The 57,671-nt window shown below is 39.8% G+C and carries 56 protein-coding genes and 2 tRNA genes (1 of these 58 running past the window's edge); 32 read left to right on the top strand and 26 right to left on the bottom strand.

What is annotated here, in order from left to right:
* The 9 genes from SULAR_RS02765 to SULAR_RS02805 all read left to right on the top strand — a co-directional run.
* Window positions 1–386, top strand: partial view of a succinate dehydrogenase/fumarate reductase iron-sulfur subunit gene (locus tag SULAR_RS02765; protein WP_008242756.1) — the end only. It extends 604 nt beyond the left edge of the window; 386 of the gene's 990 nt are visible here — the last part of the coding sequence; the start codon falls outside the window, past its left edge; it ends in the stop codon at window positions 384–386.
* 9 nt (window positions 387–395) lie between these two features.
* Window positions 396–1,289, top strand: coding sequence for a CoB--CoM heterodisulfide reductase iron-sulfur subunit B family protein (locus SULAR_RS02770; RefSeq protein WP_008242757.1), 894 nt, complete (start codon window positions 396–398; stop codon window positions 1,287–1,289).
* 224 nt (window positions 1,290–1,513) lie between these two features.
* Window positions 1,514–1,900 carry a class II SORL domain-containing protein gene (locus SULAR_RS02775; RefSeq protein ID WP_008242758.1) on the top strand — a complete coding sequence of 129 codons (387 nt, stop codon included), beginning with the start codon at window positions 1,514–1,516 and terminating at the stop codon, window positions 1,898–1,900.
* A gap of 221 nt (window positions 1,901–2,121) precedes the next feature.
* A complete protein-coding gene (locus tag SULAR_RS02780; protein ID WP_008242759.1) occupies window positions 2,122–2,376 on the top strand; it encodes a DUF3862 domain-containing protein in 255 nt (84 codons plus the stop codon).
* 241 nt (window positions 2,377–2,617) lie between these two features.
* The gene (locus SULAR_RS02785) at window positions 2,618–2,920 is read left to right on the top strand and encodes a hypothetical protein (RefSeq protein WP_008242760.1); all 303 of its coding nucleotides are present in this window, start codon (window positions 2,618–2,620) and stop codon (window positions 2,918–2,920) included.
* Between the two features lie 119 nt (window positions 2,921–3,039).
* On the top strand, window positions 3,040–4,239 hold the full coding sequence (locus SULAR_RS02790; protein WP_008242761.1) for a TolC family protein: 1,200 nt from the start codon (window positions 3,040–3,042) through the stop codon (window positions 4,237–4,239).
* Window positions 4,236–5,309 carry an efflux RND transporter periplasmic adaptor subunit gene (locus tag SULAR_RS02795; protein WP_008242762.1) on the top strand — a complete coding sequence of 358 codons (1,074 nt, stop codon included), beginning with the start codon at window positions 4,236–4,238 and terminating at the stop codon, window positions 5,307–5,309. Before SULAR_RS02790 ends, SULAR_RS02795 begins: the two co-directional genes overlap by 4 nt.
* The gene (locus tag SULAR_RS02800) at window positions 5,302–8,370 is read left to right on the top strand and encodes an efflux RND transporter permease subunit (protein WP_008242763.1); all 3,069 of its coding nucleotides are present in this window, start codon (window positions 5,302–5,304) and stop codon (window positions 8,368–8,370) included. The genes SULAR_RS02795 and SULAR_RS02800 overlap by 8 nt, the downstream gene beginning before the upstream one ends.
* A 148-nt stretch (window positions 8,371–8,518) precedes the next feature.
* A complete protein-coding gene (locus SULAR_RS02805; protein ID WP_008242764.1) occupies window positions 8,519–8,776 on the top strand; it encodes a hypothetical protein in 258 nt (85 codons plus the stop codon).
* Between the two features lie 75 nt (window positions 8,777–8,851).
* Here the strand turns inward: SULAR_RS02805 and SULAR_RS02810 are convergent, their stop codons facing one another.
* Window positions 8,852–9,772, bottom strand: a complete 921-nt coding sequence (locus SULAR_RS02810) for a NifU family protein (RefSeq protein ID WP_008242765.1) — start codon at window positions 9,770–9,772, stop codon at window positions 8,852–8,854.
* Window positions 9,773–10,022: 250 nt separating this feature from the next.
* Here SULAR_RS02810 and SULAR_RS02815 point away from each other — a divergent pair, with 250 nt between their 5' ends.
* Window positions 10,023–10,688, top strand: a complete 666-nt coding sequence (locus tag SULAR_RS02815; protein WP_008242766.1) for a uracil-DNA glycosylase — start codon at window positions 10,023–10,025, stop codon at window positions 10,686–10,688.
* Between the two features lie 46 nt (window positions 10,689–10,734).
* Here the strand turns inward: SULAR_RS02815 and acs are convergent, their stop codons facing one another.
* Complete coding sequence (gene acs / locus SULAR_RS02820; protein ID WP_008242768.1) at window positions 10,735–12,678, bottom strand: acetate--CoA ligase; 1,944 nt, start codon at window positions 12,676–12,678, stop codon at window positions 10,735–10,737.
* Between the two features lie 110 nt (window positions 12,679–12,788).
* Window positions 12,789–13,823 (bottom strand): bifunctional 3,4-dihydroxy-2-butanone 4-phosphate synthase/GTP cyclohydrolase II, encoded by a 1,035-nt coding sequence (locus SULAR_RS02825; RefSeq protein WP_008242769.1) that lies wholly within the window; start codon window positions 13,821–13,823, stop codon window positions 12,789–12,791.
* A gap of 165 nt (window positions 13,824–13,988) precedes the next feature.
* Between SULAR_RS02825 and SULAR_RS02830 the strand changes: the two genes are divergently transcribed.
* The 3 genes from SULAR_RS02830 (at window position 13,989) to SULAR_RS10840 (ending at window position 15,304) form a co-directional block, all read left to right on the top strand.
* Window positions 13,989–14,063, top strand: a tRNA-Gln gene (locus tag SULAR_RS02830).
* Between the two features lie 76 nt (window positions 14,064–14,139).
* Window positions 14,140–14,216 (top strand) — tRNA-Met (locus tag SULAR_RS02835).
* Between the two features lie 341 nt (window positions 14,217–14,557).
* Window positions 14,558–15,304, top strand: coding sequence for a cache domain-containing protein (locus tag SULAR_RS10840; RefSeq protein WP_008242770.1), 747 nt, complete (start codon window positions 14,558–14,560; stop codon window positions 15,302–15,304).
* 132 nt (window positions 15,305–15,436) lie between these two features.
* Here SULAR_RS10840 and SULAR_RS02845 read toward each other — a convergent pair whose 3' ends face one another.
* From SULAR_RS02845 to SULAR_RS02880, 8 genes are all read right to left on the bottom strand, one after another.
* Window positions 15,437–16,048 carry a hypothetical protein gene (locus tag SULAR_RS02845; protein ID WP_008242771.1) on the bottom strand — a complete coding sequence of 204 codons (612 nt, stop codon included), beginning with the start codon at window positions 16,046–16,048 and terminating at the stop codon, window positions 15,437–15,439.
* A gap of 50 nt (window positions 16,049–16,098) precedes the next feature.
* Window positions 16,099–16,719 carry a fumarylacetoacetate hydrolase family protein gene (locus SULAR_RS02850; protein ID WP_008242772.1) on the bottom strand — a complete coding sequence of 207 codons (621 nt, stop codon included), beginning with the start codon at window positions 16,717–16,719 and terminating at the stop codon, window positions 16,099–16,101.
* The gene (locus tag SULAR_RS02855; RefSeq protein ID WP_008242773.1) at window positions 16,720–17,022 is read right to left on the bottom strand and encodes a hypothetical protein; all 303 of its coding nucleotides are present in this window, start codon (window positions 17,020–17,022) and stop codon (window positions 16,720–16,722) included.
* A 156-nt stretch (window positions 17,023–17,178) separates the two neighbouring features.
* Window positions 17,179–17,592 carry a hypothetical protein gene (locus SULAR_RS02860; RefSeq protein WP_008242774.1) on the bottom strand — a complete coding sequence of 138 codons (414 nt, stop codon included), beginning with the start codon at window positions 17,590–17,592 and terminating at the stop codon, window positions 17,179–17,181.
* 114 nt (window positions 17,593–17,706) lie between these two features.
* Window positions 17,707–17,991, bottom strand: a complete 285-nt coding sequence (locus tag SULAR_RS02865; protein ID WP_008242775.1) for a hypothetical protein — start codon at window positions 17,989–17,991, stop codon at window positions 17,707–17,709.
* Window positions 17,992–18,045: 54 nt separating this feature from the next.
* Window positions 18,046–18,633, bottom strand: coding sequence for a hypothetical protein (locus tag SULAR_RS02870; RefSeq protein WP_008242776.1), 588 nt, complete (start codon window positions 18,631–18,633; stop codon window positions 18,046–18,048).
* A 127-nt stretch (window positions 18,634–18,760) separates the two neighbouring features.
* Complete coding sequence (locus SULAR_RS02875) at window positions 18,761–19,063, bottom strand: SEL1-like repeat protein (RefSeq protein WP_008242777.1); 303 nt, start codon at window positions 19,061–19,063, stop codon at window positions 18,761–18,763.
* A 188-nt stretch (window positions 19,064–19,251) separates the two neighbouring features.
* Entirely contained in the window at window positions 19,252–19,644 is a 393-nt protein-coding gene (locus SULAR_RS02880; protein WP_008242778.1) for a hypothetical protein, read from the bottom strand.
* A 196-nt stretch (window positions 19,645–19,840) separates the two neighbouring features.
* Here SULAR_RS02880 and SULAR_RS02885 point away from each other — a divergent pair, with 196 nt between their 5' ends.
* Entirely contained in the window at window positions 19,841–20,137 is a 297-nt protein-coding gene (locus SULAR_RS02885) for a hypothetical protein (RefSeq protein WP_008242779.1), read from the top strand.
* 124 nt (window positions 20,138–20,261) lie between these two features.
* On the opposite strand, the gene SULAR_RS02890 is transcribed toward SULAR_RS02885, so the two are convergent.
* Both SULAR_RS02890 and SULAR_RS02895 read right to left on the bottom strand, forming a co-directional pair.
* Window positions 20,262–20,729, bottom strand: a complete 468-nt coding sequence (locus SULAR_RS02890) for a host attachment protein (protein WP_008242780.1) — start codon at window positions 20,727–20,729, stop codon at window positions 20,262–20,264.
* A 193-nt stretch (window positions 20,730–20,922) separates the two neighbouring features.
* Window positions 20,923–22,308, bottom strand: a complete 1,386-nt coding sequence (locus SULAR_RS02895) for an alkaline phosphatase PhoX (RefSeq protein ID WP_008242781.1) — start codon at window positions 22,306–22,308, stop codon at window positions 20,923–20,925.
* Window positions 22,309–22,548: 240 nt separating this feature from the next.
* On the opposite strand from SULAR_RS02895, the gene SULAR_RS02900 reads away from it, so the two are divergent.
* The gene (locus SULAR_RS02900) at window positions 22,549–23,895 is read left to right on the top strand and encodes a DASS family sodium-coupled anion symporter (protein WP_008242782.1); all 1,347 of its coding nucleotides are present in this window, start codon (window positions 22,549–22,551) and stop codon (window positions 23,893–23,895) included.
* An 8-nt stretch (window positions 23,896–23,903) separates the two neighbouring features.
* On the opposite strand, the gene hypA is transcribed toward SULAR_RS02900, so the two are convergent.
* From hypA to SULAR_RS02965, 13 genes are all read right to left on the bottom strand, one after another.
* On the bottom strand, window positions 23,904–24,245 hold the full coding sequence (gene hypA, locus SULAR_RS02905; protein WP_008242784.1) for a hydrogenase/urease nickel incorporation protein HypA: 342 nt from the start codon (window positions 24,243–24,245) through the stop codon (window positions 23,904–23,906).
* A gap of 4 nt (window positions 24,246–24,249) precedes the next feature.
* Entirely contained in the window at window positions 24,250–25,257 is a 1,008-nt protein-coding gene (gene hypE / locus SULAR_RS11210) for a hydrogenase expression/formation protein HypE (protein WP_008242785.1), read from the bottom strand.
* Window positions 25,258–26,379 carry a hydrogenase formation protein HypD gene (hypD, locus tag SULAR_RS11215; protein ID WP_008242786.1) on the bottom strand — a complete coding sequence of 374 codons (1,122 nt, stop codon included), beginning with the start codon at window positions 26,377–26,379 and terminating at the stop codon, window positions 25,258–25,260.
* The gene (locus SULAR_RS02920; protein WP_008242787.1) at window positions 26,376–26,663 is read right to left on the bottom strand and encodes a HypC/HybG/HupF family hydrogenase formation chaperone; all 288 of its coding nucleotides are present in this window, start codon (window positions 26,661–26,663) and stop codon (window positions 26,376–26,378) included. The genes hypD and SULAR_RS02920 overlap by 4 nt, the downstream gene beginning before the upstream one ends.
* Window position 26,664: 1 nt before the next feature.
* A complete protein-coding gene (gene hypB, locus SULAR_RS02925) occupies window positions 26,665–27,447 on the bottom strand; it encodes a hydrogenase nickel incorporation protein HypB (RefSeq protein WP_008242788.1) in 783 nt (260 codons plus the stop codon).
* Between the two features lie 9 nt (window positions 27,448–27,456).
* The gene (locus SULAR_RS02930) at window positions 27,457–28,095 is read right to left on the bottom strand and encodes a hypothetical protein (protein ID WP_008242789.1); all 639 of its coding nucleotides are present in this window, start codon (window positions 28,093–28,095) and stop codon (window positions 27,457–27,459) included.
* 68 nt (window positions 28,096–28,163) lie between these two features.
* Complete coding sequence (hypF, locus tag SULAR_RS02935; RefSeq protein WP_238536348.1) at window positions 28,164–30,461, bottom strand: carbamoyltransferase HypF; 2,298 nt, start codon at window positions 30,459–30,461, stop codon at window positions 28,164–28,166.
* A complete protein-coding gene (locus SULAR_RS02940) occupies window positions 30,418–32,208 on the bottom strand; it encodes a hypothetical protein (protein WP_008242791.1) in 1,791 nt (596 codons plus the stop codon). The genes hypF and SULAR_RS02940 overlap by 44 nt, the downstream gene beginning before the upstream one ends.
* On the bottom strand, window positions 32,192–32,740 hold the full coding sequence (locus SULAR_RS02945; RefSeq protein ID WP_008242792.1) for a HyaD/HybD family hydrogenase maturation endopeptidase: 549 nt from the start codon (window positions 32,738–32,740) through the stop codon (window positions 32,192–32,194). Before SULAR_RS02945 ends, SULAR_RS02940 begins: the two co-directional genes overlap by 17 nt.
* Entirely contained in the window at window positions 32,737–33,453 is a 717-nt protein-coding gene (gene cybH / locus SULAR_RS02950) for a Ni/Fe-hydrogenase, b-type cytochrome subunit (RefSeq protein ID WP_008242793.1), read from the bottom strand. Before cybH ends, SULAR_RS02945 begins: the two co-directional genes overlap by 4 nt.
* 51 nt (window positions 33,454–33,504) lie before the next feature.
* Window positions 33,505–35,223: a nickel-dependent hydrogenase large subunit gene (locus SULAR_RS02955; protein ID WP_008242794.1), complete on the bottom strand. Its 1,719-nt coding sequence runs from the start codon at window positions 35,221–35,223 to the stop codon at window positions 33,505–33,507.
* 3 nt (window positions 35,224–35,226) lie between these two features.
* Entirely contained in the window at window positions 35,227–36,372 is a 1,146-nt protein-coding gene (locus tag SULAR_RS02960) for a hydrogenase small subunit (RefSeq protein ID WP_008242796.1), read from the bottom strand.
* A 111-nt stretch (window positions 36,373–36,483) separates the two neighbouring features.
* Window positions 36,484–37,950 (bottom strand): NAD(P)/FAD-dependent oxidoreductase, encoded by a 1,467-nt coding sequence (locus SULAR_RS02965; protein WP_008242798.1) that lies wholly within the window; start codon window positions 37,948–37,950, stop codon window positions 36,484–36,486.
* Window positions 37,951–38,142: 192 nt separating this feature from the next.
* On the opposite strand from SULAR_RS02965, the gene SULAR_RS02970 reads away from it, so the two are divergent.
* The 17 genes from SULAR_RS02970 to SULAR_RS03050 all read left to right on the top strand — a co-directional run bounded on the left by SULAR_RS02970 (window position 38,143) and on the right by SULAR_RS03050 (window position 57,606).
* Window positions 38,143–39,795 (top strand): Na/Pi cotransporter family protein, encoded by a 1,653-nt coding sequence (locus tag SULAR_RS02970; protein ID WP_008242805.1) that lies wholly within the window; start codon window positions 38,143–38,145, stop codon window positions 39,793–39,795.
* Window positions 39,796–39,858: 63 nt separating this feature from the next.
* The gene (thiI, locus tag SULAR_RS02975; protein ID WP_008242806.1) at window positions 39,859–41,319 is read left to right on the top strand and encodes a tRNA uracil 4-sulfurtransferase ThiI; all 1,461 of its coding nucleotides are present in this window, start codon (window positions 39,859–39,861) and stop codon (window positions 41,317–41,319) included.
* A gap of 6 nt (window positions 41,320–41,325) precedes the next feature.
* A complete protein-coding gene (locus SULAR_RS02980) occupies window positions 41,326–41,793 on the top strand; it encodes an MOSC domain-containing protein (protein WP_008242807.1) in 468 nt (155 codons plus the stop codon).
* Between the two features lie 171 nt (window positions 41,794–41,964).
* Complete coding sequence (locus tag SULAR_RS02985) at window positions 41,965–42,432, top strand: DUF1104 domain-containing protein (RefSeq protein WP_008242808.1); 468 nt, start codon at window positions 41,965–41,967, stop codon at window positions 42,430–42,432.
* A gap of 121 nt (window positions 42,433–42,553) precedes the next feature.
* Window positions 42,554–42,766: an SHOCT domain-containing protein gene (locus SULAR_RS02990; protein ID WP_008242809.1), complete on the top strand. Its 213-nt coding sequence runs from the start codon at window positions 42,554–42,556 to the stop codon at window positions 42,764–42,766.
* Between the two features lie 69 nt (window positions 42,767–42,835).
* Window positions 42,836–44,920: a multicopper oxidase domain-containing protein gene (locus SULAR_RS02995; RefSeq protein ID WP_008242814.1), complete on the top strand. Its 2,085-nt coding sequence runs from the start codon at window positions 42,836–42,838 to the stop codon at window positions 44,918–44,920.
* A 462-nt stretch (window positions 44,921–45,382) separates the two neighbouring features.
* A complete protein-coding gene (locus tag SULAR_RS03000; RefSeq protein ID WP_008242816.1) occupies window positions 45,383–46,291 on the top strand; it encodes a protoglobin domain-containing protein in 909 nt (302 codons plus the stop codon).
* A 204-nt stretch (window positions 46,292–46,495) separates the two neighbouring features.
* A complete protein-coding gene (locus SULAR_RS03005) occupies window positions 46,496–48,835 on the top strand; it encodes a heavy metal translocating P-type ATPase (RefSeq protein ID WP_008242818.1) in 2,340 nt (779 codons plus the stop codon).
* Window positions 48,836–48,942: 107 nt separating this feature from the next.
* Window positions 48,943–49,530 carry a superoxide dismutase gene (locus SULAR_RS03010; RefSeq protein ID WP_008242824.1) on the top strand — a complete coding sequence of 196 codons (588 nt, stop codon included), beginning with the start codon at window positions 48,943–48,945 and terminating at the stop codon, window positions 49,528–49,530.
* A 59-nt stretch (window positions 49,531–49,589) separates the two neighbouring features.
* Window positions 49,590–49,868, top strand: coding sequence for a hypothetical protein (locus SULAR_RS03015; RefSeq protein WP_008242826.1), 279 nt, complete (start codon window positions 49,590–49,592; stop codon window positions 49,866–49,868).
* Between the two features lie 50 nt (window positions 49,869–49,918).
* Complete coding sequence (locus SULAR_RS03020) at window positions 49,919–52,459, top strand: 2-oxoacid:acceptor oxidoreductase subunit alpha (RefSeq protein WP_008242829.1); 2,541 nt, start codon at window positions 49,919–49,921, stop codon at window positions 52,457–52,459.
* Window positions 52,456–53,301 carry a thiamine pyrophosphate-dependent enzyme gene (locus SULAR_RS03025; protein ID WP_008242831.1) on the top strand — a complete coding sequence of 282 codons (846 nt, stop codon included), beginning with the start codon at window positions 52,456–52,458 and terminating at the stop codon, window positions 53,299–53,301. Before SULAR_RS03020 ends, SULAR_RS03025 begins: the two co-directional genes overlap by 4 nt.
* A gap of 110 nt (window positions 53,302–53,411) precedes the next feature.
* Window positions 53,412–54,851 (top strand): Fe-S cluster assembly protein SufB, encoded by a 1,440-nt coding sequence (gene sufB / locus SULAR_RS03030; RefSeq protein ID WP_008242833.1) that lies wholly within the window; start codon window positions 53,412–53,414, stop codon window positions 54,849–54,851.
* Window positions 54,848–55,597 carry a Fe-S cluster assembly ATPase SufC gene (gene sufC / locus SULAR_RS03035; RefSeq protein ID WP_008242835.1) on the top strand — a complete coding sequence of 250 codons (750 nt, stop codon included), beginning with the start codon at window positions 54,848–54,850 and terminating at the stop codon, window positions 55,595–55,597. The genes sufB and sufC overlap by 4 nt, the downstream gene beginning before the upstream one ends.
* The gene (locus tag SULAR_RS03040; RefSeq protein WP_008242838.1) at window positions 55,597–56,787 is read left to right on the top strand and encodes a SufD family Fe-S cluster assembly protein; all 1,191 of its coding nucleotides are present in this window, start codon (window positions 55,597–55,599) and stop codon (window positions 56,785–56,787) included. Before sufC ends, SULAR_RS03040 begins: the two co-directional genes overlap by 1 nt.
* Window positions 56,787–57,206 (top strand): SufE family protein, encoded by a 420-nt coding sequence (locus tag SULAR_RS03045; RefSeq protein ID WP_008242840.1) that lies wholly within the window; start codon window positions 56,787–56,789, stop codon window positions 57,204–57,206. Before SULAR_RS03040 ends, SULAR_RS03045 begins: the two co-directional genes overlap by 1 nt.
* A 4-nt stretch (window positions 57,207–57,210) precedes the next feature.
* The gene (locus tag SULAR_RS03050; RefSeq protein ID WP_008242842.1) at window positions 57,211–57,606 is read left to right on the top strand and encodes a metal-sulfur cluster assembly factor; all 396 of its coding nucleotides are present in this window, start codon (window positions 57,211–57,213) and stop codon (window positions 57,604–57,606) included.
* Window positions 57,607–57,671 lie beyond the last annotated feature (65 nt).

Raw genomic sequence — 57,671 nt, forward strand, 5'->3', positions numbered from 1 at the left:
AACCAAGTCAAGGTGTCTGGGACTGTGTGAAATGTTATGAATGTGCAGAAGCATGTCCAAAAGAGATCAATCCTATAGAGAAGATCGGAAAACTTCACAATATGCAGTTTGAACAGGGTATCGCTGAGAGTAACGTTGCAACACGTCACGCAGAAGGCTTCCTTAGAGGTATGAAAAAATATGGTTATCTTGATGAGGCAGATATTGTTACCTATTCTGAAGGCTTACTTGGTGCAGCTAAACACATAGGTACAGCAATGAAAATGATGAAAAGCGGTAAAATTCATTGGCATTCAGGAGTACCGTTCATAGACAGTATTCCTAAGATCAAAAACCTAGATGAAGTTCAAAAACTGATTGAAATTTCACAAACAAATAAACTGTAAGGAGAAAAGATGAGCGAACAATTACACTATGCATTATTTACAGGATGTACTGCTAAGCAATCTACACCTGAGTTACTTTCATCTACACTTGCAGTAGCTGATAAGTTGGGTATCAAGATCACTATATTGGAAGAAGCGAGTTGTTGTGGTGCGAGTCACTTGCAAGATTTCGATGAGTTCCTGGCCCATGTACTGAACGCTAGAAACATCTGTTATGCAGAAAAACTGGGTCTTACGATGATCACTATCTGTAATACATGTCAGCTAAACTCTGCAATGACAAAACATGCACTTGACACTGACCCGGAACTTAAAGCTAGAGTCAACGAAAAACTTGCAGAAGTTGGACTTGAGTACAAAGGTACATCTGAGATCAAACACTTCCTCTATACACTGATCGATGAGTATGGTTTAGAAAATGTTAAAGATAAGGTACAAGTACCACTTAGTCACTTAAACATAGCACCATTCTATGGTTGTCATAATATCAGACCATCTGAACTTCATGAAGAAGCTAATGGACATGAAAACCCATATAACCCTACTTCACTTGATAGTTTGATAGATGCATTAGAGGGTAACCCGGTGAATTATGAGAGTAAGAACAAGTGTTGTGGTTTCCACGTAGAACTTCAAGCAAACCATACTTCTGAAGTATTGGCCGGTAATGCCCTACTGGATGCTATGGATAACAATGCAGACCTCATGGTTACACCATGTCCACTCTGTCACTTAAAGATGGATACTTATCAAGACAGTATAGGGAAAGTGATGGGTCGTGACGTAGAACTTCCAGTACTACATATGCCTCAAATGGTTGCTTTGGCTCTTGGATGTACAGAAAAAGAGATCGGACTTAATTTCCACGTTCAAAAAGCGAAACACCTTTATACCGCTTCATAGACAACTACTTTTTTAGACCATTCAAACACCAATGTTAAGAATGGTCTAACAATACCTTCTTTCCCATAAAAAACTATTCATCCTTTTATTATAGACATTTTTGATTCTTTTTTGATTTCTATTTCGGACATTATTATAAAAATTAAACAAATAAGACAATTTTTATCCTAATTAATTTTATTTGTGCTATAATATTTGCACAAAAACAAAAAAAAGGAAACAATATGCCAAAAATCAACAAATACCAAGACATTTCAGAAATCGATAGAGAAGCGAAAAAAGACCTTATCGACAGACACTCTCCATTCATTCACTGTGCAGATACTGCAAAAGCTGGTGAGCCGTTTGAAGTAACAGTAAAAATGGGTAACGAGTATACTCACCCAGATGACTTTGATCACTTTATCGAGTCTGTAACACTTTTCGATGGTGATACACAACTTGCAAAAGCTACATATGTACCAGGAACTCTTGGTAACACAAAAGCGCACAACACAACTACATTCACTATCATCCCAACAGGTAAAAAACTTAAGCTTAACGCTCACGGTTACTGTACTAAACACGGTATCTGGGAAGGTACTGAAAAAGAAGTAACAGTAGAAGCGTAAGCAACTGCCCTACTTCATAAGCTTTAAAGCCCTATTTTAGGGCTTTAGCTTATATTTTATTCTATTCCTTATACCTACCAACCTACTTTCATATACAATATACCTACAACCAATAGTCAAATCTCTTATTATTCTCTCAACTTTTGTTATAATCCTCTATGCAAAAAATATGAATAATGAATTTATCTGTCCATTAAATAAATTACATCAAAAGGAACGACTTGAAAAAACGATATTTGATCATCACGGTACTCATCCTGCTATTAAGCGGATGTAACAAAGTTACGAAAGAGAATTACGACAAAATTGAGAGTGGTATGAGCTACAATGAAGTGGTCGAGGTTCTAGGTAAACCTAAAGGGTGTTCTGAAACGCTTGGAATAAGTAACTGTGAATGGAAAAATGATGATGCAATGATCGCTATCACCTTTATTTCAAATCAAGTGACAATTGCAGTTGCACATGGTCTTAAATAAGACCATGTGTTACTTTTAAGCTTTATCTATTGATAAGATTACTTTTCTAACGCTTTTTTCATAGATACACGTTGAAACTCCATCTCTTCTTTATCCAACACATTACCATAAATACTTTCTCTAAGTAACAATTTTTATTATCTGCATATAATGCAAATTTCTGTAAACTTCTAAAAACAGGCAATAGGCGGTGTATAAAAGCTACATAGCGCCTGTTAAAATAATAAGGGAGTGTGTAATAATGCGATCAAAGATTATATTTGTACTGTTATTCATGCTTGCTTTTACGCTTTTGCATGACTCCTTTTTCTCTCTTATAGAAAAAAATGATAATGTCAGTGTCGTACATAACATAGATGATAAATCATTATCTTCGGAATGTATTGAATTCAACAAAATACATGCTATGTTCCATTTTATTGCTATTGTCGTACCTTATAGTAATCGTCAGATGCTGTTTGCTAAAAAAGAGCACATACCACATCACTTGGTACAGTACACCCCTCCCCTTGTAAAAACCTCACACAAACCACCAATAGTATAAAATTTAAATATAACATTACTGTTGATACTGTCGTATACTCTAGTATATCGGCATATTTCCACTATAGCCATGATGATGGCCTATTATTACGTACACTATAGAGAAAGAGAAAAATTTTTATGAAACAGATTATACTATTTGTGTTATTGATACAGTTGCCGTACGCTTCAACATTGACTTTAAAAGAAGTGTTGGAATCAGCAAAGAAGCATCAGACACTTACACAGGCACTCGATCAGGAGCGTCTTTTCCTCGAAGCAAAAAACCTTGCAGAGACATCTTTGGATCCTATGGAGCTTTACGGTTCTGGGACAAAAGCCTATCCAATTGATGGTAGAAAAAATGGATACGAATACTCCGTCGGTATTTCTAAGACACTTCCTTTGGGCAATACTCAGGAACAGGATGAAATGATCAACCGTCTGAATAATGAAGCCTATCTTTTAGAAGAAGAGAGAAAGATCTTGAGTTTTGAAAACAACCTGAAGAGTCTTTATCATCAACATTGTTTGGATTATAAGAGCTACCACAGTTTCAATCAAAACTATCAGGAGTTTGAAACACTCTATAAAAAGAAAGAAAAGGCGTACAGATATCAAGAGATATCGAAGACTGAACTTATGCAGCTGGAGATCGAAAAGCACAGACTCTATGCAATACTCCAGGAGATGAAGACGATACAAAGCATATCAAAGCAAAAACTTTTTATTTTGGGACGTATCAACCATTCTGAAAAGACGGTATTGTCCTGTAGTGATATGTACCCGATCAGAGAATCTGTGAAACTTAAAGAACGTCCCTTTATGCTTTCTAAGGCAGCCTATGAAAAGCGTATACATAGCACAGAGATAGCATTGGAGAGATATGCAAGACCATTGGACTCCGTCAGCCTTTCACTACAGTATGAACAGGAGATAGATATCGATAAATACAGTGTGGGCATATCTGTTCCCCTCTCTTTTAGTGGACGTAGATCAGAAAAAGAGCGTGCCGCGGCTATGCATAAAAATTCGGCTATAGAGTTTCAGTATGAAAATATGATGGCTGAGAAAGAAAGTATGTACTTATCATTGACAAGTACATTGAAAAGCAGTGCCTTGATGGTCAGGTCATTGAAGCATGATCTAAATAATTATAAAAAGAACCTTTTACCTCTTATCAGGAAGAGTTACGATCTTGGTGAAAGTTCCGTCATAGAATATTTATTGAACAGGCAGAATTACCATCAGCTCACGCAAGAGCTTTTTGCAACACAAAAAGCCTATTATCATACACTCTTTACGCTCTTTACATTTATTGAATCAAAGGATAACCAATGAAAAAACAACTGATCTTTTTAGCACTATTTCTATGCTCTTTAAATGCAGAGACAATTACGCTTACACCGGAACAAGAAGCAAACTGGAAGATCAAAACTGAAATACCGAAAAGCTCAGATAGATTGCCATTAGGTGAATTTATCGTTGAAGTTGTGACGCCACCTTCACTCTTACATACGGTCTCCTTGCCATTTGAAGCAAATGTGCAGATACTGAATGTAGCCAGGTATGAAAAAGTGGACAAAGGAGGTATACTGGCCGAAGTTACAGGGACAGAATGGATAGAGACACAACAAAAAGCCATAGCTGAAGTCATAGAGTTTCGTCATCATCAACATTTGACTGAGCGTAAGAATCTACTCTGTAAAGAAGAGATCATTCCTCAAAAAGAGTGTATGATTGCAAATGCAGAACTTAAAACAGACAGGATCAAAGTCTTTGCATCCAAAGCCATGCTGAAAAGTTACGGTGCAAGCGATGAGATGATTGATAAACTTTTGAAAGACCTTACATTGTTCCCAACCATAGAGATAAAAAGCAGTGTCAAGGGAAGTGTAGTTCAACTGCTAGCTGCACCAGGGAAAAGTATCAGTCCTACAGAAGCACTGTTTGTCATTCAACAAGATGGCCCTTTATGGATTGAAAGTTCTATAGAAGCATACAGAGCAGAAGTACTGAGAGAAGCACAAAAGGTAGAGATAGTTCTTGAAAATCATACTTTTGATAGCTCGATTTTGCAGATTTCTCCAGTGATCAATCATGAGAATCAGACTAGAGAGATACGTTTTCTGGTACCTTCGGATATTAAGATTTTTCCCGGACTTCGTAACAGTGCAAAGATCATACTTTTAGAACAGTGCATTAAGATAAGAAAAGATTCTGTGATCAAGGTAGGTGAAGCACAAGTAGTTTTTTATAAAAACAAGCATGGCTACACTCCATTGCCTGTAGATATAGTGTTTGAAGATAATCAATACTACTTTGTCAAACCATCCCCACTGTTAAAAAACAAGATAGCTATCAGCTCTGTGGCTATCCTCAAAAGTATGCTGGGAAACGAAGATGAATAAGTTGATCAGTTTTGCCCTTGCACAAAGGCTTTTCTTATCCTTGTTGGCGCTCGTGGTGCTTGGTTTCGGTATCAAGGCTTATAAGGAATTACCTATCGATGCATTTCCGGATATCTCCCCTACTCAGGTAAAGATCATCCTAAAGTCAAGCGGAATGACACCTTCTGAGATAGAGTCACGGATTATCGTTCCCCTCGAGATGCAAATGGTCGGTATACCGCATGAAACAATGTTACGCTCCATTTCTAAATATGGTCTGTGTGATATCACCATTGACTTTGAAGATGGAACAGATATCTATTGGGCCAGACAGCAGGTCAATGAAAGGCTTTCTGACATCAGAGACGATCTTCCTGCAAATCTTGAAGGGGGGCTTGCGCCTATCTCTACACCTTTAAGCGAGATATTAATGTTCACGATCGAATCCAATACCCTTTCACTTGAAGAAAAAAGAACGATTTTGGATTGGGTTATCACTCCCAAGATACGTGCTATCAGTGGTGTTGCAGAAGTGAGCCCTCTGGGAGGGAAGGTAAAAACCTATGAAGTGGTACCTGATATGAACAAAATGAGAAGTATGAAAGTGACACTCTCCCAGATATTTAAAGCACTTGAAAAGAACAATCAAAACGATGGTGCAGGACGTGTTTCACAAGGGGTAGAGAGCATCTTGGTAAGAAGTGTTGGTCGTTTAAAAAACCTGCATGATATCCGTACATTGCCTGTTGGAAAACGTGGAGAGAAGATCATCACCATAGGTGATGTGGCTGGCGTGAGGTATGGATATATCACACGTTCAGGTTTCGTCAGTAAAAATGGAGAAGGAGAAGCTGTACAGGGTCTGGTTCTCGGACTTAAAGGGGCAAATACGGCTTTGGTCCTTGATAAAGTAAAAACAGAACTTAATAAACTTGACTTGATGCTGCCGGAAGATACAAAGATAGATATATTTTATGACCGTTCGGACCTTGTCAATCTTGCGACTGATACGGTAAAAAACGCACTCTATGAAGCTGTCATACTCATTATGGTCATTCTACTGCTTATGTTGGGAAATCTTGCTTCTGCACTGAGTGTTGCACTTATTCTTCCTTTTGCACTGCTGATGAGTTTCATCGCGATGCAATATTTTGGTCTGACAGCCAACCTGATGAGCCTTGGTGGACTTGCCATAGCTATAGGTATCCTTGTAGATTCTGCGGTCGTGGTGGTAGAGCACATTACTGCAGAGCTTGGAAATCCTAAGCACACAAAACAGAACAAGCTGCACATCATCTATGCAGCAACGACTGAAATGGCTCCCTCCATTATCACAGGGGTACTCATCATTATCATTGTGTTCATGCCGCTTCTTACCCTTGAAGGTCTTGAAGGAAAGCTATTCCGACCTGTAGCACTGAGTATAATTTTTGCACTATTCTCTTCACTTGTGCTGGCATTGACGCTTATACCGGTGCTTAGTTCATTTATTCTAAGCAAAAGACCCGACAGAGAATCAGCCCTTATTCAGTATGTGACAAAAAAGTACAGGCCTGTGCTGCTTTTAGCATTAAACCATATTAAGGGCACTGTGATGGCGGTGCTTGTGCTTTTTGCCGGCTCTCTTTTTCTAGCATCAAAAACAGGAAAGACATTTATGCCTACAATGGATGAAGGAAGCATCATTATTGGGATAGAAATGCTACCTTCTATTTCTCTCAAGGAAAGTTTGGCACTGAACCTGAAATTGCAAAAAAAACTTTTGGAAAAAGTACCTGAGATAAAGGAGATCATAGCAAGAACTGGAAGTGATGAACTTGGTCTCGATCCCATGAGTCTGAACGATACAGATACCTTTCTGGTTCTTAAGGACAAAGAAACGTGGCGGGAGCCCTCGAAAGAATTTGTTATGAATGAGATCAGAAATGTACTAGATGCGTTTGTCGGGATAGAGTATAGCTTCACACAGCCTATAGAGATGAGGGTATCTGAAATGCTTACGGGAGTCAGGGGTGATCTTGCTATCGATATCTTTGGGACTGACAATAACACACTTGAAGAGATCGCCGTAAAGATCAAAGAGATACTCGAAGTTATAGAAGGAAGCAGAGATGTCTACAAAAAAGCCAATGAAGGTGTGGAGTATTTTGAACTGAAATTCAACCAGAAAGCTATGGCATATCATGGTATCAGTCAGCTGGAGATCAATCATTTTCTCAAAGTAATGGTCACAGGTATGCAAGTAGGTATTATTCAGGAAGATATGCGTCGTATAGATCTTATCGTAAAAGGAGATGAGAGTCTGCAAAATTCACTTGATAAGATAGAAAAACTCTACTATCCGCTGGAAAATGGGAATGCGGTTCCTCTAAGTAATTTCGTAAAGTTCGTCTCCAACGAAGGACCTGTACAGATAGAGCATGAACATGGGTACAGAAAAACAATCGTACAAACGAATGTTGAAGGTAGAGACCTTGTCAGTTTTGTAGAAGAAGCTAAGAAAAGGATCGAAAAAGAGGTTAAACTTCCTGCAGGCTATTATCTTGCGTTTGGAGGAGAGTTTGAAAATCAGCAAAGGGCTGCAGATAGATTGGCGATCATCATACCTTTGGCTCTTTTTTTGGTCTTTATCCTTCTCTTTGTCTCTTTTGGGTCTTTAAGACAAGCTGCTATGGTGCTGATCAACGTGCCTTTGGCTTTGATCGGTGGCTTTATCGGGCTCTATGTGAGCGGGGAATATATGTCCGTGCCAGCATCGGTCGGATTCATCGCCCTGCTTGGGATCGCTGTTCTGAACGGTGTGGTACTGGTGAATTATTTCAACTATCTAATGTTGAATGGAAGGACGCTGAAAGATGCGGTGGTAGAGGGATCCATCAAAAGACTCAGACCTGTACTGATGACTGCGACCATTGCGGCATTTGGTCTTCTCCCTTTACTTTTTGCTACAGGACCGGGTTCTGAGATACAAAGACCTCTGGCGATCGTTGTGATCAATGGTCTTTTCTCTTCGACACTGCTTACCCTTATCATTCTTCCTATACTCTATTTGAAGTTTTCAAAGAAAAGTGATGAGAAATAAATAGCTTCTTGAACCAATATAAGGCAGGTAACTACTCCTGCCCCCCATATTACTCTCTTTTTCACTAAACCTATGTGACCCAAAATATCTATTTATACCTTTATCTATCTTCTGCTACACTACGTTCATAAAAGACTAAGGGTTAAAAATGAATATGCAAGAGATAGCAGATAAGTGTGAAAAAAAGTTTCTAGAAAAAATCGAAGAGAAAATGGGTGACAGTTCAGTAGTACCGTTGCCTGTGATTAAAAGATACTGTCGAATGCTGACGATCTATTGTGACTCAGAAGGTAAAGTAACGGAAAGCTTTATAAAATCGATGGAAAAATGTATTGAAGAGATAAAATCTATAGAGGGTATGGATGAAATCTTCGATGAATGCAATCAATGCCCTGAAGAGTCATAGAAACGGGTCTAAAAAATAAACAAAGCCATGCAATGATGCATGGCCTTTAAAAGATCTGGATCTTCCTTTTAATCATTAAATAGCAATAACATAGATATTTGGATCGAGTTTATCTCTTAGCGCATTTTGAATGGCTTGGAGTGTACCCGTACCTGAACTGGAACAGTCACTACATGCACCAAGATAACTAATGTAAACCTCAAATATCTCACCATTTTCTTTGACATTAAGCACATCGATGTCTCCACCATCCATAATAAGAAACTGTCTTACAGTGTTATCAATCGCAGTTTCAACTGCCATGACTCTATACTCTGGGCTTAATTCTCTAAAAGGTATAGCAGCCAGAGCCTTCTCTGCTTCTTCTTCCTCTGCCAATATTTTTTGGTGTGCTTCAATGAATGCAGAAAGGTTTTCTTTGCAATCAGTGTCTGAGGATCCAGCTTTTGTGTACTCTACAAGACCTTCAAGTGTATCAATGTTATGTAACTCGATAGACTCTTTTATAGAGGCAATGCTCATTGGGCTATCTTTACAAGGAACGGTTTTCTCCTCATGGTTTAATGGCTTATGAATATACTCTTTGACAGCCAGTTTTGCAGCATCAATCGCAAACGTGATCGTATAGCGTTCAGAAGAAGGAAGTGCTTCCATAGTAGGATTGTCACGTAGCAAGCGTTCCAAGGCTTTGTAAGTGATATCATTGATCTGTGGTATACTTTTATTCGTAGATATGAGTGCTAGCATATGATTGACTGCTATACCAGAGGCTATCCCTTCATAGGTATAACGTGCTAGGACAATGCTGTCTTCACGTGTGTTTATAGCCCAATATAGTGTAAGTTTGTATCCAAGTGCTTCATCGCCATAGGTATAGCTAAAAAGTGATGCACCCAGTTCTTCGGCTTCTTCTTCAGAGATAGTCCCCAAATATTTAGGTTCGTTTATAAACATTGCAACCTTGATACCATACTCATCGTTTGTTTCTTGATCCATTTTTTTTCCTTTAGGAGATAATGTGCACTTTAGCAAGCTAACCTAAAAATAGGCTAAAATAATGTCTAAAATATTTTTAATTTTTTCATTTCGGTAAATTACATTCCTTATAGTATTATTATTTGTATTTAGAAGGAAGATGAAAGAACAAATAATCATGTTTTTTACGATATGAACTTCATGAGGTACACCGTATAAGTCAAATACTATTCAGAGAACATATTAAGATGTTTGGGAGTATAATATTCTCATGAAAAACCTCCGAAATGCACTTTTACTTAAACAACTGTATCAACTCAAACAGCTGGGCTACAAATATACATCCGTCACACCATACAAAGAAGATGAGCAGCACCTAAGACTTCCTAACACATTGGATTCACTGAAAAAGCAAGCCATGGAGTGTCATTTGTGCGAGCTTAGCAAAAGTCGCCAGAAAGTGGTCTTTGGAGAGGGTGATCCACAAGCAGATATCCTTTTTATCGGTGAGGGGCCAGGTACGATGGAAGATAGCTCCGGTAAACCTTTTGTCGGTAGATCAGGTGAACTACTCACAAAGATGATAGAGAATGTATTATTGATCTCCAGATCTGAGGTTTATATCACAAATATCGTGAAGTGCCGTCCCCCCAATAATGCAACACCTACACCGACCCAGGCACATACTTGTCAACCTTATCTCTTGAAGCAGATTGAACTCATACGGCCAAAGATCATAGTCACATTGGGTGTAACTGCTTATCATTATCTTACAGGTGATGATACAGAGATAAGTAAAGTGAGGGGTACCCTACACAAACAAAATGATTATACGGTCATCCCTACCTATCATCCAAGTTATTTACTGAGAAATCCAAGCGCTAAAAAAGAAGTGTTTGAAGACCTGTTGAAGGTCAAAGAGTTGATGGGGAAATAATCATAGGAGTTCCCCAAGAATACTGGGGAATGACAAAGAGAAGTGTTTAGGCTTCTCTTGCTTTTGTGACCAACTGTTCAACGATAGATGGATCTTCAAGTGTGGATATATCCTGTGTGATCTCTTCGTGTTTTGCGATAGAACGTAAAATTCTTCTCATGATCTTACCGGAACGTGTTTTAGGCAATCCCGGTACTTCAATGATATGGTCTGCTATGGCAATGTTACCTATTTCTGCTGCAAGCAATGCATTGATATGGTTCTTGATATCTTTGTTGATGTGCCCCTCTTTGAGTACAATATAGATGAAAATCGATTCACCTTTAATATCGTGAGGACGTCCTACTACCGCAACCTCTGCTACCGAATCATCTTTTTTTACTGCTGCTTCTATTTCCGCAGTTCCCATACGGTGTCCAGAAACATTGATCACATCATCTACACGACCGGTGATCGTAATGTAGCCTTCTTCATCAACGACTGCACCATCCCCGGAGAAATACACAGGTTTTCCATTTTTAACTGCGTCTCCAAAGTATGCTTTTTCATAACGTTTTGGATCTCCCCAAATATTTCTGATCATACTTGGCCACGGTTTTGTAATACAAAGGAGTCCTGTCTCCCCTATTTCTTTAGGCGTGCCATCAGGATCAATGACCTCTGCTATGATTCCTGGAAGTGCAAACGTGGCACATGCCGGTTTGATAGGTGTAGCACCAGGAAGCGGAGAGATCATATGTCCACCTGTTTCTGTCTGCCACCATGTATCAACAATGGCACATTTCGAGTTACCTACGGTTTCATAATACCATTTCCATGCCGGTGGATCTATAGGTTCTCCTACAGTTCCAAGTACCTTTAAACTTGATAGATCGTATTTCTCAGGCTCATGTTCACCCATTTTATGAAGTACACGGATCGCAGTCGGTGCTGTATAGAATTGGTTGATCTTATGGTCTTGAACCATTTTCCATGCACGTCCTGCATCAGGGTATGTCGGTACACCTTCAAACATGATAGTTGTTGTCCCCGCAGCCAAAGGTCCGTAGATAATATACGTATGCCCAGTGATCCAACCGATATCTGCGGTACACCAGTAGACATCATCCTCTTTAATATCAAAGACCCATTCCATCGTCATTTGTGCCCAAAGGATGTATCCTGCAGTTGCATGTTGTACGCCTTTTGGTTTACCCGTACTTCCTGAGGTATAGAGTAAGAAGAGCGGGTCTTCACTGTCCATCAGTTCAAAAGGGCATTTTGCATGTTGAGATGTGATCAGTTCGTTGTAATCATGGTCTCTACCCTCTACCCATGTGATCTCTTCATTGTTTCTTTTTACGACAAGTACCGCTTCAACACTCTTGCCACCTTGTGAGAGTGCATCATCGACAACATGTTTAAGCATATAAGGCTTCCCTTTTCTATACGCACCATCTGCAGTGATGACAAGCTTCGCTTCTGCATCTTCGATACGGTCTTTCAGTGCTTCTGCAGAGAATCCGCCAAAAACGATGGAGTGGATTGCACCGATACGTGCACATGCAAGCATTGCATAGGCAGCTTCAGGGATCATAGGCATATAGAGTACCACTCTGTCGCCTTTTCCTACACCAAATTCATCTCTAAGTAAATTTGCCATTCTGTTCACACGTAGGGAGAGCTGCGCATAAGAGATCTTTTCTACATCACCTCTATCACCCTCAAATAAGATAGCGGTTTTGTCTGCTTTGTCTGCAAGGTGTCTGTCGATACACTGGTTGGAAACATTGAGCTTACCGTTGATGAACCATTTGTAAAATGGTGCATTACTCTCATCCAGTACCTGATCATAAGGAGCTAACCAGTCGATCTTTTCGTCAGCATACTCTCTCCAAAAACCTTCATAGTCTTCTAAAGCCTTATTCTGTAACGTCCAATACTCATCCATGTTTTTAATAGCAGCATTTGCAGCGAGTTCCGGATTTGGGTTAAAAGTCTCTTTTATCATTAACAATCCTTTGGTATGTATAGTAGAAAATCATTTTAACATAGAATTAAGAAAGAAAGTTTAAATAGGAGTATTAACTCCTATTTGTTGGATCTGGTGGTCAATTTGTATTATATGATCTCAATTTTTTCTATGACATCCAGACCAAAACCTGCCAGTCCGACAAATTCCGTATCTTTATTTGTGGTAAGCAGATTGATATTTTTAATGCCAAGGTCTTTAAGTATCTGAGCACCCACACCAAACTCTTTGGCTTGTTCGTGAGAGATCACTTTTGTATCAAGGAAGATCAGTGTGCCTCCATTGAGTTTTAAGTACTCTATAGAGTTGTTAAGTGCATTAAAACGTTTATCGTCAAGTACGAGTCCTATGTCTGAACCTATATTATGAAACTTCACATTGGCAGTTTCATGAGGTTTGTAAAACTGTATCACCGTATGTGTTCTATCGAGGTGGTCACAGTATGTGATCTTCTCAACTTTGATACCTCTGAGTTCACAATCCTCTTCTTTGACACGTTTGATCAATTTTTCATGAGCCAAACGGTACTCAACGATATCTGAAATGTACACAATGGAGAGATCATGTTTTTTTGAAAAGAGTTTAAGGTCATCCATACGTGCCATCTTTCCGTCATCCTTGATGATCTCACAGATCACAGCAGCAGGAGCCAGTCCAGCCAACTTACAAAGATCTACCGAACCTTCTGTATGTCCTGTTCTTACCAAAACACCACCATCTTTGGCGATCAATGGAAAGATATGCCCCGGACGTACAAAGTCTTCACTGACTGTTTGAGGATTTGCCAACTTGGAGATACAGTCATCTCTCTCAGCAGCTGAGATACCTGTTTCTGCGTTTGCTGAGTCTATGGAGACAGTGAATGCTGTTTCATGAGCAGATACATTATTACTTACCATGGGTACAAGATCAAGCTTGGAAGCGATCTCATTGGTGATAGGAGTACAGATCAATCCCCTGGCTTCTTTTGCCATGAAGTTAACCATATCCGGTGTAGAGAAAGTTGCTGCATAAACAAGGTCACCTTCGTTTTCACGATCTTCATCATCCATCATGATGACCATTTTTCCATGTTTTATATCTTCTATCGCTTTTTCTACTCTTTTAATCGCTTCAATTGACATTCATATTCTCCAAAAACTTTTATACAGTATATATAGTATTAATCGTATTATACCTATCTGGTACTTCACTTTAGAAACTTTTTTAAACTTTTCTTTCAAACCCCTTGACATGTGAAGCATATGGTGCTATAATGCCGTCCACATAAGCAGTTAGCTTATATCGATTGGGGTATCGCCAAGCGGTAAGGCAACGGTTTTTGGTACCGTTATTCGGGGGTTCGAATCCCTCTACCCCATCCATAAGATTTAATCTTGGTTTTATTAAATCAAGATACAATCTCACTTCATTTAAATCGAAAGATTTATAATTTCCTGTCGCGGGATAGAGCAGTTTGGTAGCTCGTCGGGCTCATAACCCGAAGGTCGTTGGTTCAAATCCGGCTCCCGCAACCAATTATAAATATCGGTATCATCGTTAATACAAGACAATCAATCAAAATAATATTTACTACGAATTTTAGTCAAGGTACACACTTTATTTTCTTAAGCTACTTTATTTAGATTACTTTTTTAAAAAATATCTCAATACACAAATACCCTCCCCCTACTTCAAAACATCCAATGGTAGATAATACATATAGTGGTCAGATAAATTTTTGAAAAATATGGCCTAATTAAATCCCCCATACTAGGACATCGTTTTCTTCCTTACGTCCAAACTCTTCATTGCCATTTTTTCAACAATTTTTGAACATTTTAGTGATATGCTTTAGCATTAGAGTGAAAGGTTTACAATGAAATTGAAGTTAATGCTAAGTGGTCTGATTACATTAATCGCTCTTCTTTTAGTCGGATGTGGCAACAATAATGGTAACACTGCCATGGATGTCTCAGTAAGAGGCTTTCAGGGAATAGTTGAAGAACATCTTGCAGGCATTTTGAATGCAGAACGAGCGATCGCTGCGAGTGTAGAGGCGCAATCAGGCGATTGGGATACGGTCAAGCCTATATTGGCACAATTCGCTGATGACTTGAGCACCGATGCTGCCGTTTGGTACGTCTTTTCGGATGGGCATTACTACACTGTCGAAAAAGATCTTGTTGATGCAAGTCTCAGTGACCGTGACTATTTTTCATCCTTAATGAGCGGTGAGGATATCGAAGGCGATCTGGTCATCAGCAAATCAACCGGGAAGCGTTCCATCATTGTCGCTACACAGGTAGGTGGCAACACCAGTGTTGCAATCGGTGTTTCTGTTGATGCCGAACTGCTTTCTCAACTCGTAACTGAAAGATTGCAGCTGCCGGAAAATATGTATTTTTTTGCTTTGGATCAAGAATTTCAGACACCAATACATAGTAATATTGAGCGCATTTTCGCCTATCCTGCTGAATTTGACGAATCTGTAGAGGGTGTGTTTAAATCCATTCAGGGTAATGATCAAGGGGTTATCACTTATACGTTGAATGGCGATCAGATTACAGCAACCTATCATGCCTCAGAGATACTTGGCTGGCAATTCTTTATTGCGGAGAAGTAAATAGCTTCAGTAGATGAAATAGCAAATTGTATTTTATTCCAAAATGGTCAAGACATAATAATTTTCTTTAATATTTCACAGGCTACAAATTGGTGTAACTCTGGTTCTGTTGCAAGAGTTAAAAGTAAGGTATTATCTTAGGGCTTCAGTTGCTATTAGTTCTAATGTAGATTTATCTGTAATTTGTGGAAATATTATTTTCACTGCATCAATTACAGCTTTTTTAAGTTGATTTTTCTTGTAATTCTCTTTGACATATATAGCTATTTTAAGCTCTTTTGGTAGATCTGCTCCCAAAGTCTCAAGTGTCTCTTTAGTTGCTCTTATCTTGGCATCTGTGATACTATGTGCAGTTTTTATGGTATTTAGAACCATGAAATAATGTAAAACCCTCAAACTAAGTTCATCTTCTAGCTCGGGTGCATAGAATAAAGGTGTTGTCATCTTGGCTGTCTGTGTATCATTAAGCAGTACATCAAAGATATTCTCTACAGTATACTTAGTGTCTTGCATATCCTCTTCTAGTATTGCAACTTCTTCTCTTAATAAAGGGTCATTTAAGTATTCTCTATCTGTTTTAGGCTCTTCCCTAGATTTTCTCTTTATGTATTTATTATAGAGTGTAAGTGATTCAGGTTTCTCACCAGAGCCTCTCTTGGCTGCCCACTCTATATATTCAAGTTCTTTTTCTTTATTTGCATAGTGCTCTTTTAATATTTTAGGGTCTAGTTCAAAGTCAAACATGCTACACCTCCGTCCATTTAGTCTTAGTATCGAAAGTTGTTGGTTTAAATTTAATCTTTTAAACTCTTAACTATCCATTCTTTTTCAAGTAAAAGTAACTCACCTGAAAATATCTGTCCTACAAATTTATCTCCCAGGCTATAGTTACCTACACCTTTAGGCGTGCCACTCATGATAATATCGTTATCGTCCAATGTCATAAAACTTTGTATCTCTGAAAGCATAGTATCAGGTTTATACATCATTAAATCGTACGTAGCAAATTGTACTAGTTTATTATTGATATAGAGCTTCATTTTCAACGTGCTGATATCTACATCAAGATTGATAAATTCACTTAGTACAGCAGAATGATCAAATGCTTTGGCTCTCTCCCATGGCAAACTTTTGGATTTCAGATGGTTTTGAATATCAGCATGTGTCAGATCAAGTCCAAAGCCTATACCATCGATTTTTGCATCACGGATTAAAAAACAGATCTCACCCTCATATCGACAATGTTCTGAAAAGTAGTAAAGTGTGTCACTTATGGCTGAATTTGGTTTGTTGAAAACGACCATACTCGAAGGGATCTCATTACCCAACTCTTCTATATGTGCGACATAATTTCGACCTATACAGACTACTTTAGATACTTCTAAGTATTGGTTTTTGTATTGAATTGTTTTCATTTACTTTGTCAAAGCCTCCATGGCCTTATTTTGTTCTTCGATACGTTTGTTAGCCTTATTCACCGACTTCTTGCTTGACTCTCTCGAATTAACTCGACTAGTTAGATATGAAGTAGGGTTTTGTAGGGTGTTGGAGATACTAAGCGCTTCAACATTTCTTTTATAGGTATTTGTAGGAGTATCAAGTTCGATTTTTTTAGGTGGTTCCGTAGTATCTGTATAAGTATTTTGTATTGGATCTTCTTTGGTCATAAATAAAAATAACCCTGCAATAATCAAAATAACGAGCATAATGTTTTTCATCTACCACCCTCCTCTTTCATATTTTATAGAGACTAGTATAGCATAACAAAAGGATGAAGAAGTGTTAAAAAAGTTTTTTAGGTCTGAGTATATCACCCTGACCCTTTTAGGGTCTAGGTGATGTAAAAACAAGGAAGTTTGATGATTGTTTAATGATTATGCATCAGTAGATAATTGATTCTCAATGGCATCTGTAAGTTCATGTAAAACATTATGTACTTTGTTATCTGTTCCCAGTCTACCTGGATTCATTTGGATTTTATCTACAAACTCTACATTGACATTATCATTTGTATAAGCTACCTTCACATAAACAGTCATTTGTTTGTTCTGATGTCTGTTCTGATATCTGTATGTGAAGTAGTCTTTATTTTTAATTTTCTTTTTAAAATAAAGTGTTTGTGATGCATTTTGCATAGCTGGTGTATATTGTGTCCACTCATCATTCATTGCAGCCGTTTGAATGGCATTGATCATTTTATCTTCTTTCACTGTCATTTGAGACGCTGCAAATCCGTTTGTACCTAGTAAAAAGCTTGCTATAGTTGTAAGCACTAATAATTTTTTCATGTATATATTCTCCTAATTATGTATATATTTTAGTTATTTTTGTATTGGTTAAATTTGTATATACGAACAATCACACGAGTACATACCAACAAATGCAGGCAGTGTGATCGCGCTTTAAGAGAATATAGGAGGTTTGAAGATAGTATTGAGATAGAGTTGATCTACGATAGGTGTTGAGAAATCAAAACCAGTAAATGGTTTTGTTTCCTTTGAATAAGGTTTTGGAACAAAGGCAATTAGCTTTTCATCTAATATTTGTTGTGTCTCTTTCTCTTCCAGTGAAATTTGGATTTTTGTTTCTGATGTACTATCCGCCAATTTAGGTGAAGAGATGTCAAAAGAGATGGCAGTCAACATAACAATGATAAGCGATACAATATAATGCCTGTTTAGTTTCATAAGCTTGATACTACCAAATTTTGTTAATGATGTCAATATCTTTTAGTGAAGTTATCATTTATTTTTATGACTTTTGTCTTTTTTGTATCTCTTGGATTCTTGACGGTAACGCTTTTCATCATAATGATCACGCTGATGTTCACCCAGATAGTGCTTATTGTGTTTATAATAGCCGTTCTTATGGTTTGGATGTTTCTCTTTTCTATACTTTTTTCTATAATGTTCCTGGTACCCTCTCTCATAGTAATGACCACCCTTTAGTCTTTTACCTTTATAATAGTAGTACCCGTTCCTCCAGTCACCACCATAGTAGTATCTGTTATTGTAAAAGTAGTAAGGTCTTTCATCTTGGTAGTGTGGTTTATCATACGCTCGATTATACTGGTCGTAATATCCTTGTGGATAATAGTGTCCACCACTTAGTCTTCTGCCCTCATAGTAGTAGCTTCCGTTTCTCCAGTCACCACCATAATAGTATTTGTTATTGTAAAAGTAATAAGGTCTGTCATCACGGTACTGCGGTTTATCATATGTACCTAAGATCACATCTACCACCACTCTTTCCAGTAAAGACTGTGCAGATACTTGTAGAGGCATACATACACTGATGCATACCAAACTGCTCATGATCATTTTTTTCATTGTTCCTCCTAATTTTGATATATTACAGTATAAAATAAAAATGTGGAGTTATTGTATAAAAACAATTTTATACTCTCTGTCTATCGACGTTAACTTTTCTTCTATCCTTCCTGTTTAGAGAATGGTCTTATTTTACCTTAAGCTTCTCAGCCATTTTACAGCCTTCTTCAGAACCGAGTTTACAGGCTTTTTCGTAGTATTCAATCGCTTTTGAAATATCTTTTTCCAATACTTCACCCTTCTCATATTTCATTGCGACTGAAAAACATCCATAATAGTCGCCATGATTATTACAGTCATCTATATAGTCTTGAACGATCTCTCTTTCCGTCAGCTCTTCACCAAGATCATCATCGAACTCATCAGACTCTGCATGTGTAAAGCTGCTCATACTTAACACAAGTATACTTGCAAGTAGTATTTTTTTCATTGGTATTCCTTTTTTAGATTATTTTACGTATTTTACTGACAAAATGATTTATCTTTGATATTTTTTTTGAAATTATTTTTAATGATGAAACATCATTGACCATTATCAAAGAATCGCCTAATGAAATGAGGTAAAGCAAAGATTCTTATATTATTTTTTAACGATATCCCGTCTATGTATCATTTTACTTACGTATCATTCGATATATCATATTTGGATGATCGAATGAAAAGAACAGTCATAAGTATCATGCCAATAAATACAGTGATAGAGAATAGTGCCAAAAATGGGTCAATAGTTTCAAGAGAAACAAAATTTCCATAATATAAAAATAAACCAATGACAACGCCAAGTGTTCCGACTTGATGAATATAAAATTGGGTAACAGATAGTTTTGAGATCAGGTTATTGAGCCAGAGTTTGTGACACAGACCATAGATAAATGAGACAACAAAACCAATGAGAAGGATATGCGTATGCGTTACTAAATGACTATGGTCTTTGGATGCTGCCATAAAAATACCAAGTGCCAAGCCAATGATGGCATACATGAGACTGATAAATATAAATTTTCTGTCCATATTACTCTCCTATTGTGAATATAAGACCCATATTAGGCACTTTCGTCGTTGGAGTTTAGTATCGCATCTATACTATTGTAGCACTTTTTTCGTCATTTATTTCTCAAACATAGAATGACGTATTCATGGATATCATTTTCTATGACAATTTGACATACTTTCAACTTCTTTCATCTTTTTCTGTCAGAATACATCTATGAAATCTACATCCAAAGAACTGCTTGAATCGGTCAGTAAGCATTGTTACAATGAATTAACACTCTACAAGTTCAACAATACGACACTTCACGTAAGTGATAAGTACAGAGAAGGCAGAGTAACTGCATTGGAGTACCTTATTGAACTTACTTACTATTACCTACAAGAAGAAAAGAAAATAGGAGAAGAGTTTAAGCTGCAGATATCAAAACAGTTAAAGCGTTATGATTGTCTGGATGACACAGAGTATAAACGTGGTCTTTATGATGCATTACATGCAGTATCGGGATTGTAGTGGTTTCTTTGTAAAGAAGAGTGTTCAGTATGGTGTGTCATAAACACACCCTGTAAGGATATCACAATGTACCTCAATGACTTGAAGACCATTCTATTACTGGTTAAGCAATAGGGATAAAAACCTATTCAAAAAATGATAGTAGATCTTTCACATGTGCATTGGTCAGATCTTTTCCAATACTCTTTCCGAGTTTTTCCTTGGTTTTTGTATCGATCATTTCAGTGAGTTTATTCAAGTTTTCCTGAGGAAAGGCAAGATGCCATTTTGGAGGGTTGGTTTCAGAGATCAATGCAATGATATCATCAGCGATCTGCTGCATACCGCGACGCTCTGCTTCTAATGAACGGTTATGCTGTTCACCGGTATTGTGCCCCTGATTTCCCAACTGGTCACTCATGTCATCGGATGTATGGGTATGCGGTTCTATATATTCAAATTTTTTAATTGTGGTTAGGTTTCTTCTCACTTTTTGCGTGCCGGCACTCACATTTCTTGTCTCTTGGGGATCAATACCTGTGACTGTATCAACCTGATATGCATCAAACCCACCTAAGTTAGCGATAACTATAATATTTTCATTAAAATTCATGACTACATTACCTCCTTTGATTTTATTATATTTTATTATAACGACTTTATGCCCTTTACTCAAGTCCTAATAAAATCGTTATTTAGTTTTTTTGGGAAGATTATAATTTGATTGATGATTGAAATAAGAAGTTACTGGAAAGAGTGGGTAAATACCCACTCTTTATATGATGACAGTTCTTGTTTATAAAAATTTATGGTTTAGTGATAGCCCAAGTACCATCGCCATTTTCTGCACCTGAGTGCTGAATGTTCACATAAAGTGTTTCTGGATCAGTTGGGCTGAAGTAGATACCTGTACCTTCTGCACTACCATCAGTCAATGAAGCAAAAAGTTTCACAGATTTAGAAGCACCGAATTCATTAGTTTGAGTTGATGCGAACCAGATATCTGATGGACTATTGTCTTCAACCATAACCAAGTCACCGTTTGGTGCTTTAGCAAGATTATCTACACTGTCAAAACCAGTCTGATGACCATCTTGACCGGGTTTACCAAGTTCAATAGGAGCATTAAGTCCTGCTTTAACAAAGTTAGTCACCTTTATAGTCTCAAGATCGATTGCAAGTACACGACCTTCATAATACTCTTTGCCGTACTCGTCTCTTGGACCTTCAGTGATCGCTGCATAAAGTACACCATCAATGATCTGTAAGTCTTCAGGACGCTGGTAGCTGGCACCACCTATATCAGAACCTGATTCACGTGCATTTTCCGGATCTATTGGTCCTAACCATGCTCCTTGACCTGTTCCATCACGGTTAGCATCTGGGAAACCAAGAACATAGAGGTTACCTGATGATAGATCACCATATGTATTTGGTACGAATTTGTAGATACCGCCGCCACAAGGAAGTTGAGTATCACCTAAATTAGTGACACCAATACCATTCGTATCTGTACAACCTTGAGTACGACCACGGTGCTCATCAACGACATAAACATTACCGTCTGCATCAACTTGAACACCTTCATGTGAAAGTTTACCTACTGCAGGACGCTCAGTAACAGTTCCGGACATCATATCATTAGGGTCAAGTGTCAATTCATAGAAAGAACCAGCAGTTGTCTCTGAATTAAATACTATACTTCCCCATGGCGTCCATGCGATACCGTCAATTGCAGTGAAATTTGTAGACTGGGCAATGATTTTAGTCTCACCCGTTTCCAGATCGACAACGGATACTGCACCACCTAAATCATTCCATTCAGTAGGAGCAGTTGCACCTAGACGAACTTCATGTGTACGGTAAAGATAACGACCTGCATTTGTACCAGTTTCATTCACCACGTTCATATCGTGCCAATCATTTTCAGTAGGATAGATATTTAGATCAGTTTCATCAGATACAACCGTCTGAATATAACCTTCCGGTAATTTCCAAGGTGCACTTGGATCCCAATTCTCTGCATTAGCAGATAATTCTATTGGAACAAAATTACTGAAATTGATATTACCTGTTGCATCAACTTCCTCTATATTATCAACATTATCAACTCCATTTGTACCATCTGTAGTACACGCAGATAATGTTAAAACTAATGCTGCCGATGCAGCAATACTGATCCATTTGCTCATTTTAGCTCCCTTGTTTTGTTTAATACATAAAAATGCAGTGGGATATTAGAAGAAATTGATAACAAATATATATTATTTTGATTACATGCATGTATCCGTATAAGATAAATAAAAGTTATAACTATATGATATGGCTCTTTTAATGACTGATTTAATTTATAGAACTCTGTACCACTACTCTTAAGTTTTTTGAGGCACAATAAAATTACAAAGAGATAAGCAAAGGGATAGAGTATATCAATGGTTAAACAGACAAGAAAAATACTGCTGGCAATATTATTGGGGGTCATTGCGTTTGGAGTGATGATCGCATTTTTTACACTTGGACAGTCTCTTATGGTTGCAGTGATCGTATTGATGGTGACACTGTGGACGAATGAGGGGTTGCCTCTGGCTGTGGTTTCACTGCTTCCGATCGTTCTTTTCCCCGCCACAGGAATATTATCTACAAAAGAGACGGCGGTAAACTATGCCAATCCCATCATCTACCTTTTTCTAGGTGGTTTTTTGATCGCGATCGCTGTTGAGAAGACAGGACTTCACAAAGTGATAGCAAGCAGAATGCTAGATCTGTTCCCAAATTCTGTCAGAGGCATTATCTTTGCTTTAATCATCACATCGGGGCTTTTAAGTTCTATACTCTCAAACACCACGACCACTCTGCTCCTGCTTCCAATCGCACTCTTCTTAACCGAAGATGTAAAACTCAAAATGCGATTTGCTTTAAGTATAGCCTATGGGGCAAGTATTGGAGGTATATTGACACCTATCGGTACGCCGCCTAACCTGATACTTTTGGGGATCATGAATGAGATGGGGATGGAAGCTATTCCTTTTGTCCAGTGGATGTATATGGTTGCACCATTGGTTTTCTTGATGTTTATAGCAGTGGGGTATATTCTGGGAGCGGGTGTTAAAAATCTGTATATTGAAGCAGATCTCAGTAACAAAACGCTTACTGCCGATCAAAAGAAAGTCGTCTATCTTCTTTTCGGGTTGATCATACTGCTCTTAGTCAATGCTCCTATTAAACCGTATTACAATGGATTGGGGTTGAGTGAACCGGGTATACTGCTTGCAGCCGGGCTGCTTCTTTTTGTCCCGCCTTTTTCAATTTTGGAGTGGATGGATGATAAAGAGAGCATCCCCTACCGTATCATGTTTCTTTTTGGTGCAGGGTTTGCGATAGCTGCGGCGGTCACAAAGACGGGTATGGCTGAAGAGATCGCTTCACATCTTATGGGCTTCGCGAATATGCCTATGATCCTTTTCTTACTTATCATTGCTGCTATGATCACCTTTACTACAGAGATCACCAGCAATACCGCACTGATATCGATCATGCTTCCTATTCTCTATAAGGTAGCCGAACAAACGGGTATGGATGCAACACTGATCATGGTGGTCGCGACGGTCTGCGCTTCGTATGCATTTATGCTTCCTATTGCTACCCCGCCTAATGCAATAGCGATGAGTTCAGGTGCAGTTTCAGTCAAAACAATGGCGACATACGGGATCATGTTTAATCTAATGGGTATTCTACTTATCGTGACAATTGCCCGATCTCTCTGGATACAGTTGCTGTAGATCGTAGTTTATTCCATCTCCAGTGTCATCAGATACATCTCTTCACCGTCAAGGACCGATACATCTGTACTTTGGCAGTGAAGACACTGATAGCGAACTTCATTCTGCTCGCTCTCTTGCTGACACGTATTGCAGTAGAGCTTAAGATCCTGTAGCTGCATGACAAATTCTGCACCGTCACACACGGTTTTTTCTCTAAATGTTTCAAAAGCGGTTTTTAGCAGATGTGGTTCCACTCCGCTGAGTTTGCCTATTTTGGTCACTACTTTGGTGACTTTCGTTGAATTATTTGCTCTGGCATGATCTTCACACTGTTCTAAAAGGGCTTGGACTATGGAGTATTCATGCATGACGTTAGCATATCCTAGGTAAAAGTTCGCCTTTTGGCAAGTCAAGATAACGGCTGCTTCCATAGGCAGAATGAAGGATGACCCTTCCCTCTTTTTTTCTACTTACCTGGCCGATCATTGTTGCTTTCTTTGTGACTTCTACTGTATGCAGTGCAGCTAATGCCATTTGTGCATTTTTTTCAGGGACAGACAGTATAAAGGTACCCTCATTGGCAAAATCAAAAGCTTCAAAACCAAACAGTTCACATATCCCCTGCACCGCTTGATCAACAGGTATGTTTGACTCTTTGATTTCCAAACAGACTGCACTTTGTTCAGCCCATTCATTCAATACTGCAGAAAGGCCTCCACGTGTAGCATCACGCATAGCAGAGATAGAAACATTTGCATCGATTAAGGCTTGAACTGCTGGCCATAATGTGGCACAATCACTCTTAAGATCACCAGAAATTCCCAATCCTTCACGTTCCATCAGGATCGCTGCACCATGCCGTCCCACATCACCTGAGACGATAATGATATCTCCCTCCTGAAGATGATTTGCTGAGATCCCCTCTTTTTCTATCTCCCCTATGCCTGAGGTATTGATAAATAATTTGTCAACGGCACCTTTGGGAACCACTTTGGTATCACCACAGACAATTTTTGCTCCGGAGTGTTTAAGCTCCTCTGCCATTGCTTTTACGATAGTCTTCAAGTCATCAAAAGAAAATCCTTCCTCGATCATGAAGGAGGCACTAAGATAAAGTGGTTTGGCACCCATCATGGCAAGATCATTGACCGTACCTGCTATGGCAAGTTTTCCTATGTTTCCACCATTGAAGAAGATCGGGCTTACGGTAAAACTATCTGTGGTAAACGCGATCTTTTTTTTGACTTCCAAAACGGCAGCATCTTCTGCAGCGAGCAGTGTATCATTGGAGAAATAGTGATAGAAGAGATCGTGAATGAGGCTGTTAGTCTCTTCTCCACCACCACCGTGGCTCAGCTGTATCTGTTTAGGACTTGTCATTTAGATCTCTCCATATCGGTAATAGGCATTACAGGCACCTTCTGCGCTGACCATACAACTACCCATAGGATTGTTTGGTGTACAAGCCGTTCCAAAGACCTGACAGTTATTCGGCTTAGCCAATCCTTTGAGTATCGTTCCGCAGATACAAAGTTTATGGTCATCAATAGGCTCTGTTGGTAGAATATCAGCAAATATTTTTTCTGCATCATAAGCAGCATACTCTTCTCTTAGTTCAAGTGCACTATCTGGAATGTCGCCTATGCCACGCCAGCGAAAATGTTTACGTGGTTCCATGAATTTTGCTATCATTTCCTGTGCTTTAATATTGCCCTCTAAGGTCACAGATCGGCTGTATTGAATCTCCATTTCACAGCGCTCTTCATTCTTTTGCCTCACGATCATCAAAATGCTCTGCAGTACATCAATCGGTTCAAACCCACTGACTACTACAGGTGCACCATATTTTTCAGGTAATGGCTGATAGATCTTCGCTCCACTGATGACGCTGACATGTGCAGGGCCTATCAACGCATTGATCTTTGCCTGACCATCTGCCATGATGGCATCCACTGCCGGAGGAACAAGTACATGATTGATATGAAAATAAAGATTAGTGATACCTTGTTTTTCGACCTGCTCTAGTAATGCTGCTGTCATAGGGGTTGTTGTTTCAAAACCTATGGCAAAGAAAACAACTTTTTTATCTGGATTTTCAAGTGCGATCTTGATCGCATCCAAAGGTGAATACAATGCGCGTATATCACAACCATTAGCCCGTTCCACCGCCAAAGAACTTTTAGAACCTGGTACACGGATCATATCACCCAGGGTGAGTAAAATGGTATCTTCCATCTGCGCCAAGGCGATTGCATGATCGATCCGTTCTTTTGGCATGATGCATACCGGACAACCAGGACCATGTATAAAATCTATATTATGAGGGAGTAGTTGCTTTAGCCCATATTTCATAATGGTATGGGTATGCCCACCACATACTTCCATAATATTTAACGTTTCTTTTAAATTTTTTGTTTCATCCGTAATGGTCTTAGCCAAGGCTTTGATAACATCAGGGTCTCGAAACCCGTCATAAAGATCTTTAAGCTGAAGTTCACTCATACCTGGGTCCGATTATCACATTGGTCATCCGATTCAATGACTTGCCGTCTCTCTTCCTCTTCCATAGCTTCAAGCATTTCCCGATAAAGCTCAAGACTTTGCAAGGCTTCTTCTTCATCTATTTTATTCATTGCAAAACCGACATGGATGAGTATATAGTCTCCTATGTTGATCTCATCAGCTATGAGATCAAGGCTTACATGGCGTTTGATCCCCATTGTATCAACTGTAGCCATATTGTTGTCATCAATTTTCACTACTTTAGAGGGTATGGACAGACACATATTAAGCCCTCATTTTTCGTTTGAAATTTATCCACTCTACAACGGAACGAATAGACTCTTTATCATTGATATTGACTTCCAGGATATCCACATTGGGTTTAATGCGTCTGGCCTGGGCTTTTTCATTTTCAATATCATACTTGAAGTATGGCAGAAGGTCGGTTTTTGTGATGAGGACAAGATCGGCTTGACGGAACATGACAGGATATTTGGCTATCTTGTCTTCCCCTTCGGGTATAGAGACCAGTACGATGTTCAAATGTGTACCCACATCATAAGAAGCAGGACAGACCAGGTTTCCTACATTTTCCACAAAACATACATCCAACCCATCCAACGGCATATCGTGTAAACCTTTATGCACCATAAAAGCATCCAAGTGGCAAGCAGAACCAGTCTGTATCTGCATGGCAGGAATGCCTTTTGCTTGAAGCCTCTCTGCATCTTTACTGGTTTCTAAGTCACCCTCAACCACACCAAATTTAAAATCTGCCACATCTGCCATATGTTCCAACAGCGTGGTTTTCCCACTCCCAGGACTGCTCATAAGGTTGATACCCAATATACCTTTGTTGTTAAAATGTTGTCTGTTATGCTCTGCTTCATGGTCATTTTTATCTAAGATCTTTTGAATGACTGAGATGGTTTTGGCATCATTGAGTTGTGGATTGTGATGTAAATGTTCATGTGCTTTTTGATGCTGATGAGAATGAGCATGATCTTTACCTTCATGACTATGCTCCATCACACTCTCTGTTATACTACACCCACAATCTGTACACATATTTTTCCTTTATCCTAATAATATATTCGTTCCGACTATCAGTGAAATGAAACCGGCCGTTGCAAATGCTCTTCTTACGTTTTTTAGATTACCTAAAAAGCTTTGATTGATATAGAGTATCAACAGTCCAAATGCAAAAAATACCAGCATGACCCCAAGTGTAAAAAGACCTACCATCGATAGATCTACACTGCTACCTTGAACAGCACCCAGTGTGATCAGCATACCTCTCACACCTCCTGCTCCCATTAAAAGTCCCAGTGAGAATGAAGAACTGTTCTCTATGCCATGGTGTTCATGCGACTTTCCAAACCAAATGTGTATGTGCTCTTTATCGCCATGCTTATGTTTTCGCAGTTGAATACGATTTGTCAGAACCATCGTAAGTAGATAGATACCTATACCTATGATCACCATGGCAGAGATCATATCTCCATAGGCTAAAATTTCTTCAGATAATTCAATGTGTTGGAGTATTTTTGCAAAGATAAAAAGGCTGAGACCATGACCTAAGGCAAAGAGTGCTGTGATCAACAAGGTTTTTTGTTTATTTTTTCCTATGGAAAAATCAGCAATAGCGGTAAGATGATCAGGACCAAATGCATGTAAAATACCATACCAGAAAATAAGTAATAAACCAGCTTCCATCTTGCGTTCCTTATACTTTTAATTATAGAGTCTTTTCATAAAATTGTGTTTAAAGATATGCATCTTTATCATGCGTTTTGTGTTGAGTAATAATGCAAGGCATGCCATGCCTGTCCTCCAGCGATCCCACCATCATTGATCGCTGTATCATTTTGAAAATAATAGTTACGATTCTCTTTTTTACAGCGTCTGATGATCTTCTCAACCAGTACTTTGTTCTGGAAAACACCTCCAGAAAAAAGAAGTGGGAGCGTAGGATGTTTTTGGGCGATCTGAAAAATGATCTCTACGACTGTATTAAAAAAGGTTGAAACAATGCGTTGTCTATCTTCCATTTGTACCATAGATTCTACCATCGATTGTAGGTTGATCATACCATTCTCTATCTCAAAATGAAAGATATCCGTGATGCTTTCATCCACATACTGTTCCATGACCAAGCCACTTTCCCCTTCAAAACTTGACAGATGTACAATATCTGCAAAACTTGCCACAGCATCAAAAAGTCTTCCCATAGAACTGCACAATGGAGCATTCATGCCCTTCTCCCATACCGTATGAAGTATGTTGACCTCTTCTTTGGAAAATTGCTGTAATAGTGGCAATTTTAGTGCATGTATCTCATCAAGTGTATAGGTTTCAAACAAGAGAGAAAGAGCAGATCTGCGTGGCTCTTTGATGGCCTTTTCCCCACCCAAAAGACGAAAAGGTGAAATGGTCACAATACGTTCATAGTTTTGATGATCTGCTATCATCACTTCTCCGCCCCATATGGTTCCATCATCACCATAACCCGTACCATCAAATGCAAATCCCAAAACTTTTCCATCCATATGATGTTCGCCCATCACTGCAAGAAGATGAGCATAATGATGCTGTACTTCAATGGCTTGTAAATTTGGATGATTTTTTTGTAATTGTTTAGCCCATTTTGTGGTCATATATTCGGGATGTTTATCATAGACGATGACATCAGGTTCAAAATCATAAAAGCGTTTAAATGTATGAAGTGTACGTTCAAAATATTCAAATGCTTCTAGTGAATTTAAATCACCGATGTAGGGACTCATAATAAGCGTATTATCAAAGATCAAAGCAATACTGTTTTTTTGATTTGCTCCGACAGCGAGTATCTTTTTCTCACTCTTAAACGGTAGTTTCATACTTTTTGGTGCATAGCCTCTGGACATACGAAGTGTTATCTTTTCATCGCCTACCATTTGTAAGACACTGTCATCATTTGCATTGAGTATATCGCGGTCATGGTCAAGTATCAGATCAACAACAAAGCCAAGCTTCTCAAGTAACTCAACACTGTTTTGTATGATCGGGTCATCACTGTGATTCGCACTTGTAGCAACAAGAGGAACATTGACCTCCTCGAGCAGAAGATGATGCAAAGGTGTATAAGGAAGAAAAACACCTATGCGGTCAAGACCCGGTGCTACAAGAGGACTGAGTAAACTCTCTTTTCGTTTAGGAACGATGACGATAGCTTTTTCTTTGGATGTGATGAGTTCTGCTTCCCTTAGAGATATGTCTGTAGAGGCTTTTAAACTTTCTATATCTGGGAACATCACGGCAAAAGGCTTTAGTGGTCTTTGTTTGCGTTTTCTTAACTCATCTACAGTATTGGTGTTGGTGGAATCACAGATCAGATGAAATCCTCCAAGTCCTTTGACTGCTACAATAGACCCTTTTTTGATAGCATCTGCGGTTAATTTTATAGTATCATTGCCTTTTATTAATACGTTTCCCTTAGGATCAAGTAATTTGAGTGTAGGTCCACAGTCAGGACAGCTGATGGGCTGTGCATGAAAACGGCGATCCAAAGGATCCATGTACTCTTTTTGGCACGCTTTACACATCATAAAAGAATGCATAGAAGTGTTGGGTCTGTCATAGGGAAGTGTTTCTATGATACTGTAACGCGGTCCACAGTTAGTACAGTTAATAAAAGGATAAGCGTGTCGTCTATTGGTTGGATCATGCATCTCTTGGAGACAATTTTTACAAATGGCTATATCAGGAGAAACCAAAGTAGATTTCTGATTTGCTGTGTTACTTTGAAGAATTTGAAAATTTGTATAACCGACGTACTGTGTATCTTCACTTGAGAGTGTATCGATACGTACAAGAGGGGGCAGTTCTCTGTGGAATGCTTCTGTAAATGCCTCAATGGCACTCTTTTTACCCTCAAGTTCTATGTTTACCCCAGCTGTAGTGTTTACTATAAATCCATTTAAATGGTAACGGTCCGCGAGCTGGTAGATGAAAGGACGAAAACCAACGCCCTGTACAACCCCGGTGATGTTAAACTTTCTATTCACTTCCAAGGGTAATCGCTCCAAATGCGACATTGGCATCATCTATGCTTAAACGTTTGTTTCTATAGATCGGATAATTGATACTCAGAGCATTATAGGCACGCATCAATAATTGACGGTTTTCAAATAATCCACCGCTGAGTGTCACACCATGGATACCTATATTTGCATCTGCATTTTCAGCCTGCTGTGCAATAAAGTCTGCCAAAGAATCAATAAAACCAAAACTCAGGAGATACTCATCAAGACCGGCAAGTTTGAAACTCATGGCAGAACGGATGGCAAGCCTCGGGTCAAGCTGGTATCCCTCTTCTGTGTTTATGACTTTATAATCGATACGAGGACCGGATTTACCGTTGAATTCAATGGCAGTTGACTCAAGTTTTTCGCATGACTCCAGTGCATCGCTCCCTTCATACAAGCCGATAAAAACAGCTGCCATAGACCATATTTTGGTAATGTCAGAAATATCGGTATGGGATGTAAACTTCACTTGTTCGATCGTATCACAGAGGTCAGGAAAACTCTTTTGGAAATTGTTCACCAGACGCATACCACCCTCGTCCATGGTTCTGATCGCTTCTAACATATGTTTAGGCTGACAGATGGTATTATCTCTGAAGAGTACCATAGGGGTATATCCTATTTTTCTGGAAAAAGAGAAGATATGAGATGGATGTGTTCGGCTGAAATGTATCCCACAGAGTGACTGTTCGTCAAGTCCATGTTCAAGTACAATGGAACGCATGGCAGCATGTGCAGGTTCAAAACGTATCGCATTGGCAAAGGTAGGTGCTGCATCATTCGCAACATAGCGTATAGTTGGTTTTTGTAAGGCAAGTATTTTGTTCAACTGTAAGCCATTTACATCTCCACAGGCCTGAAAACCGTTATACTCACAGAAAGAAGGTTGTTTTAAAGGGATATCCATAGAAAATGGCAGCATATCACGACCTGATGTGATAATCAACTTTTCATCCAGCGCAGTAGCAACACGTAATGTAGATACATGGTCAGAGTACACTGCATCTATATCTTTCTTTTTTAACGCAATAGAGAGGGCCAAAGTAATTTTATCATCTGCGAAGAAGACAGGATAAAAAGGTTGATCCAATGTATTTTCAGCGCGAAACATTAATTTCGGTTTTAAACGCACGGAAGGTTTTTCCACTGTCATCAAGCTATCCAATTCACATTGCGTGATAAGAAATTTATCTGAAATATCTGTAGGATCGCAAAAGAGAATACCCTGATCGTTTTGTTCCTTTGTATGTAATAAAGCAAAGCGGCGTGTTCCATTATAGGTAGGTAAGACAATTTCACCTTTCTCTTCCAAGACAGTTGCCAATTGCAGAAAAAAATCCTTTTCTTTGGATGCTTGGATGCCTGTATAAGTAGTGAGATCATCCATAGAAATAGATAGTTCACTGAACCCGCAAACAGTACATGGATGAAACGGATTCAATGTGTTGATCACTTTTTCCTGGCATTCGGGGCAATATGGTACTTCATATGGAGCATCATTCTTAGAGAGTATCTTAGAAGCTACCTCGGTGTTAGCCTCCTCTATCTTGTACTCTTCCAAGAAGAGTGACTGGGGGACGAGCAAGGATATTTGTTCCGCCAGTGCCTCTAAGCTTGTTTGGTCAGCTGAAGCTTCTATCCTGAACTCTGTGCCATTCTGGTATAGTGAAAGCGGTAGAGTTGAGAGTTCATTGATACGATTTAACAGTCGTATAAACAACCCATTACTATGGGTGTATGTAAATTTAAACGCTATATGCATCAAGTACCCTAAATGAGTTTGGTAGAATGGCCTGCATATCGACTTCAGCTTTTTTGACTGCAGCAATTCCCATGGTTTTTAAGTAATGTAGCAGTGTCTTTTCCATCAGTGGTACGGCGGCAGCTACACCCTCAGAAAGAGAAAATTCTGTGGCTTCTATCACTGTGGGTACGACACCCATGATCATCGTAGGTGGACGATCGCCTGCAAGATCCATCATATTGAGAGTTTGCAGCATTTCAACCTCATGTGCACTACCCTGCCAGTCTACTGCATCAGGCACTGCATCAAAATCAAAGAAATAAACTTCACCAGCCTCTACTCCTGGTGCATTGATCGTATCAACAATGATCACATGATCATACTCTACGATGATAGGTATGAGTCTTTGTGCAAGGGTCCCTCCATCCACAAGATCGATCTGAGGTTCACCTTCAAAACGGTATTTCTCTCCTATATAATTGATAAAATGTACCCCGATGCCTTCATCACCAAATAGCAGGTTCCCAATACCTAATACTAAAATTTTCACTTTTTATCTTTTTCCTCAGACTGGCTTTCTAGTTGTTCTTTTTTCAGATGGTAATCATACCCTGTAAACATTACATCAAGCGCGGCATGTTTAAATCGTATGGCAGACCAAATGACCATGTAGATATGGATAGGGATAAAGACCAAAAAACCCCACATTGTAATATGATGTATAAAACGTACACTAGCAAGTCCACCGAACCATGCCTCAACTACGCGCATTGAGTCATATAACAAACCACCAATACCTTGGTGATAGACATGTACATACAATATTAATCCAGTAAGTGAGGCTGTAATAACCAAGAGCGTGATTATAAAGTAAGTAAAAAACTGTAATGGCCCATACAACCCTATTTTACGTAATTCACCGAAAAAGAAATATGACTTTAACGCAACTAACCAAGATTTTAAACTGAATACATCTCTAAGTGAACGTAATTCACCATTACTATCTGGTCCAAAAAAGAAGAGATAGATACGAAGCAGACCGGAAGATATCAGTACAAATCCCAGGATAAAATGCCACATTGCCCACTTTCCATAAAGTAGTTTATCCGTTGAACCTTCAGACAAAATGAATGGATGTGCTAGATAGAACCCGGTTATAATTAATCCCGTTACTACAAGGGCACGTATCCAGTGTAATATTCGATTACCCCAACTATAAACAAAATCAGGATGTTCTATAATATATTCTTCTGGTTTTTTCATAGTTTTCTCTCCTTTTCATTCCTTTTTATTCAAGGAAATCTATTTAACACATTAACAAGCTGTCCCACTGTTCATAGGATTCACTTTAAATTCACTAAGTTCTGCACCTTTCATATCCATCACATGTACGGAACATGACATACAAGGATCAAAAGAGTGAATCACTCTGAGTACTTCAAGCGGTTTGGTCGGATCTTCAAGTTTTAAACCTACCAAGGATGCTTCATAAGGGCCAATAGTACCGTTACCGTCCATCGGTCCAGCATTCCATGTTGTCGGTACGACTGCTTGATAATTTTCTATGACTCCATCTTTAATACGTACCCAGTGACTAAGTGTTCCACGAGGAGCTTCTCCTATAAAGCGGCCTTTGTAGACTTTTGAAGGATCAATCTCAAACTTAGTGTACGTACTGTCATCGGTTTTGATATTCTCTACCAGTGAATTAAAGGTTATGATAGCATTGTCAGATATCAATTTAGTTTGAAGCATTCTTGCCGCTGTTCTACCTAATGTCGTAAAGAGTGCACCTACCGGCAGTCCCGTCCTTTTTAGAAAAGCGCCTACTTCCGCTTGGACCTTTGCATTGCCTCTGGCATAATTAACCAGTAAACAGGCTAAGGGACCAACCTCCATCGCTTGATCGTCATAACGAGGTGATTTCACCCAAGAGTATTTTGCATTTTCATCGATGATCTTTGCTTCTCCATTCACAGTATCACCATCTACAAAACCAGTATAGTCTGGTTCAGTCACACCATCCCAAGGTTGTAAGTGATTTGTACCTTTATACCATGCGTGTGTCACATCTTCTTCTATCTTCATATCATCAATATCGAATACTTGAGTAATATCACCATTTGTGATGTACCCACTTTGGAAAAGATTTTCTGTACGGTTTAGCATAAATGCATCAGCAGCAAGGAAGTTCTTCACCCCTACTCCACCTAGTACGGTTTCTTCTGTACCGTAGGCTTCTGCAGCCATGATGATATCTGCCTGATAGGCACGATCGATGAAGTCTTTAACAATTTTGTATTTTTCTTTCCATTGAGCCAGACGTGTAGGACTCAATATATCTCTGACACAGGTCACCCCACCCACCACAAGACTTTGCGGATGCGGCTGTTTTGCTCCAAAGATAGCGAACATCTGTGCAGCTACACGCTGTACCTCTAGTGCCTTGAGATAATGTGAAAGTGCGATAAGGTTCTGTTCCGGAGAGAATTTGTAGGTGCCATTCCCCCAATAGGCATTGGCGAATGGACCAAGTTGACCTTTATCTACAAACTCTTTCACTCTCTTTTGTACAGCAGTCAGTTCATCTGCTCCTGTTGCTATAGGTGAATCAGAATATTTAAAAGCCAACTTGGATGCTTTTTCAGGGTCTGCACTCAATGCTGAGACCACATCGACCCAGTCAAGACCATGTAAGTGGTAGAAATGTACCACATGGTCATGCATATAAAGAGATTCATTAAGAAGTGAACGTATCAATTGTGCATTGTAGGGTGCTTCTACACCTAAGGCATTCTCTACCGCTTCCACACCGGCCTTGTAATGTGAATAAGTACAAACACCACAGATACGCTGTGACATAAGTCCAGCATCACGAGGATCACGCCCTTTAAGAATAAGTTCGATCCCTCTCCACAAAGTCGATGATGAGTAGGCTTTTTGTACTACATTGCTTTCATCTACTTCGACTTCTATACGCAGATGTCCCTCAATTCTAGTTATCGGATCGATCACTACACGTCTGTTACCCATGACTTACTCCCCCTTTTCATCATGTTTATTCATAAATATACTTGCAACGGCATGTGCACCTATACCAACCAATGTTGCAGTAAGAAGTGTGGTGCCTATCTTATCAACAGTGGAGTTGAGTCCCATGACGAGATGTGAATCGATCGGTTTTTCCAATGGCCCCATCGTATCCCAGAAGTCCGGTTCAGAACATCCCATACAACCGTGTCCCGCACCAATCGGCCAATTGACATGCTGGTTAAAGCGTTCTGTAGAACAGTTGTTAAAGGTATACGGACCTTTACATCCCTGCTTATAGAGACACCATCCGTCTTTAGCACCATCATCACCGAAACTCTCTACGAACTCTCCGGCATCAAAATGTCCGCGACGTTCACAAAGATCATGTATGCGGTTACCGTATGCCCATTTTGGACGATGGTAACGGTCAAGTGCAGGCAGTGTACCAAAGAGTAAAAAGTGCATCAGTGTACCAACAATATTTGAAGCACTTGGAGGACAACCAGGAACATTGATAACAGATTGAGAAACCACCTTGTCAACACCTTTTGCACCGGTAGGATTTGGTGCAGCAGCCTGAATACCACCAAACGCAGCACAAGTTCCTATGGAAAAGATCGCTGCTGCGTCTTTGGCCGCTTCTGTAACAACACTGAGGCCTGTTCGACCTTGGGGTCCCATGGTCAAATACTGACCGTTCATAGCTGTCGGTACTCCACCCTCAACAAGGAGAATATACCTTCCTGCATATTTTTTTAAAGCTTGATTCAGGTTTTCTTCCGCTTGCCAGCCTGATGCAGCCATGAGTGTCTCATGGTATTCAAGAGAGATATAGTCAAAAATCAGGGAATCGACTGTTGGCGCATCAGAGCGTATAAAAGATTCACTACATCCTGTACACTCTGCCATATGGAGCCAGACCAACGGTATACGATCGGCCATTTTAGCAGCTTCAGCAAATAAAGGAGTGAATTGGGAAGGCAGGGCAAGCATTGCTGTAATACCTGCAGCCCATTTGATGAAGTCACGCCGCTCAATACCACGACCTTCAAGCATCTGCTCTATAGACTCTTCTTTAAACGAAGGCAACTCAGACAACGCCTGTATACGATCTTTTGCTTTTGCATAAAGTGCATCAAAACCATTCATCTTCAACCCCTTTAATTTTTGTATGTGCTAAGTATATCATAGGAACTCTAATAATATTTGCTTCTACCAAATATTATAAAATAATTTTTAATTATGACAATTATCTATTTTCTAGAACCATCCTCTCAACATAAGATACCAGTACATCGGTTTCAACTGATAGAGGTCAAATGCCCACCACAGAAATCTGGGTTTTGCAGGATCCAGGAATGGTACGGTAGGTGCTAGACCTTTGTAGTTAAATTCAGCCATGATGATCTCACCATATTCTGTTTTAAGCGGACAGACTGTGTACCCATCGAATTTCTCCATCAGTGGCTTACCTTCAAGTGCTGAAATAAGGTTGCCCACAGCGATAGGACCATGATGTCTAGTAGATCCACCGGTTTTACCTAACGGAATACCACAAACATCACCCATGCCAAATACATTTGGGTATCTTCTATGCTGCAGTGTTTCCTGGTCTACTTCAAGCCATCCCTTAGCAGTACCTTTTTGCCAACCCAATTGAGAATCCACCAATGCCTGAGGAGGCCCCATAGGCGGTACAATATGAATGAAGTCATAAGAGATGTCTACCATTCTTTTTTCTTCAGATATATCATACTCTTCCAGATCTTCATCATATTCCCCTTTGACCTCATAGGTCTCTTCAAACGTTGCTACCTTGTTCTTTGTATCTATGGCAATAAGATTGTGTCTAAAATGATTGGTAATGGTGTCATACTTATTTTGTACTTCTAGCAGTGATTTTTCGATCTCAGGGATGTGAAACAGTTTTGCACTGTCAGTAGCGTAAATATAATTCGCCCCTAAATCATTTTTTTTCAAATGATCTGCACTGAGGTAGAGGATCTTTTGTGGTGCACCACCACATTTGATAGGTGTGTTCGGACTTGTATAGAGTACTGTTGGTTTTTTACCTGAAGCTGCTGCCTCTTTGAGCGCGTTGAACCAGTGCAAAGTCACTTCACCACCTTTAGCGGTACCTTTTTCCAGATTGTTCAGATAGACACTGGAGATACTGTTTTTACCTATATCCTCTTCACTCAGACCTTTGATCCAATCATAGTGATAGACTATCCCGGTAGCCACGACCATATAATCATAAGGTACTTCCACACCGGCACGTGTCGTTACTTTATTGTTATCCGGATCAAATGAAGCAACTTCATCTTTGATCCAATTGACATCCTCCGGTATGAACTCTCTATTCTCTTTTGCAATATCATCTAACGTATAAAGCCCGGCAGCCATAAAGACCTGTCCCGGCTGATAAAGGTGTGTCTCATTGGGTGCAATGATCGTAATATCTGCATTAGGTAAAGCACTGTGAAGTCTGGCAAGTGCCATGATACCGCCTGCTCCACCACCAACAATCAAGATCTTGGCATTCTTTTCACTTTTGGCTGTTGGTGCTTCATCTGCTTGTAAAAAAGGAGATGAACCCACCAATGTGGCCGCCCCACCGACCCCCATCATTTTGAGTGCTGTTCTCCTACTGATACCTTCTTCTATGGCTTCACCATGCAACAGTTCCACTAAAGGTTTACTATGCTCAATTTTTTTATGCTTCATAAATTAAAATCCCTATGATTTATTTATCTTAAGTATAGGATAAATAAATTTTACAAATACTGAAAATAATCTATGAATATGATGATAAGCATTTAAATAAAGTGTTTTCATTTAAAGGTAGTATTATCTTAAGTACGCAGTTGCTTCAATCATAAGAATAGTGATATAATGTTCTTAAAAAGAGATAAATCTATGGCTGGGCAACTTATACAAGCACTTTCTGGGTTGGGAATGTTCCTGTTTGGTATGTTATATATGGAACTTGCACTGAAAGAGGCAGCCGGGCGCCGTTTTAAAACCTGGGTCAAGAACTCAACATCTTCTACTCTTAAATCTCTAATGACCGGAACGATTGCCACTGCGATGCTTCAAAGTTCTTCTGTCGTCACGCTTATGACATTATCATTTGTGAGTGCCTCTCTGATCACATTGTATTCGGGGATTGCCGTTATATTTGGTGCAAATGTCGGTACAACTGTGACATCATGGATCGTTGCAACACTTGGTTTTAAGGTTAAGATTGAAGCTTTTGCTTTACCGATGATAGGTGCAGGAGGTCTGCTGCTTATATTTGCATCTTCAAATCAAAAAATTACATCTGTGGCTAAAGTATTTGTTGGGTTCGGCCTTTTATTTCTTGGTCTTGAATTTATGAAAAACTCTATAGAGTCTTTAACCAGTCTGATTAACCTTGAGAAATTTTCACATTTACCTCTCATCGCTTTTGTTGGTATCGGTTTTTTTCTTACAGCACTTATCCAGTCAAGTTCAGCGGCTACAGCTATTGCACTGAGTGCACTCTATGTACACATCTTAAACTTTGAACAGGCCGCTGCCATGGTGATCGGTACGAATATAGGGACAACTGTAACAGCGATGCTTGGTGCTATGGGTGGTATACCTGATAAAAAGCGTGCAGCTCTGGCACATTTTATCTTTAACTTTATCACTGCGGTCGTCGCATTCTTGATACTTACACCTTTGACACAGTTTTTGATGGATATTCCGGCTTTAAAGCATGACCCTATCACAGCATTGGCTCTTTTTCATACGATATTTAATGTATTGGGTGTCGTGCTGCTGCTTCCTTTTATATCACTGATGGCTAAGTACTTGAAACGACTTTTTGTCTATCGTGAACCCGAACCGACACGGTATATACATTTGGTCGATCCTGAATTTTCAGAAACGGCACTGGTTGCATTACGTGATGAAGTAAACAATCTCTTTGTTAAAACGATGAAATATGCACTTTTGGTCGCAAATATAAAACCCAATGATATTTTTGTAAAAAAACTAGGTCTGAAAGAGGCTGTAGAAGCCAATCAAGAGCAAATAGAATTCGATCATAAAATAGCCTATAACACGATTAAAGAGATAGAGATCAAGATCATGGAATTTGTGTCGGTTTTGAACCAACAAGATCTTTTGGAGGATGAAAGAAAAAGCCTGCAAACACTTTTAGCATCCGTACGTGAATCTGTCTATGCAGCTAAGATGCTGAAAGATATAAAAAATGACATGAATGAATTCTCAGAAAGCAGCAGTGAGACCATTCATACGATCTATGATGCTATACGAAGAAATCTTCTCTATGCGATCCTGATTTATATCAATTATATGGAAGAAGTATGGAGTATGGATAAATGTACAGAAAAATTCTCTAAAGCAGAAGAAGAGAATCATCGTATAATGAACGAAGCAAGTATTTCTATCAGTCATAAAGGTATTAACGAAAAGAAAGTGATCTCTCTGCTCAATACCAATCGCAGTGTTTTCATTGCAACACAGGCACTTTTCGAGGCATCAAGATCAGTATCACTGCACTTCCCGCTTGAGGATTAGGTGATAGCCATTTAGTCCTCTTGTGTTATAATGCTGCCCATACAAAAACAAGGGTGTACTATAGTGGAAACTTCATCAGTTCAAACACAAAAATTCATTTTAAAACTCTTTCCGGAGATCATGGTCAAAGGTTCTTCTGCCAAACGACAAATGGTAGGACAGCTTTATAACAATCTTGTAAAACTTTTAGGTAGATATAGTGCTGATATCACGGTCAAAAAGTTCTCTGATAAGATTGAGGTTGTTACACCTATAGAATTTCTTACTGAGGTACGCCAAACACTTCTTGACACCCCAGGTATAGAACAGGTACTCGAAGCATTACAGTTTGATGGCATGGAAACACTGGATCAGATCAAGGTCAAAGTCAATGAAATGATGGCAAAAGAGATCATAGGTAAGACCTTTGTGGTACGTGTTAAACGTTCAGGAACTCACCCTTTTAATTCTACACACATAGCACAGACCGTAGGCGGATATATGTTGGCACACAATGAGACAAAAGGTGTGGACCTGCATCATCCGGAAGTCACGATTCGTCTGGAGCTCCTCAATAAGCAACTCAATATCATTACGATCAAACATGAGGGACTCAGTGGTTTTCCTTTAGGTACACAGGGAGATATACTCTCGCTGATGTCCGGTGGTTTTGACTCGACAGTGGCCTCTTACCTCACGATGAAAAGGGGTATAAAAACCCATTTCATCTTCTTCAACCTTGGTGGGATCGCCCATGAGATAGGTGTCAAACAAGTTGCACTTTACCTTTGGTCCAAGTTCGGTGCTTCGCATCGTGTCTCTTTCATCTCTGTGCCATTTGATGCAGTCATCGAAGAGATATTCCGTTCGACCCATGAGAGCTACATGGGTGTAACACTCAAGCGTCTTATGCTCCTTGCCGCTGAAAAAGTGGCCAATGAACTGGAAATAGATGCACTGCTTACGGGTGAAAGCGTGGCACAAGTTTCTAGTCAGACCTTGCGTAACCTGGCACTGATCGACCAGGTGACCAATAAACTCATTTTACGTCCACTCGCTACAATGAACAAACCTGAGATCATCAAGATAGCCAGTGAGATAGGCACACGCCGTTTTGCAGAGAATATGCCTGAGTACTGCGGTGTCATCTCCAAAAACCCTATTACGCACGGTTCATATAAGCGCATGGAAAAAGAAGCAGCACGTTTTGACTACTCTGTGCTGGATAAAGCTGTAGAAGATGCACAGAAGATCTATGTCGATGAGATCATCGATGATGTGACCAATGCGGCACCTGTAGAGGTGATACATGACCTCAATGATGATAAGTATGTGGTCATAGATATACGTACGGAAGATGAGTGCATCGAAACACCGTGTAAAAGCATTAAGATCCCATTCCATAAACTCAAGACAGAGTTCAAGAAGCTGCCGCAGGATAAGGAGTATCTACTCTACTGTGACAAAGGGATCATGAGCCAACTACATGCCCAGTATCTGCGTGATGCAGAGAATGTTAAAAATGTAAGGGTATATCGACCCTAAAATATTATGAAAATGATGTCCCTGCATGCCATTATCATCGGTGAAAAAGCCAAAGAACCTTTACGTTACGTAGAGAGTGCCCAGGCTGTTAAAGGTAAAGGCTTGGAGGGTGACCGTTATTTCTACGGACAAGGCACCTTCAATAAACCCCAACTTTCCCAAGATGTAAGAGAGATCAGTATACTTCCTTTTGAATCTTTGGCAGCGTGTAACAGCCGATTAGAGAGTCACTTGGACTTTTTGGACCTGCGTCGAAACCTTATTATCAAAAACTTCGATGCTTCACTGTTGGAAGAGAAAATTTTCAGCATTGGTACGACCAAGTTCCGCATCGTACGTACCTGTCCTCCATGCCGTTACCTTTCCAGACTTTTAGATGAAGATATGATGAAGGGACTGAAACATATAGGTGGATACAGGGCTCTTATTGTACAAAGTGGGATGATCAGTGTTGGAGATGAAATTAGTTATTAACACTCGAAAATACTAGAAAAACTTAAATTAAAAATCCTCATATACATCTTCTTTTATTGTAATTACACGCATAATACACATAGGCTTGCTATCCTCAAAATCGAGATACATTACGATCAATAATTACATGGCAGGATGTTGTCTGTCTAATAAGATATAAAAGGAATATGGATGAAAGTTTTAATCATAATAGCAGCAATGATCGCCTCACTGTATGCGATAGATTTTTCGCATATGAGTACGGAAGATATGATGCATATGCGTGGTAGTATACCTATGGAGCAAAGAGATGACTTTAGAAAAGAGATGCAAAAACGTATGCAATCCATGACACAGGAAGAGCGTCAAAAATATGGTATGCAAGGTAAAGGCATGATGAGTGGTCAAGGAATGATGGGTATGGGCAATCAAGGTATGATGGGTGGCCAAGGAATGATGGGCATGGGTAACCAAGGTATGATGGGTGGTCAAGGTATGCATTGCTGTTGCTGCTGCTGTTTTTGCCAGGCAATGATCAACAACCGTTGTATGATGGTAAATAAAGGTATGGGTAAAAAAAGTATGATGGGTGGTCAAGGTATGAAACAAGGTAAAGATATGAAGTGTGGCGGCCAAGGTATGATGATGAAAAATCAATAAATGACTGTGGTAGCCTATAAAATGAGGCTACCCAACTTATCTTTCTAAAAAACTACATAAGTATACATAGCCGATGCACACTGACTTACTATACGCAATTCAATGGAATAAAGGATAAGAGATGCATTATTTTGATCATGGCTGGGGTATGGGTTTTGGAATGTGGTTCACATTTATAGTTTTCGTACTTATAGTTTTTTATTGTTTAAAGGAATCTACAAAAAGTGAAAAGCAAGACGCTTCAGCTCAAGATATTCTTGATAAACGCTATGCGAATGGAGAGATAGACACAGAAGAGTATAAAGAAAAATCAAGTGCTCTTAGAGAAAAATGATCATTTATGTTGCACAGAAGGTACACACATTCTTGTTATTCTATTTTTCATAAAATAGAAGGTTATGTAATGAAATGGATACTGCTATTAATCTATCTACTCTCTACACTACTTTCAGCTAAAGATGTCTACTACAATCTTACCATAGACTATCAACAAGTAAATTTCACAGGGGAAAATGTAGAAGCTATGACCATTAATGGAGGTATCCCCGGTCCTACCATTAAAGCCCAAGAAGGAGATTGGGTCAATATCAAAGTAACGAACAATATGGATGTAGACACTTCCATTCATTGGCATGGTATTCTTTTTCCTGGTCGTAACGATCAAGATGGTGTTCCAAATCTCACTACACCTCCTATTAAGGCACATGGTTCGTACACATTCCGATTTCCCCTGATACAGTCCGGAACATACTGGTACCATTCTCATACTAGACTTCAAGAACAAAGAGGTGTGTATGGTTCCATTATGATCCAACCGAAAAAGAAACGGTATAAAGTGGATAAAGAACTGGTTCTTATTCTGTCAGACTGGACCAATGAAGACCCACAGGAGGTTATGAGAACACTGAAACGCGGCAGTGAATACTATTCCATAAAAAAAGGTACTGTACAGTCACTCTGGGGTGCAATTGAACACAATGCCGTGGGCAATATGCTGACACAATGGAAAAATCAAATGCCTGCTATGGACCTCTCTGACGTCTATTATGATGCTTTTCTTATCAACGGCAAACAGAACAGTAGTTACAAAGCAAAATCCGGTGAGAAGATACGTCTGAGAATCATCAATGGTTCTGCCTCCACCTTTTTTTATGTGCAGTATGCAGATGGCCCTTTACATATTGTCTCTGCAGATGGTGTAGATGTGAAGCCTTTTGATCAAGATAAACTTCTTATATCTGTTGCAGAGACCTATGATGCTATCATCACTGTTCCCAATGATGGAACTTTTGAACTGAGGGCAACTGCCCAAGATGGTTCGGGAAAAGCTTCGATCTATATAGGTCATGGAGAAAAGGAATCGGTGAAAGGAGTACCCAAACCAAACTATTATGCCATGAGATGCGGCGCTTCTATGAAACCTAAAGGTAAAGGGATCGGTGGTAGTAAAACAATGAAATGCAGTGGCGGGAAGTCGGCAGTTGGTATGAAGTGCGGCGCTTCCATGAATATGAAAAAAATGGATATGTCCTTATCTCAAAGACCGCCTACTCCTTATGCCAAACTCGAAGCATTGGAAGATACCACACTTGATAAAAAACGTCCATGGAGAGAAGTGCATCTCACACTGAATGGAGATATGCGCAGCTATATCTGGAGTTTTAACGGTAAAACACTGAGCGAAGAAGACAAAATACCTATCAAAAAAGGTGAGAATGTACGTTTTATCTTTGAGAATAAGACCATGATGCATCATCCGTTGCATCTACATGGACATTTTTTCCGTGTGGTGAATGAAAATGGAAGTCGCTCACCGCTGAAACATACAGTGGATATCGCACCTTTAGGTAAGAGTGTCATAGAGTTTGCAGCCGATTATGAAAAAGACTGGCTCTTTCACTGTCACATTCTTTACCATATGATGTCAGGTATGACACGTGTAGTCAGCTACGGTACACCCAAAAATCAAAAAGAACAAGCCAGTTACAACAGGTTCATCAAGGAATTTGATAAGTGGTACTTCTGGGGTAATATGCTGGCACTTGACAGTATGAATGAAGGATTGCTTGCAGCTGCAAGCGGGAAGAACAGTTTGATTGCTTACTGGGAGAGTGATTATGATACAGAGTATGATAACTACATTGTTTATAACAGGTATATAGACCGTTTCAGTTCCTGGTTCGGTGGTGTCAGCATTGCAGACAGAGAAAGTGATAAGACACGTGCGATTATTGGGTATAACTATCTGCTTCCGGGACTCATCGATGCAAAATTATGGGTGGACAGTCAGGGAGATGCGCGGATCTGGTTCATTAAAGAGCTCATGCTGACCAATAACACGGGATTGGAACTTGAATACCAATACGATACTGAACTCAAAAGTGAATGGTCTGCCACTTTGGATTACCGTATCAACAAACAATTCAGTATAGGTGCACGTTATCACAGTGATACAAAATGGGGTGCGGGGATACGATGGTTTTTCTAGCACCGATAATGATGGAAGGTGTCTATTATGATATCCCAAAAAATTCGACACCGATTGAAGAAATTTTCCCTCACTTACATAATCAAGTCACCACTATCTAGATCTCATCTTCTGTAAGATCATAGAGTTTGTAGACCGTTTGGTCGATCTCTTTGTCGGTGTTGGCTATTTGATCTTGTACTTGGATTTTATCGTTTTCGAAGAGGGCTTGCAACTCTTTAAGACCGTTCTTTGAAACATAGACATTACAGTTATAACTTGTGCGAGTATTCTATCAATAAAGAAGTTGGAGTTAAATGGGACAGATTGATTTTCCTTTGTTCACTTTTTCTTATTAAATTATATAATTTAAAATATTTAAAATTCAAAGACATTTTTGTTATACTCTTAATACATACTAACGAAACAGAGGGTACTTTACTCCTCCAGCCGTTCTATACTTACAAAGAAAGGACCACCTTCATGATGAATGATTATAAAAGCCTTAAAGAGCACTACAGGTTCACACCAGAGGAAGAAGAGACCTTAAACGCACTTCAACCTAAAATGGCTTCCATTGCAGATACTTTTATAGACGAATTTTATGATTATATCTGGGGCTTCGGTGAAACGGCTCAGTTTTTAAAAAATCAAGAGATCATTGATAAACATAGAAAAAAGATCAGGGAGTGGTTTATTAACCTGTTTAGCGGAAAGTATGACCTGCAGTACTTTATGTACCTATATAAGATCGGTGAAGTACATATGAAGATCGGGCTGCCGACGCATTATGTCAATTCTGCTTTTACCTTTGTCAGAACCTTTGTACTCAAGCACATTGAAGATGACTACGACAATAAAGAGGAACACATTAAAGTGATCAATGCGGTTGAAAAGATCATAGACATGAACCTTGACTCTCTGACAAGTTCCTACAGGGAAGAAGAGTTAGGAAGGTTTCTCTCTTTGTCTAAAGTCGAAAAGAAGATACTGACCGGACTGAAAGAGTTCAACTCTTATATCAATTATTTTTTGGCTGCTGCACTGGCTATCGTTGCATTTTTTTCTATAGGTCTTTTTTTATATGACATCTACCTGTTATTTTTTACTGATGTGAAAATAGAAGAAGGAATCTTAACCGTGCTTGGAAGCCTGCTTGTTCTATGGGCAACGATCGAGCTTATCCATGAAGAGATCAACCACCTTCAGGGTAAAGGCTTTGCCATAGGTGCTTTTATCATGCTGGCCATGGCAGCACTCATCAGAAAAGTACTGATATACTCTTTGTCTTCTGAAAAAGGGGATGAGCTGCTCGTTATAGGCGGAGTGATTGTCGGACTGGCCATTGCTTACTGGCTTGTAGGAGCAAAGAAAAAACATCTTCGGTCCTGACAAAACATACTAAAACATACGATAAAAAGGACGATCGTTGATAAATGGATGCTTTATCCCTCCCTGATCAGCCAACTGTCACGTGCACGTATAATACACACTTATGTGATAGCATAGATAAAAGTGACAGCAAAGATAGTGACAAAAAAAGGATAGTGCAAAAAAGAAAACGATGAAAAAAGAAAACGATGAAAAAGGAAAACGATGAAAGAGGCTCACAAAGATGTGGTGTGCGGTATGGATGTTTCAGAGGATTCCAAATATAAAAGTGCCTATCATCATAAGCCCTACTACTTCTGCAGCGAACAGTGCAAAAGCAAGTTTGATGCCTCGCCAGAGACCTACCTTCATACAGAAGATGCAAAAGAAACAAAAGACACATTACACACAGAGAGTTGTCCTGATGGCAGCTGTGACATAAGCCCGAGTGTGACACAATACACCTGCCCCATGCATCCGGAGATCATCAAGGATGGACCAGGAAACTGTCCTATATGCGGTATGTCACTCGAACCTGTGATGGCTGCTGAAGAAGGAGAGAACATCGAACTCAGGTCAATGACACAGCGTTTTTGGATCTCTGCGTTCCTGGCGCTTCCTCTTTTTGTCTTGGCGATGGTAGCAGATATGATGCCTTCACTTCTACCGCAGAACCTCTCAACAAAAACCTTATACTGGATAGAGTTTGCTTTGGCGACCCCTGTAGTGCTTTGGGCTGGATGGCCTTTTTACGTCAGGGCTTGGCACTCTGTAAAAAGTTGGAACCCCAATATGTTCACGCTCATTGCGCTCGGTGTTTCGGTGGCATGGACCTATAGTCTAGTGGCCTTGCTTTTCCCCACTATTTTCCCGCCACAGATGCGGTCAACGGAGGGTACGGTACATGTCTATTTTGAAGCAGCAGCAGTGATCACTGCTTTGGTGCTGATGGGGCAGGTACTGGAGCTTCGGGCACGTTCAAAAACCAATGAAGCCATCAAAATGCTTCTCAGTCTTGCACCCAACACTGCCACGCTCATTCATCCTGACGGATCGGAAACGACGGTTTCTACTGAAGAGGTCAAAGTAGGCGACAAACTGCGTATCCGTCCCGGAGAAAAGATACCTGTGGACGGTGTTGTAGTGGAAGGAGCGAGCCATGTGGATGAGTCTATGGTAACGGGTGAGCCTATCGCTGTCAATAAAACATCAGGCATGAAACTGATCGGTGCCACGATCAATGGCAGCAGTACACTTGTGATGCAGGCAGAAAAGATCGGTGCAGATACCCTACTCTCACAGATCATCGATATGGTAGCCAAAGCACAACGTTCACGTGCACCTATACAGAAACTCGCAGACCTTGTCTCCTTTTATTTTGTACCGACGGTGGTGTTTATATCTATTCTGACCTTTATTGTATGGTATCTCATCGGGCCCGAGCCCAGATTGGCATACGCACTGGTATCTGCAGTAGCAGTTCTGATCATAGCCTGCCCCTGTGCCCTGGGTTTGGCAACACCTATTTCGATCATGGTGGGTACGGGAAAAGGAGCAGCGAATGGGGTACTGATCAAAAATGCTGAAGCGTTGGAGATCATGGAAAAAGTAAGTACGTTGGTCGTCGACAAGACAGGTACATTGACGGAGGGTAAACCTAAACTTGTTGCTATAGAAACAGTCGGAGAGATAGAGGAAAATGATCTGCTTCAGTTGAGTGCTTCTCTTGAACATTCAAGTGAACACCCTATCGCTCTGTCAATCATGGAAGAAGTAGAAGAACAAAAGATACCATTGCTTGAGGTGAAAGCGTTTGACTCCATTACCGGTCAGGGTATCAAGGGGGTTGTCAATGGACGGGAAATGGTGATAGGCAACATACATCTGTTTGAATCTTTAGAGGTCGATACAAGCAGTCTGAAAGAGAGGGCCGAATCCTTGAGAGGAGACGGTGCTACCGTGGTACTGGTCGCCATAGATGATGAGATCGCCGGCCTCATTGCCGTGGCAGATCCCATAAAAGAGACCACACAGGATGCCATCAATGCACTCCACAAAGATGGACTGAAAGTTGTAATGATGAGTGGAGACAACCTGACCACAGCCAATGCTGTCGCGAGAAAACTTGGTATTGATGAAGTACATGCGGATGTACTCCCCGATGGCAAAGCAGACATCATCAAAACACTTCAAGATCAAGGCGAGATCGTCGCCATGGCAGGCGACGGGATCAATGATGCCCCTGCACTGGCCCAGTCCCACGTAGGGATCGCAATGGGTACAGGTACGGATGTTGCTATGGAGAGTGCTGGGATCACACTTGTTAAGGGTGATCTAAGAGGTATCGTCAAAGCCGTTCATCTTAGCCGGGCTACCATGAAGAATATCAAACAAAACCTCTTTTTTGCCTTTATTTACAATACTCTAGGGGTGCCTGTCGCCGCAGGTGTGCTCTACCCTTTCTTTGGCATTTTGCTCTCTCCTATGATCGCTGCTGCTGCAATGAGTTTCTCTTCGGTGTCGGTGATCTTGAATGCATTAAGATTGAAAAATAAGAAACTCTAACTAATAAATTCATTGATCTATAAAAAACTACACGCAGACTGCACATACTCTAGATTACTATAAGAGTATAAAAATACATACTAAATGAGTATATAAAAGGATAAAGAATGACACACACATTAATGGACTTACCTTTTGATGAAAATGCACTGGAACCGTATATTTCAAAAGAAACACTTCAATACCATCATGGTAAACATCATGCCGGATATATAAATAAACTTAATATTTTGATTGAGGGTACGGTCTATGCAGAGATGAAACTTGAAGAGATTGTCACAAAAGCCGATGGTGGTATATTTAACAATGCTGCACAAGTCTTTAACCATAATTTTTATTTTAATGGAATGAGCAAAAAAGCAACTTCTCCTTCTAAAGAACTGTTGGCTTTATTTGAACGTGATTTTGGATCTATAGAGTCATTTAAAGAGAAATTTTTAGACATGGCAGCAGGTTTGTTTGGTTCTGGCTGGGTATGGCTGAGTATAAAAGACTCAGGTACATTGAGCATAGAATCATTTTCCAATGCTGGTAATCCACTTCTTTTAGGTCATACACCATTACTTACATGTGATGTATGGGAACATGCCTACTATATTGACTATAGAAATGCCAGAGCGGATTATCTTGAGAAATGGTGGGAGCTTGTGAATTGGGACTTTGTATCGAAAAACCTAGAAGCAAGTACTCAATGATATTTCATAGAATGAGTGTGTAGGACACCACAAACATTCTAACACGTAAAGGAGTGATCATGAAATCATCAAGAAGATATTTTTTTAGATATATGTCAGCACTTGGTTTGGTGAGTTTTTTCCCTGTACCGATCAGTGCCAAAACAGCTAAGAATATCGTAAAATATCAATCTACACCAAAAGATGGAAATGCCTGTAAAACATGTATGCACTTTATACCTGAAACCAATGAATGTAAAACGGTGGAAGGAAGTATTGATCCCAATGGCTGGTGTATCATTTACTTTAGAGATCCTCACTATAAAGAAGTAAAAGTAGAAGATGATAATACAACTTGATCTCGCTGTAACGTAGTTCGTCATTATTCATCTAGTCAGGAGCTTAGAGTATGACCTTGGAAAAATTGAAGCAGTATAATGGAAAAAATAATCAAAAAGCATATATTGCCTATAAAGGTAATATATATGATGTCACAAACAGCCCACTATGGAAAAATGGAACCCATCAAAATATGCATGAAGCGGGTGTTGACCTCACAAATGTTCTGGCAAATGCACCCCATGGTGAAGAGGTCTTTGGAAAATTCGAGATCGTAGATACACTCGATGAAGAGGATGAAAATGATCGAAATAATGTAAGCACAATAGATTGGGTGCAATGGTACCGTAAATACCATCCACATCCTATGCTGGTTCATTTTCCTATTGCTCTACATCTTTTTGCTTCCGGACTGGATCTTATTTTTTTGTTTCAACCCAGTGCCTCGTTTGCTACAGCAGTTTTTTACACTTTTTTTGTCTCCACAGTGATGGGTATATTTACGATGTTTTCTGGCATATTAAGCTGGTGGATCAACTACCAACTGGCATTGAACCATATTTTGGTCAAGAAACTGATATTCTCTGTGACCACCCTCATTCTTGGTATTATCGGTATTATAATCTATCTTAACGATCCTGGTGTGGTTTACTTAACGACACTGCCGAGTATATTTTATCATGGCATCATATTTCTTACAGGGATAACAGTGATCATATTGGGATATTACGGAGGCAAACTCACCTGGCCAAATAGCACAGAGGATACAAGAAAGGATATCAAAGACGATACCATAGATGATAGTAAAGAAGAAATGAAGAAAGAGACTATAAGTCCTACTATGAAAGAGATGAACATACCGTTTCAGTCAGTGATCTCCAAGTCACCCGTGTCTCTACCACAAAATGAAGAAGTAAATATAGATGGGAAGAGTCATAGTATTTCTATTCTTATCGGAGGTGCAGCAGGAACCGGTATCAAGACACTGGAAAATATATTATCTGCTGCCTTTAAACGCAGCGGTTATTTTGTCTTCTCCACCAAAGAGTATATGTCAAGAGTACGAGGCGGAAGCAACACCACCCTGCTCCGTATTTCAGACAGACCTATCATCGCACCATGTTGGTATGTAGATCTTTTTATAGCCTTGGATACCCCTGCCCTCTCGCATGTACAGGAACGGTTGACGGAGGATAGTGTTGTTTTGGCAGATGAGAATGTTGAGCACGAACAGATACAGATCACATCTATACCTATGAATCATACAGCCAAAGAGCTTGGAAGTAAAAATTATGTGAATTCTTATGCCGCCGGTGTACTTTTTGGCATCTTGAATCTTGCATCACAACCATTGTCAGGAAGTATTAGCAGGCTCTTTGATGAAGAGGATCTTCAAGGAAATGAAAGAGCGATGGAAGCAGGGTTGACCTATGGTAATAATCTAGAGACTTTCCCATCTCTACAACTTCCTAAAACGTTATTTGATTCTGCAGATTCCATGCATCTTATGGATGGCTCTTCCGCATCCGGATTTGGTTTTTTGGCTGGAGGATGCAATATGATCACTGCCTATCCTATGTCCCCCTCTACCGGAGTACTGAACTTTATGGCTTCGATGTCCAATGAGTTTACTCTGTTGGTTGAACAGAGTGAAGATGAGATCGCATCGCTGAATATGGTGCTGGGTGGCTGGTATGGCGGGGCAAGAGCCATGACCTCCACTTCAGGGGGTGGATTCGCACTTATGAGTGAAGCGATCAGTCTTTCGGGAATGAGTGAAACACCTGCCGTCGTCTACCTGGCACAGCGTCCTGGTCCAGCCACAGGCTTGCCTACACGAACAGAACAGGGAGATCTGAACCTTGCAATATATAGTGGACATGGATATTTTGGTCGTATTGTCTTAGCACCGGGAGATCTTCAGGAATGTATCGACTACGGCTATCTAGCCTTTGAACTTTCAGATAGGTATCAGATGCCTGTGATCTATATGAGTGACCAGTACTTGGCAGACTCTCTCAGTCTTTTAAAAACAGTGGATTTTGAAGCATATGAACAACGACGCTATATTCAACCTACGGATGCATCTTATGATCGCTACAGACTGAGTGATACAGGTATTTCAGCACGGGGAGTCCCGGGTGTGGGTGAAGGAATAGTGGTCACTACCAGTGATGAACATGATGAGCGTGGACAAATCACTGAGAGCTACCATGTGCGTGAAAAGATGGTTCAGAAGCGGCAAAAAAAGATCGAGTTGTCTATTTCAGAAGCATTTGCTCCTAAGGTCTATGGAGAAGGAGAGATCGCGATCATAGGATGGGGATCTACCAAAGGGGCCATCATGGAAGCAATAAATGCATTAGATGATCCCAGACTCTTTCATGTGCATTTTTCATGGGTACATCCCCTCAATCTGGAACACCTTGCATTTCTCAAACAAACTTCACTCAATATAGTGATAGAAAACAATGTCACCGGAGAGTTTGCAGCTATTTTGAAAAGCCATGATATCAAGATCGATCATCGTATCTTACAATCGAATGGTTTTAGCTTTTTTACGGACCGGTTAAAAGAAGTATTGGAAAAAGTACTAGAGGAGACAACATGAAACATCCGCTCGATAGAACAAACATAGACAATGCATGGTGTCCAGGGTGTGGAAATTTTGGGATACTGAAACTCCTGGAAGAAGTACTGACCGAACTGGAATGTGATCCTAAACATACAGTTATAGTCTCTGGTATTGGGCAAGCTGCCAAGACACCCTACTATATCGATACACATATGTTCTGTGGACTTCACGGGCGTGCACTTCCTGTCGCTACAGCACTCAAAGCTTCCAACCCTGCACTAAATGTCATCGCAGAAGGCGGGGATGGAGATATGTATGGTGAAGGTGGGAACCATTTTATGCATACCATCAGGCGTAATCCTGATATCGTACATATCGTACACAATAACATGGTCTATGGTCTTACCAAAGGCCAGGCCTCACCCACAACCCAGATAGGTTTTAAAACACCCATACAGGTAAATGGGGTCACTAATGAACCATTCAACCCCATATCAGTCGCTCTAGCACTAAAGGCCGGTTTTGTATCACGTGTCAACATAGGAAATCAAGCCCATGCCAAAAAGGTTCTCAAAGAAGCCTTTTTACATAAAGGGTATGCTTTGGTAGATGTCTTTCAACCTTGTGTGGTCTTTAATAAGGTTAACACCTATAAATGGTTCAATGAAAACACCTATGAACTCGATAGTAGTTATGAGAGTAATAACCTACCCTCAGCTATGCAAAAAGCACTTGAAAATGACCCCATACCTATAGGCATTTTTTACCAGAACAGGCAACCAACATTTGAAGAGTATATCAGAGGAGATGAACAAAATCCGCTTGTCACTCTTACCCATGATATAATAAAATTACAGGAATTATTCGATTCCTATTGAAATATAAGGTAAATAGGATAAAATTACTCCTATATTATAAAAATACTTGACCGCACGCTATAATTGTGCTATAACTTGTAAAAGAATAATGATCTATATAAGGATTTTAAATGGCAAACGAAGGATTAGATAAAGCTGTCTCAGGAGAGTATGCCCTCGGCTTTGAGATAGATATCGAAACCGAAACCGCACCACCGGGACTTTCAGAAGAGACGATTGCGTTCATCTCGAAAAAGAAAGGTGAACCTGACTGGATGCTTGAACTCCGTATCAAAGCATTTAGAAAATGGGAAACCATGACTGAACCGCACTGGGCTAAACTAGACTATGAGCCGATAGACTACCAGTCTATCTCTTACTATGCAGCACCGAAAGAAGGTATTGACAGTTTAGATGAAGTGGATCCTAAAATTCTAGAGGCCTACAACAAGTTAGGTATCTCTTTAGAAGAGCAAAAGCAACTGGCCGGTGTGAAAGTGGCTGTAGATGCAGTTGTTGACTCAGTTTCGGTCAAAACCACCTATGCTGAAGAACTTGCTGAACATGGTGTTATCTTCTGTTCGATCTCAGAAGCGATAGAACGTCACCCAGATCTCATTAAAAAATATATGTTCTCTGTTGTACCAATGGCAGATAACTATTTTGCAGCGCTTAACTCTGCGGTATTTACAGATGGAACCTTTGTATACATTCCTAAAGGTGTACGCTGCCCTATGGAGCTAAGTACGTACTTTAGGATCAATGCCATGAACACGGGACAATTTGAACGTACACTGATCGTAGCAGATGAAGGATCATATGTAAGTTATAATGAAGGATGTTCTGCTCCGACACGTGATGAGCACCAACTTCATGCAGCTGTCGTTGAACTCGTAGCAATGAAAGATGCAGAGATCAAATACTCTACGATCCAAAACTGGTTCCCAGGAGATGAAAACGGGAAAGGCGGGATCTACAACTTCGTTACCAAAAGAGGTATATGTGAAGGAGACAATTCCAAGATCTCATGGACACAGGTAGAGACCGGTTCAGCCATTACATGGAAATATCCGTCATGTATCTTGAAAGGTGACAACTCTGTGGGTGAATTCTACTCAGTAGCAGTCACTACCCTAGCCCAGCAAGCCGATACAGGTACAAAGATGATACATATCGGTAAAAACACCTCTTCAACGATCATCTCTAAAGGTATCTCGGCAATGAAAGGCCAAAATACCTATAGAGGATTGGTGAAGATAGGTGCTAATGCCACGGGTGCAAGAAACTACTCTGAGTGTGATTCACTGCTCATAGGTTCTAACTGTGGGGCACATACGTTCCCTTACCTTGAATCAAAAGATACACAAGGACAGGTAGAACACGAGGCAACGACCTCGAAGATCAGTGACGAACAACTTTTTTACCTCCGTCAAAGGGGTATCAATGAAGAAGATGCCGTGAGTATGATCGTTCACGGTTTCTGTAAACAAGTCTTTAGCCAACTCCCTATGGAGTATGCGGTGGAAGCAAAAGCATTATTAGAATTAACATTAGAAGGAAGTGTAGGATGAGTATTTTGAAAATTGAGAATTTAGAAGCGAAAATAGGTGATAAGCAGATATTAAAAGGTTTAAACCTAGAATTGGAACCAGGAAAGGTCCATGCTATTATGGGACCCAACGGTGCCGGTAAGTCTACGCTTTCTAAAGCGCTTGTAGGACACTACGACATTGAATTACTTGGTGGAAATATCATCTACAAAGGTAAGAACATCAATGAGATGGAGCCTGAAGAGAGAGCTTTAGAGGGAATTTTCCTTTCATTTCAACACCCAGTAGAGATCCCTGGTGTGAATAATGCCTATTTCCTAAGAACAGCACTCAATGCGAAACGTAAACACGAAGGTAAAGAAGAGTTGAACTCAGCTGAGTTCCTACGTCTTATGAGAGACCATTTAGAGATGCTTGGTATGAAATCAGATATGATCAGCCGTTCACTCAACGAAGGTTTCTCAGGTGGTGAAAAGAAGCGTAATGAAATTCTTCAAATGCTTATTCTTGAGCCGGATGTCATTATTCTTGATGAGATCGACTCCGGACTGGACATTGATGCACTAAGAGCTGTATCTGAAGGGATCAACAAGATGAAGGACGGTAAACGTTCATTCCTGGTTATTACACACTATAGCCGTATTCTTGACTATATCCAACCGGATTATATCCATGTACTGAAAGATGGGAAAGTGATCAAAACAGCAGGTCCGGAGCTTGTAGCACAGCTTGAAGATACTGGATATGACGCGATAGAGGAAGAATAATGAACCTTTCAACGCTTAAAAACAAAAACCTGCAAGAAGTCAATGGCTTGTTGGATATAAAAGATAGAGATATCTTGGTAGAGCGTTTTGTATCACTGGGTCTTCCGAGTAAAAAGTCAGAAGAGTATCGCTACTTTGATGTAGAAAAACTCCTGGAAAAAGAGTACAAAACACTTACCTATGTTCCAAAAACGCTTAGAGTCTCTGATAAGATAGAGATTGTTGATGGTGTGGTGGTAGCTGCTCCACAAGGATTACGTGTCTACAATGAGGCATGTGGCCAGATCGATATGGATCATTTTGATCCGCTCTATTACCTTGGACACCTACTCTCTCCACAAGCGATCAAAATAGAGCTGGATGGAGATACAGAGGTAGAGATAGAGCATAAGTTTACCCAAAGCAATGCTTTGATCAACTATCGTATCGTACTCTACACACAGGCGAACCGTCATGCAACGGTATATGAGAACTTTGTAGAAGAAGGTATTGAGAATTCGCTTGTACTTTATGGGTATGATATGCATATTTCACAAGACTCTTCCTTACGTGTGGTTAAAATGCAGCGTATGCAAAACAGCGGTTATAGCATGGTTGCTTCACATAAGATCAATGTTGCTAGAAATGCACATGCCGTATTTAAAAGCTTTGATCTAGGTGGAGACAATGCCCTTCAGCTACTCAAAGTAGAATTAGATGAGCGTGCCCATGTTGATGCAGGTCACCTTCTCTATCTCAACAGTGAAGCAAAAAGAGGTACTGTCTCTCAGATCGTACATCGTGGTGAACATTCGACCTCTAAACAGGAAGCTAAAAATATCTTGGACGGTGAATCCAGAGGTATCTTTGATGCACTTATTCGTGTAGAAAAGAGTGGTAAATATACCAAAGCTGAGCAGAATTCTAAAGCGATACTACTTCACGATAAAGCATATATGGCTGCAAAACCGCAACTTGAGATCTATATTGATGAACTGGAAGCAAGTCATGGTGCAACGACTGGTCAACTCAGTGAAAAACAGCTTTTCTACCTACAAAGCCGTGGTATTAGTCGTGTTGAAGCCAGAAAAATACTTGTGATCGCTTTTGCAAATACACTGATCGAGACGGTTAAGGACAGTAGACATCAAGAGCGTATTAAAAAAGCTTTTGAAGAGGTCTTTTACTTAGCACACAAAAAGGATAACTAATGAATATGGAAGAGACAGTAGCAAGGTATAAAGAAGATTTTGAACTTTTTCCTACAGATAATGAAAAGTTAGAGTACATTTTTGATTTGGGAAAACGCCATACAACACTTCCTGACGAATTGAAGAATGATGATACTTATGTCAAGGGATGTGCCTCTGACGCATGGCTTGTAGGCGAATGTGAAAATGGTATACTCAAACTTCGCGGTGAAGGTACTTCTGAGATGGCCAAAGGTATGCTGACTCTTCTTTTAGACATATTCTCTAACCGTCCAGCTGATGAGATACTCAGTTTTGATCCTGCTAAACTTCATGATATGGGTGTGGTAGAACTCCTCTCCCCTGTACGTCAGCAAAGTTTGGAAGCATTTTTAAATATGGTCTATGGCTACGCACAAAAATGTAAAGAACAAGGATAACATCATGAGTAGTGAAGAGAAAAACATCAATGACAAAATGGCTGAAGAGAGACAAAAATTTATCGAGTCTCAGCCAACAGATGAAGAGATGACAGAAAAGATCATCGCACATCTTAAAGAGATCTATGACCCTGAACTTCCGGTGAATATTTATGACCTGGGACTCGTCTATAATATAGACACATGGACGGATGAAGTCTCTATGATGAAAAAAGCCAAGATCACGATGACACTGACTTCAGCAACCTGTTCATTTTCACAGGTCATCATCGATCTGGTCAAAAGTATCGCTACACGTCAAGAGGGTCTTGAAGACGTAGATGTAGAGATAGTTTTTGATCCGCCATGGAGTCAAGACAGCATGACCGATGAAGCAAAATTAGCTATGGGATTACTCTAAAAACCATACTGACGCTCTCCTCAAAACATTGCTTGCCAACGTGTATTAAACACCTTTTTTAATAC

Source organism: Sulfurovum sp. AR (assembly GCF_000296775.1).
GTDB classification, from domain to species: Bacteria; Campylobacterota; Campylobacteria; order Campylobacterales; family Sulfurovaceae; genus Sulfurovum; species Sulfurovum xiamenensis.

What these genes read in the sequence shown, in the direction of transcription:
- SULAR_RS03010 (WP_008242824.1), top strand. Translation starts at nt 48,943, where the DNA reads ATGACACACACATTAATGGACTTACCTTTTGATGAAAATGCACTGGAA.
- sufB (WP_008242833.1), top strand. Translation starts at nt 53,412, where the DNA reads ATGGCAAACGAAGGATTAGATAAAGCTGTCTCAGGAGAGTATGCCCTC.
- SULAR_RS02850 (WP_008242772.1), bottom strand. Translation starts at nt 16,719, where the DNA reads ATGAAAACAATTCAATACAAAAACCAATACTTAGAAGTATCTAAAGTA.
- SULAR_RS02920 (WP_008242787.1), bottom strand. Translation starts at nt 26,663, where the DNA reads ATGTGTCTGTCCATACCCTCTAAAGTAGTGAAAATTGATGACAACAAT.
- SULAR_RS02770 (WP_008242757.1), top strand. Translation starts at nt 396, where the DNA reads ATGAGCGAACAATTACACTATGCATTATTTACAGGATGTACTGCTAAG.
- SULAR_RS03050 (WP_008242842.1), top strand. Translation starts at nt 57,211, where the DNA reads ATGAGTAGTGAAGAGAAAAACATCAATGACAAAATGGCTGAAGAGAGA.
- SULAR_RS10840 (WP_008242770.1), top strand. Translation starts at nt 14,558, where the DNA reads ATGAAATTGAAGTTAATGCTAAGTGGTCTGATTACATTAATCGCTCTT.
- SULAR_RS03045 (WP_008242840.1), top strand. Translation starts at nt 56,787, where the DNA reads ATGAATATGGAAGAGACAGTAGCAAGGTATAAAGAAGATTTTGAACTT.
- SULAR_RS03040 (WP_008242838.1), top strand. Translation starts at nt 55,597, where the DNA reads ATGAACCTTTCAACGCTTAAAAACAAAAACCTGCAAGAAGTCAATGGC.
- SULAR_RS02825 (WP_008242769.1), bottom strand. Translation starts at nt 13,823, where the DNA reads ATGTCAATTGAAGCGATTAAAAGAGTAGAAAAAGCGATAGAAGATATA.
- SULAR_RS03020 (WP_008242829.1), top strand. Translation starts at nt 49,919, where the DNA reads ATGACCTTGGAAAAATTGAAGCAGTATAATGGAAAAAATAATCAAAAA.
- SULAR_RS02865 (WP_008242775.1), bottom strand. Translation starts at nt 17,991, where the DNA reads ATGAAACTAAACAGGCATTATATTGTATCGCTTATCATTGTTATGTTG.
- SULAR_RS02990 (WP_008242809.1), top strand. Translation starts at nt 42,554, where the DNA reads ATGCATTATTTTGATCATGGCTGGGGTATGGGTTTTGGAATGTGGTTC.
- SULAR_RS02980 (WP_008242807.1), top strand. Translation starts at nt 41,326, where the DNA reads ATGAAAATGATGTCCCTGCATGCCATTATCATCGGTGAAAAAGCCAAA.
- SULAR_RS02955 (WP_008242794.1), bottom strand. Translation starts at nt 35,223, where the DNA reads ATGGGTAACAGACGTGTAGTGATCGATCCGATAACTAGAATTGAGGGA.
- hypB (WP_008242788.1), bottom strand. Translation starts at nt 27,447, where the DNA reads ATGTGTACAGATTGTGGGTGTAGTATAACAGAGAGTGTGATGGAGCAT.
- SULAR_RS02970 (WP_008242805.1), top strand. Translation starts at nt 38,143, where the DNA reads ATGGCTGGGCAACTTATACAAGCACTTTCTGGGTTGGGAATGTTCCTG.
- SULAR_RS02815 (WP_008242766.1), top strand. Translation starts at nt 10,023, where the DNA reads ATGAAAAACCTCCGAAATGCACTTTTACTTAAACAACTGTATCAACTC.
- SULAR_RS02995 (WP_008242814.1), top strand. Translation starts at nt 42,836, where the DNA reads ATGAAATGGATACTGCTATTAATCTATCTACTCTCTACACTACTTTCA.
- SULAR_RS02960 (WP_008242796.1), bottom strand. Translation starts at nt 36,372, where the DNA reads ATGAATGGTTTTGATGCACTTTATGCAAAAGCAAAAGATCGTATACAG.
- SULAR_RS02855 (WP_008242773.1), bottom strand. Translation starts at nt 17,022, where the DNA reads ATGAAAAACATTATGCTCGTTATTTTGATTATTGCAGGGTTATTTTTA.
- SULAR_RS02900 (WP_008242782.1), top strand. Translation starts at nt 22,549, where the DNA reads ATGGTTAAACAGACAAGAAAAATACTGCTGGCAATATTATTGGGGGTC.
- hypF (WP_238536348.1), bottom strand. Translation starts at nt 30,461, where the DNA reads ATGCCAATGTCGCATTTGGAGCGATTACCCTTGGAAGTGAATAGAAAG.
- SULAR_RS02965 (WP_008242798.1), bottom strand. Translation starts at nt 37,950, where the DNA reads ATGAAGCATAAAAAAATTGAGCATAGTAAACCTTTAGTGGAACTGTTG.
- hypD (WP_008242786.1), bottom strand. Translation starts at nt 26,379, where the DNA reads ATGAGTGAACTTCAGCTTAAAGATCTTTATGACGGGTTTCGAGACCCT.
- SULAR_RS02870 (WP_008242776.1), bottom strand. Translation starts at nt 18,633, where the DNA reads ATGAAAAAAATGATCATGAGCAGTTTGGTATGCATCAGTGTATGTATG.
- SULAR_RS02985 (WP_008242808.1), top strand. Translation starts at nt 41,965, where the DNA reads ATGAAAGTTTTAATCATAATAGCAGCAATGATCGCCTCACTGTATGCG.
- hypA (WP_008242784.1), bottom strand. Translation starts at nt 24,245, where the DNA reads ATGCATGAATACTCCATAGTCCAAGCCCTTTTAGAACAGTGTGAAGAT.
- SULAR_RS02810 (WP_008242765.1), bottom strand. Translation starts at nt 9,772, where the DNA reads ATGGATCAAGAAACAAACGATGAGTATGGTATCAAGGTTGCAATGTTT.
- SULAR_RS02805 (WP_008242764.1), top strand. Translation starts at nt 8,519, where the DNA reads ATGAATATGCAAGAGATAGCAGATAAGTGTGAAAAAAAGTTTCTAGAA.
- SULAR_RS03015 (WP_008242826.1), top strand. Translation starts at nt 49,590, where the DNA reads ATGAAATCATCAAGAAGATATTTTTTTAGATATATGTCAGCACTTGGT.
- SULAR_RS02895 (WP_008242781.1), bottom strand. Translation starts at nt 22,308, where the DNA reads ATGAGCAAATGGATCAGTATTGCTGCATCGGCAGCATTAGTTTTAACA.
- SULAR_RS02930 (WP_008242789.1), bottom strand. Translation starts at nt 28,095, where the DNA reads ATGGAAGCTGGTTTATTACTTATTTTCTGGTATGGTATTTTACATGCA.
- SULAR_RS02890 (WP_008242780.1), bottom strand. Translation starts at nt 20,729, where the DNA reads ATGAATTTTAATGAAAATATTATAGTTATCGCTAACTTAGGTGGGTTT.
- SULAR_RS03000 (WP_008242816.1), top strand. Translation starts at nt 45,383, where the DNA reads ATGATGAATGATTATAAAAGCCTTAAAGAGCACTACAGGTTCACACCA.
- SULAR_RS02845 (WP_008242771.1), bottom strand. Translation starts at nt 16,048, where the DNA reads ATGTTTGACTTTGAACTAGACCCTAAAATATTAAAAGAGCACTATGCA.
- SULAR_RS02790 (WP_008242761.1), top strand. Translation starts at nt 3,040, where the DNA reads ATGAAACAGATTATACTATTTGTGTTATTGATACAGTTGCCGTACGCT.
- SULAR_RS02795 (WP_008242762.1), top strand. Translation starts at nt 4,236, where the DNA reads ATGAAAAAACAACTGATCTTTTTAGCACTATTTCTATGCTCTTTAAAT.
- SULAR_RS02885 (WP_008242779.1), top strand. Translation starts at nt 19,841, where the DNA reads ATGAAATCTACATCCAAAGAACTGCTTGAATCGGTCAGTAAGCATTGT.
- cybH (WP_008242793.1), bottom strand. Translation starts at nt 33,453, where the DNA reads ATGAAAAAACCAGAAGAATATATTATAGAACATCCTGATTTTGTTTAT.
- sufC (WP_008242835.1), top strand. Translation starts at nt 54,848, where the DNA reads ATGAGTATTTTGAAAATTGAGAATTTAGAAGCGAAAATAGGTGATAAG.
- SULAR_RS02800 (WP_008242763.1), top strand. Translation starts at nt 5,302, where the DNA reads ATGAATAAGTTGATCAGTTTTGCCCTTGCACAAAGGCTTTTCTTATCC.
- SULAR_RS02775 (WP_008242758.1), top strand. Translation starts at nt 1,514, where the DNA reads ATGCCAAAAATCAACAAATACCAAGACATTTCAGAAATCGATAGAGAA.
- SULAR_RS02785 (WP_008242760.1), top strand. Translation starts at nt 2,618, where the DNA reads ATGCGATCAAAGATTATATTTGTACTGTTATTCATGCTTGCTTTTACG.
- hypE (WP_008242785.1), bottom strand. Translation starts at nt 25,257, where the DNA reads ATGACAAGTCCTAAACAGATACAGCTGAGCCACGGTGGTGGTGGAGAA.
- SULAR_RS02880 (WP_008242778.1), bottom strand. Translation starts at nt 19,644, where the DNA reads ATGGACAGAAAATTTATATTTATCAGTCTCATGTATGCCATCATTGGC.
- SULAR_RS02875 (WP_008242777.1), bottom strand. Translation starts at nt 19,063, where the DNA reads ATGAAAAAAATACTACTTGCAAGTATACTTGTGTTAAGTATGAGCAGC.
- SULAR_RS03005 (WP_008242818.1), top strand. Translation starts at nt 46,496, where the DNA reads ATGAAAGAGGCTCACAAAGATGTGGTGTGCGGTATGGATGTTTCAGAG.
- SULAR_RS02860 (WP_008242774.1), bottom strand. Translation starts at nt 17,592, where the DNA reads ATGAAAAAATTATTAGTGCTTACAACTATAGCAAGCTTTTTACTAGGT.
- SULAR_RS03025 (WP_008242831.1), top strand. Translation starts at nt 52,456, where the DNA reads ATGAAACATCCGCTCGATAGAACAAACATAGACAATGCATGGTGTCCA.
- SULAR_RS02940 (WP_008242791.1), bottom strand. Translation starts at nt 32,208, where the DNA reads ATGCATATAGCGTTTAAATTTACATACACCCATAGTAATGGGTTGTTT.
- acs (WP_008242768.1), bottom strand. Translation starts at nt 12,678, where the DNA reads ATGATAAAAGAGACTTTTAACCCAAATCCGGAACTCGCTGCAAATGCT.